Here is a 57671-nt window from a genome sequence, read left to right as displayed (position 1 = left end):
TTCGCCAAAACGGTTTTTCCTGTAGATTCAGGTCCAAACAGCACAATTTTCATACACTTGCTATCTCTCTGCTTAAGAGTTTCTTCCATGATATATATCCATAAATTGCAATTATTGTAAAACCTAAATACTGTAAACTGGTAAACGTAAATCCTTTATAAAAATACAACGGAATGGATATTAAATCGCCAAGAATCCAGAAAATCCAGTTTTCCACTTTTCGTTTCGCCATAAGCCACATGCCCACAAAAAATATTCCTGTGGTTATGGTATCTATGTAAGCGACCCAAGTTGTCCACATATTAAAGGAATTGTAAACTATATATACAAACAATAGTGTGGCTATAAATATCCAAACACTGGCCATTTTTTCTTTTTTGTTTGTAAGTGAGATGGGTGTTAAATGCGTGTTGTCTACCTTTCGGGTCCAAACATACCAACCATAGATGCTCATAATAAAGTAATAAGCATTAATAAGCATGTCTCCCAATAAACTCCATTTAAAAAGCAAATACACAAATATACTTGTGCTTATCATCCCTGTTGGAAAGACCAAAATATTATTTTGCTTAGAGCACCAGACAGATAGAAACCCAAAAATAACAGCTATTATTTCTAAAACAATATCTACGGTTTCATAGGTTGCGTATTGCTCAAAAAAGAAATTAAAAATTTGGTTCATAGTCGCTCCTGTCTGTTTTTACAAGTTTCATGGTCAACACACATATATTTTGCGCTTCAAAAGATTTATGGATTTGCGCTATCAGAAAGGGCATCAATTCATCATATTCCCCAAAAATTTGAGTGCTTAAGGGGTTTTCCAAAACTGTAAATTTGGAATTCCTTAATTCTTTTATAAAGCTAATAACGTGTGTTTCGTAATCGTCCTGTAATGGCGATAAAGTTAAATCTACTGATATATTCATTGCTGTTATTTTTTATTCCTTCGTTTGTCTTTTGGCAAACACAAGAGAAGGAAATTATATTTGCTTACATCTATAAGGTTTTAAAAAACCTTGCAGGATTACTCTTATAAGTTATAAAATCCTTTTAATTTTCCCCTTTTGGCAAATGTCTGGAGGACAAAGAGGCTAATTCTTCAAAAAGAGCTTCATTGTCTTCAAAAGCTGTCCCAATAACCACTAGGTCTGCTCCAGAATTGTAGGCTTCCTCCAATTGTTTTTTTGTTCTAATACCTCCTCCAACAATTAAAGGAAGGGATATTTCTTTTTTCACACTATTTATAATGGTTGAATCTATTGGATTTAAAGCGCCACTTCCAGCTTCCAAATAAATCAGTTTCATGCCTAATAATTCTCCTGCTTTTGCTGTGTCTACTATATCTTGAACAGAATCTTTAGACATTGGTTTTGTACCTGTAACTTTTTGAACAGCTGTTTCTTTACCGTTTTCAATAAGCAGGTAACCTGTAGGGATCACTTCAAGGTGCATTTGGCGTAATTTTGATACGGAAGCGACCTGTTTTCCTATTAAGTATTCAGGATTTCTACCGGAAATTAAAGACAGAAACAGCAAAGCATCAGCTTGACCTGTAATTTGTGAAACGTCCCCAGGAAATAGGATTACAGGCAAATGGGTGTGTTTTTTAATTACTGAAACCAGTTGTTCTGTAGCAAAATCTGCAACTGTACTGCCTCCTACAAAAATATGTGTCGCCAAAGACTGGTTTATTTTCCCAATAAATTGAGATGCCATCTTAATGGTCATTTTATCAGGATCTATTAAAACGGCCAAAAGTTTTTCACACTTGGATATGGCTTTTATTATCTGCTGATATATTGTTTCTAGTTGGTACACAAATACGGGGTTCTATTTTAAATATTTTATTTAGAAGGCAATGCGTATGCACAGGTAAAACCTTCAAATTCAAAAAATTCGGTATAATACCTGTGTTTTCTATCTTGATAATCAATCCAAGCTATGGTGGAAGCTTCATTTATGGTAAAGGGGATTACCAAGGTGTGCTGTAAAAAACTCAGGCCAGGAGTTGCAAAAAGTTTGTATAAAGATTCTTTTATACACCAGATAACCGTTAATTTATTGATGTAATCCGGCTCGTCTGTTTTTAGGTATTGAAACTCATATTCCATAAATTTATGGGCAATGACACCAATTTTTTTACGTTGTTTTTCAATGTCTATGCCAACCTTAAAGTCACTTACAATTATGCCAGAAAAAGTAAAGGAGTGGGTAATGGAAATGTGTTTCCCGTCTTTTAGATGTGGTTTGCCATTTTCGTCGTAAAACAAATCGGTATCTGTATAGCCAAATTCTGCCAGCAAATGTCTCACACTTAAAAAACCTCTTTGGTGCAGCTCGCTTTTCATGTTTAAAACACGTTGTAGGTTTTCAGGCTTCAAGTTGATGCCTTGAAACAAATCGTTATAGGATTCTGTAATCTTCCAGATTTTAACAGTAGTTTGTGAGTTAGGACTAAGGGTTTTATAAAGAGGCATTTAATATTCTAAAAGTTATTAGTTATCTTTGCACTGCCAAAAGCAGATTTAACAATTCCGGCAAGCGAATTTAACTATTTTAAGTGCTATTGCCAAAGTTGTTAGACTTTAAAAATCAATAAGAAAAATTAATTATGAATACAAAAACTGTTGCTTACGTACCATATAAGGTAAAAGATATCTCACTTGCAGATTGGGGAAGAAAGGAAATTGAATTAGCTGAAGCTGAAATGCCAGGCTTAATGAGTCTTCGTGAAGAATACAAGGAGTCTCAACCACTTAAAGGAGCTAGGATTGCTGGATGTTTGCATATGACCATTCAAACAGCTGTCTTAATAGAGACCTTACAAGCCTTGGGAGCTGAAGTAACTTGGAGTTCTTGTAACATTTTCTCTACTCAAGACCAAGCTGCTGCTGCCATTGCTGCCACAGGAACTGCTGTGTATGCATGGAAGGATATGACCGAAGAGGAATTTGACTGGTGTATTGAACAAACCTTGTTTTTTGGGGAAGATAGAAAACCATTAAATATGATATTGGACGATGGTGGCGATCTAACAAACATGGTTCTAGACAAATATCCAGAATTGGCTGCAGGAATTAATGGCTTATCTGAAGAAACCACTACGGGAGTTCACAGATTGTATGAACGTATGAAAGCTGGAACTTTGCCAATGCCAGCAATTAATGTGAACGATAGTGTGACCAAATCAAAATTTGATAACAAATATGGCTGTCGTGAAAGCGCAGTAGATGCCATCCGTCGTGCTACAGATGTGATGCTTGCTGGAAAACGTGTGGTTGTTTGTGGTTATGGAGACGTTGGTAAAGGTACAGCTGCATCCTTTAAAGGTGCAGGAAGTATTGTAACAGTTACCGAAATCGATCCTATTTGTGCACTACAGGCTGCTATGGATGGTTTTGAAGTGAAAAAACTGGAAACCGTTGTTGGGAATGCTGATATAGTAATTACAACCACTGGAAATAAAGATATTGTTCGTGGTGAGCATTTTGAAGCCATGAAAGATAAAACCATTGTATGTAACATTGGACATTTTGACAATGAAATTGATATGGCTTGGTTAAACAAAAACCATGGTCATACCAAAAACACCATTAAGCCACAGGTTGATAAATACACTGTTAATGGAACAGATGTCATTATCTTGGCACAAGGACGTTTGGTGAATTTAGGTTGTGCCACAGGACATCCTAGTTTTGTAATGAGTAACTCGTTTACAAACCAAACTTTGGCTCAAATAGAACTTTGGACCAATAAAGATGCTTATGAAAACAAAGTATATATGTTGCCTAAACACCTGGATGAAAAAGTAGCTCAATTGCATTTGGCTAAAATTGGCGTTGAATTAACAGAACTTCGTGAAGACCAAGCTAAATACATTGGAGTGCCAGTTGAAGGACCATTTAAGCCTGAATATTATAGATATTAATTATTATTAATATTTTTAGACAAAGCATTGGATACTAAAAATAAAAATCCCAAACTTAAATGTTTGGGATTTTTTATTTAAAACCTTTATATTTCATAGACTTTATGGTTTATAAAGAAGAAAAAATACAAGTCCCTCGTTTTAATGAAGCTTCAGGTTTTTATACCACAAAAAAGCGTTCAAGAATAATGAGCAGGATTTCAGGTAAAAATACCAAGCCCGAAATCATGTTCCGCAAAGCGCTTTGGGCAGAAGGAGTCCGTTATAGAGTTAACAATAAACAGCTACCTGGACGCCCAGATATAAGCATAAAAAAATATAAGCTCGCTATTTTTATAGATGGCGAATTTTGGCATGGTTACAATTGGGAAGAAAAAAAGCACAGCATAAAAAGCAACAAAGGATTTTGGATCCCTAAAATTGAGCGCAATATGCAACGAGATAAAGAAGTGAATCAGCAGCTTTACGATATGGATTATACCGTTTTTAGGTTTTGGGGAAAAGATATTAAAACAGATTTGGATAGATGTATTAATGACGTTTTGGTATTTATTACTTCTGGAACCATCCCATAAATCGATCTTGTATATGCGAAACCAATACAATACATTCTTAATTATATTGGTCAAAAAAACAAAACCCCTTTTCAGACTTCCTGAAAGGGGTTTTTAAATTGAGTATAAAGAAACAGTTTCTTAAGCCTCAAATGGCTCAATAGAAACATAAGATTTGTTATCTTTTTTCTTTGTAAACTTTACAATGCCATCAACTTTAGCATGTAATGTATGATCTTTTCCAGCATACACATTCTCGCCTGGATTATGTGCAGTACCTCTTTGTCTAACGATAATGTTACCAGCTACAGCAGCTTGGCCACCAAATATCTTAACACCTAAACGTTTCGATTCTGATTCTCTACCGTTTTTAGAACTTCCGACTCCTTTTTTATGTGCCATTGTCTTTTAGGTTTTATGTTGTTAATATTAAATGAAACGAAAATTACTTTTCAATTCCACCATCTAATTTTTCTTGTAATGCTTTTAGTTCATCCCACTTACCATCTGCAGCTAATTTAGCTTGTTTAGGCCAAGTGTCTGTTACTAAATGAGCTAATCTTGAGCTAGCTTCAGTTAATACAGCGCTTAACTCTTCAGGTGTTGCTTTTGCAATTTTAGCAAAAGTTTCATATCCTGCATTTATTAAAGCTTCGGCAGCCTTAGGTCCAGCACCTTCAATTTTCTTTAAGTCATCTGCTTTTGCAGCCGATTTCTTTGGACTTGCTTTTTTAGCCTCTGCTTTTGGGGCAGCAGCTTTAGATTCAGCTTTTTTTGCCGGTTCAGCTTTTTTCTCTGCCTTAGCAGCTGGTTTAGCTCCTGAAGCAACAATGCTTTCAATTACGATTTCAGTTAAAGATTGTCTGTGACCATTTTTTACACGGTAACCTTTACGACGTTTCTTTTTGAAAACGATTACTTTATCACCTTTAAGGTGTTTTAAAACTTTGGCTCCTACTTGAGCTCCGTTTATAGCTGGGGCGCCTACAGTTACTTTGTCTCCATCTGCTAAAAGAAGTACATTGTCAAAAGACACTTGTTTTCCTTCTTCCGTAGCCAAACGATGAACAAAGACTTTTTGGTCTTTTTCAACTTTGAATTGTTGCCCTGCTATCTCTACAATTGCGTACATAGCGTAACGTTTATATTAATTAATTTGTTCAAAAAATGAGTGCAAATATACTGCTAATTAATTAAACTACAAACGTTTTATTTATTTTCAGAAAGATTTTTACTGTTTTTAAAAATTTGCATGAAAGTCAGGCTTAATATCGCTGTTGACGAAAGCCCTTCTATAAGTATGATAAAAATTAAAATACCTCCTCCTTGGTCGTAATCCTTAAACCATTCGCGAAGCAAAGTGTCCTTAAATTCAACATCCAGATGAAACATATATATGCTCATAAAAAGGGCAAACACAAAGGTGGCCAGAAATCCTGTTACAACACCGGTTTTAAATCCATTGATGTAAGTGAAAGTGTTTCCCGAAACCAATTTATATTGCTTAATAACGGTATAAATGCCAAAGGCCATGATGAAGCCATTAAACAATCGTAACCAAGGGTTGTTGTGCCATCCTATAAGTTTTAAAACCAAGAAATAAACAATCAGTAGTATGGCAGTTATGAGACCGTATTTTATCGAAATTTTAGCTGAGGTATTCATTTTAAAGGATTTAATGTTACTAAATTTCGTGATTATTTTACAAAAAGCATAATTTTTAAACAAAATTATAAACTTGGCTGTATGAATTGGGATTGAAAATCCCCAAATCATATAAAGAAGATTGCTTATTTTAAACTGTACATCTGTTAGCGTTGCCTTTTGTGGGATAAATACACACCAAGTAAAATAATCAAGGTGGCGAAACCTTGAAGCAATGTAAAAGATTCACCATCCATCACGCCCCAAGTCAAGGCTACAATTGGCATTAAATAAGTCACCGAAGAAGCAAAAACAGGTGTGGAGATATGGATTAATTTGTTAAAGAGAACTTTGGCCAAAGCAGTCCCAAAAAAAGATAAAATGGTAACAAACACTAGCGACATTTTAAAATGTGGGTTCTCTAGGGTTTTGGCACTGAAAAAACCTGAAAAAAGTAAAACCAAAATAGCAGGTACCACTATTACCACGTAATTTCCTGCTGCAATGGCCAAGGGTTTTACAAATTGTAGATGTGTTTTTATAATGTTTACATTTAACGCATACATAATGGTAGAACCTATCACAAAACCTGCATATAAGTAATTTTGTCCTGGATTTAATTCGGCACCTTTTAAAATTAGGATAGCTGTTCCTATAAAGCCTATTATAACTCCTAAAACCTGTCTTCTGGTAGAGGCTATCCTAAAAACGGCAAAACCTAAAAGTATGGTGTTTAAGGGCACCAACGAGTTTAAAATAGATGCTACAGCACTATCAATCTCGGTTTCGGCAATGGCAAATAAAAATGCTGGAAAAAAAGACCCCAAAAACCCAGAAAGCGCAATCCATTTCCATTGGGATATTTCAATTTGCTTCACACTTTTATAGCCAGCAACAAACAAAAACAAAGCAGTAATAATGGTTCTTAGGGCACCTAATTGATACGGACTTAAGCCTAAAAGTGACTTTTTAATAAGTATAAAAGAGCTTCCCCATATCAAGGACAAGACAAATAAATACAACCATTTAACTTGAATATGCTTCATAAATTACAACCAAACCACAAAATTGCTATTTTTGATGCAATAAACACTAATTATTAGTAATTTTGTATCTAAATCAATATTTAAAACAAATGAAATCATTAAAAAATATTATCGGTTTATTACTGTTTACCGTTTTCTTTACGGCATGTAAGAACGAAACAGCTCCAGAGGTAAAAACAGTGGAGGTTGAGTCAACAACAGAAGAAGTGGCTACATTAGACCCAAATGCAACTTATGCTAAAGCAGAGTTTACCATTGAAGGTATGACCTGTGCCATGGGTTGTGCTAAAACCATTGAAAAGAAAATGGCTAAAATGGAAGGTGTAAAATCTGCCAAAGTGGATTTTGACAAAAAATTAGCTATGGTAGAATACGACGAAGCTAAAGTAACACCAGCATCTTTGGAAGAGGTGGTTAAAAAAGCTGGAGATATGTATTCCGTAAAAGACATGCATGCAGTTGACGCTTTTGGTGAAAAAGCTGATGCTGAAAAAACTGCTTGTGCAAAAGATTGTAAGAAAGCATGTTGTGCAGACAAAGCTGAAACATCTGAAACTTCAACAGACAAAAAAATGGCCTGCAAAGCGGATTGTAAAATGGCCTGTTGTGCAGAAAAAGGAAAAGCTTAAGTTTCCTTTAAAACATAATACTGAAAAAGCATCTCGATCGAGATGCTTTTTTTGTTTAAAACTCTATAACATCACTTTCCGAGGGTAACTTGTCTATAAACACTTCATGTAAGTTTGGTGAAAAAGGTGTTATTGGCTTTTCGTCCAGATAGCCAGGAGGTAGCGCACCTAATTTAATAAACTCAGGAAACGTATAAGGCAGACTTTCCATAAAAAGGCCATCTGCATATTCTTCCAGTTCTTTGTTCTCTGGATTGGTAAGCAAGTGCATATGTAAATGAGGGGCAAAAGAGTTTCCAGAATTTCCTAATCTCCCTAATACCTGACCAGTGTTTACAATGTCTCCAACAGATACTAATATGGAATTTGGTATTAAATGACAATATGTACTAATGGTACCATCAAGATGTTCAATATATACCACATTTCCTGAAGCGTTTGAAGTATTGGTCTCGTAATCCAATTTTCCAGGAGTTGTATTGTCTGGAATATTATTTTCAGTAAAAATCACTTTTCCTCCCTCTACTGCTTTAACTGGAAGGTTATAACAATGCCAATCCGTTAATTGTTCACCATTGTTTACGTATGGTAAGTTATTTACCATTAACGCATAGTCAATGGCATAACGTTGTGGATTGTTTCCTATAAGATAACCGTTTTGGGTTTCGTCAAACTGTAAATCTTGAAATGGAAATATTGCTCGGGTATGATAAGATGTGCTTCCAGGTGCTCCTTCTGCCAACCAAACCCCTTCAGGTACAGGAAATTGAATTGTTTTTGGATTTGGATACTGTGTTTCAACTTGTAATGGAAAAGTAAAGACCTGAAAGCTATTGTTGGTTTCCTTATATTCAAAAGTGTGCAGTATCTCTTCTTTTTCCCATCCGGATTCTGGATATTCAATCCAAATGTGCGCAATGTGCAGATCGTTGCGCGAGATAAAATCTGTATAAGACAATAACAAACTGTCATCATAAATAATATCTACCTTCTCTAAGTGTGGTGTTTTAATATGTAAGTCGTAAACCAACCATGTGCCATTGGTGTTTATAACTTTAACTGGAGCAGTAGGAAGTGCAATATGGAAGTCTGCATCCTCACTTAAGTTATCACTTTTATTACAAGAAAGAAGAACTGCAAAGAGTAAGAAAACAATTGTTTTATAAGCTTTAAAAACCATGAAATAAGTAATGTTTTAAATTATTTTGGAGATGAATATAAAAAATAATTTAAACATGAGGCTCTATTTCCAGGAAACCGTTTCCATAATATGCTTGATGTCTTTCTCAAGATATTTTGCAGCAGGATAAATGGAATCGTAATTAGGTTTGGCGTAAAAGTATAGCGAACCGGTTAAAAAATGATTTGTACTGTCTGTAACATAAAACTGCGATTGGGAAGCTGCATTTCCACCCACTTCGTATAACATGCCATACACTTTTCTAGCTTTATTTTCATAAGGCTGTTCAATAATTTCATCAGCTTTCCTTGTGTGTTCTTGAGTAAATTTTTGGGCATCTCGTAAAAACGCCATTAAATTGTCAGGATTATTATCTATACTTTTGTAAGTTAAGTAAATAGATCCTCTAAGACTTGGATATTGCAAGGTAACGCCATAGCTTTCAGTAGGTCCTGAAATGGATTTGGTTTCCACATGGCTTGCCAATTTGTTTTTCTCTATGGTAAAAGGAAGGTTTTTATGAAACTCTTGGTATGTTGGTTCTGGAAACTCCAGTCTTAAATAGGCTTGAGGTTTGGGCACTGGATCTTGGCCACAGGATAGGTAGATAAAAAAAATACCAAAAAGTAGAATACTGTTTTTCATGTTGGGTTTATGGTAAGGTTACTTTAACTCGCTTGATGCGTTTGTTATCTAAAGCTTCTACAGTAAAAACGTAATTTTCAAATTTTATTTTACTTCCTATTTTTGGGAAACCACCAGATGTTTCCAAAACAAAACCAGCAACTGTCTCGGCTTCGCCTTTGGCTTCTTCAAAAAGCGCATCTGATTCCAGTTTTATGATTTTATAGAAATCCTTTAAGGGGGTTTTTCCTTCAAAAACATAGTTTTTGTCGTCCAGTTTGGAATAGATTAAATCTTCATCATCATATTCATCACTAATATCACCTACAATTTCTTCTATAATATCTTCTAAGGAAATAAGCCCGGAAGTCCCTCCATATTCATCAACCACAACGGCTAAATGGACTTTTTTCTCCTGAAACTCGGCCATTAAATCGTCCAGTTTTTTGTTTTCAGGGACAAAGAAAGGGTCTCTAATAAGGGTTGTCCAATCAAATTGTTTTCTATCAATATATGGCAACAGGTCTTTTACATACAGAATGCCTTTAATTTTATCGATATTATCTTCAAAAACAGGGATTCTGGAATAGCCATGATTGATGATTTCAGGAATGATTTCCAGATATTTTTGATTGATGTTTAAGGCAAAAATATCAATTCTTGGACGCATGACCTGTTTGGTATCTGTGTTGCCAAAAGACACGATGCCTTGTAATATTTTCTGTTCTTCTTTGGTGGTGTCGTGTTCACTGGTTAATTCCAAGGCTTGCGAAAGCTGATCGACACTTAAGTTGGATTTTTGTTTCCCCAATTTACCATGAATAGACAAGGTTATGCTTCGCATAGGCAGACTTATGGGAGAAAAAACAACATCCAACATCTTTAACGGATACGCCATGAAGTTAGAAAATTTCACTTTGTTCCTACTGGCATAGATTTTTGGTAAAATTTCACCAAAAAGCAAAATTAGGAAGGTAATTACCACGACTTCTACTATAAATCTAAGGATAGGCTGTGTGATGCCAGTAAAGATAAAATCACCCAAATAGGCAAAGAGAATAACAATGCCAATGTTAATGAAATTGTTGGCCACCAAAATGGTTGCCAACAGTTTTTTGGGCCTTTCCAAGAGCGAGGCAATAATTTTAAAGGTATTTGGATTGTCTTCCAAGCCATTTTCCAAATCGGTCCTGTTAAGGGAAAACAAAGCCACTTCTGCTCCAGAAATAAGTGCAGAGCACAGTAGTAGCAAAGCAAGTAACACAAAACCAAATACAATTGAAAAATCAACCAGCTCAAATAAATTGTTCTGGAAATTTGCTAACATTAATGCATTAAAACTCGAGGGTTCAGGATCCAATGATAAAAAGTTTAATTTTACAAAATATGGTTAAAATGGAAGATCGTCGTCTTCCTCTTGTATTTGTTTGTTAGGTTGCTCTTTTTGCTCCATGGATTTTGGAGCTGCTGTGTTTGCTTGTTGTTGTTCACTTTCGCTTTTGGTAGTTAGGAAGGTGAAATCTGTACAATGAATTTCGGTAGAATACCTGTCGTTACCACTATCGTCCTGCCATTTTCTGGTTTTTATTCTACCTTCAATATAGACTTTATCACCTTTAGAAAGATACTTTTCACAAATTTCGGCAGCTTTGTTTCTTACAACTATGTTATGCCATTCTGTATTGGTGATTTTTTCGTTGGTTTGTTTGTTGGTGTAGGTTTCGTTTGTGGCCAAAGGAAAACGACCAATACAGTTCCCACCATCAAAATAGTGCATTTTCACTTCATCTCCCAAATGACCAATTAACATGACTTTATTTAAAGTTCCAGACATAATATGTTTATAAGTTAATAATCAGCAAAATTACGCAATTGCTTTTCATTTATTTAAAATTAATAAAAAATTATGAGTGAATTTGTTAAAGTGTTAAAAATTAAAATCGTCAATAAATTTCTCAATTAAAACAGGAACGGCATAATCTCTTAGGTTTTTAATGGGAATCCCAGAAGTTGGTAGCTTATTTAAATTAACAATCCAGAATTTAGTGTGTAAATGTTGATGGGATAATTTATGTACAATATCTGTGTCATTAAATAATATTAGCTCATAATTTTCGCCATTGAGCAAAGGATACGTTTTTAATTTTGATTTAAAATCGTTTAAATGGGTTGCTTTTTCGGTTTCAATTAAAGGGAATTGGTATAGATTTTTCCAGATGCCTTTTTCTTCTCTTTTTTCCAAAATGGTTTGGCCAGAACTTGATATAAATACCAAAAAATTGAAATATTTTTTCACAGGCTTTTTGGCTTTTAGTTTTACAGGTAATGCTGCCACCAACGATTTGTTGTATGCCACACAAGACTCTTTAAAAGGACATACTGTACAATCTGGATTTGTTGGCATGCACTGCCTGGAACCAAAGTCCATAATGGCTTGATTGTGTTCTGCTGGATTGTTTTTGTCAAGAATTTCTTGAGCCAATGCTTTAAAAGTTTTAAACCCATTGGTTGTGTTTATAGGTGTGTTTATGCCAAAATATCTAGATAAAAACCGATACACATTGCCATCCAGCACTGCGGTATTTTCATTAAAGCAAATGGAAGCAATGGCGCTTGCCGTATAATCACCAACACCTTTTAGTTTTAAAAGCCCTTTATAGTTTTTTGGAAATTCTCCATGAAGTTCATATGCCACATATTTTGCAGTTGCATGAAGGTTTCTAGCCCTGGAATAATAACCCAGACCTTGCCATAATTTTAAAACCTGACTTTCTTTAGCCTTAGCAAGTTGAAAAACAGTAGGATAATTATTTACAAATGCTTCATAATAAGGGAGTCCTTGCTTGATTTGTGTTTGCTGCAAAATAATTTCAGAGAGCCAAATATAATATGGATTAGTGGTGTTTCGCCAAGGTAAATCGCGTTTATGAATTGAGTACCAAGATGTTAAAGTTTTTGTAATTGTCATTAAAAATGTATATTGGCAACAAAAATAAAGGTTTATAATCTTAAATTTTAATGAATTAGGTTTGAAATATTGAATTTTAAATTCCTATATTTGCATCCCTTTAAATAATTAATAGTAACTTAAATAGATTAAAAATGACTAAAGCTGATTTAGTAACGAAAATTTCTGAAAAATTAGGAATTGAAAAAGGCGATGTTCAAGCAACTGTTGAAACATTTATGGAAGAAGTAAAAACTTCTTTAGAGAGTGGAGATAATGTGTATTTAAGAGGTTTTGGTAGTTTTATTGTTAAAACTAGAGCTGAAAAAACTGGAAGAAATATATCAAAAAACACAACTATTAAAATTCCTGCTCATAACATCCCAGCATTTAAACCTGCAAAAGTATTTGTAGAAGGAGTAAAAACAAACGTAGAGGTTAAATAAGACCTATAATATTAATTTTTTAAAAAGCATAACTTATGCCAAGTGGTAAAAAAAGAAAAAGACACAAGGTTGCAACGCATAAGCGTAAGAAAAGAAGACGCGCTAATCGTCACAAAAAGAAAAAATAAGTCGAAAAAGTAGTTAGATAACTACTTTTTTGGTTTTACAACACAAACGTTCTTTGAAATGAGTTTTATTTAAATTGTGCATAACCTTGCACAAAAAATAAACTCCACGGATTTTTAAATCCTGTGACATGTTACAATTTATTGTTTGGGATCGTCCCAAGCGTAAATTGTATCATGATATCTAGAATTGTAATTATACGTTTTAGATATAAAATATTGTATCATCCATCTGTATAATTTGTTTTTAAGTACATGGTTGGCAGTTGTTATTTTATGAAATGGCAACTATTAACCAATGCTTTTAAGCAAAGCGTATGGATAAAAATTAACAAAATGGATAAAGAATTAATTATTCGATCTGGTTCAGAACATGTTGATTTTGCCTTATTAAAAGATGGAAAACTAATTGAATTACATAAGGATGAAGGAAGTAACAACTTTTCTGTTGGTGATGTGTTTATAGCCAAAGTAAGAAAAGCTGTTCCTGGGCTAAATGCTGCTTTTGTAAATGTAGGCTACGAAAAGGATGCCTTTTTACATTATCATGATTTAGGACCAAAACTCCCTTCACTTTTAAAATTCACAAAAAGTGTAAGCACAGGTAAACTAAAAGATTTTAATCTTAACAAATTCCCATTTGAAAAAGATATTGATAAAGACGGTAAAATTAACGACGTCTTAAAATCAAATCAGTCTATATTAGTGCAAATTGCCAAGGAACCTATATCAACCAAAGGCCCTAGAATAAGCTCAGAGCTTTCTATTGCCGGAAGATATATTGTTTTGGTGCCTTTTTCCGACAGAATTTCTATTTCACAGAAAATAGAGAACAAGGCAGAAAAAGACCGATTGAAACGTCTTGTAAAGAGCATAACGCCACAAGGCTTTGGTATTATTGTACGAACTGTAGCAGAAGGCAAAAAAGTAGCCGAACTAGATAAAGATTTACAAAATTTGTTAGGTCGTTGGACCGCAATGTGTAAAAAGCTACATAAAGCCCATCATCCAAGTAAAGTATTAGGAGAGTTAAATAAAGCATCGTCCATTTTGCGCGATATTTTTAATGACACCTTTACAAGCATACATGTTGATGATGAAGAGCTTTATATACAAATTAAAGATTATGTGCATGAAATTGCACCAAAAAAAGAATCAATAGTTAAGTTGTATCAATCTAATGTTCCAATTTTTGAAAAGTTTGGTATTGAAAGACAAATAAAAACCTCTTTCGGAAAAACTGTTTCCATGGCCAAAGGTGCCTATGTTATTATTGAACACACAGAAGCTTTACATGTTATAGATGTAAACAGTGGTAATAGATCGAATAAAGAGAAATCTCAAGAAGATACTGCCTTAGAAGTAAATTTAATTGCGGCTACAGAAATTGCCAGACAATTAAGCCTTCGGGATATGGGAGGGATCATTGTGGTGGACTTTATTGATATGACCAAAGCTGAAAACAGAAAAAAGCTCTTCAATCATTTACGAGATGAAATGAAGCACGATAGAGCTAAACACAAAATTTTGCCTCCAAGTAAGTTTGGGTTAATACAAATAACAAGACAGCGTGTAAGACCTGAAATGAACATTAAAACCAGAGAGGATAACCCAAATGGTTCTAATGGCGAAGAAGTTGAAGCACCAATTGTATTGATCCAGAAAATTACTCACGATTTGGAGCAATTATTTAAAAAAGACTATAAAAAGATAACCTTAAACACACATCCTTTTATAGCAGCCTTTTTAACAAAAGGCTTTCCATCTATTCGTTCAAAATGGTTTTTTGAACATAAAAAATGGGTTAAAGTTTTACCAAGAGATGCTTACACATACTTAGAATATCATTTTTTTGATAAAAATGGTAATCAAATTAAATAATTAAAAAAGCCTTGCTATTAGTTTAGCAAGGCTTTTTTTATAGGCTATTAATTTAAATAGTTGTCTAATTTTGAGAAGGACCACCACTAACAATAATAAACTCAGAACGTCTGTTTGTTTGATATTGTTCTTCGGTACATCCAGAACCACAATCTATTTTTGGCTCTTTTTCACCTTTACCTATACCAGATATTCTGCTGGCATCAATACCTTTTGAAATTACGTATTGAACGGTAGATTTTGCACGTCTGTCAGAAAGCCTTTCGTTGTAGCTTGCTGGACCTCTGCTATCTGTATGGGATTCTGCTATAATTACCATGTCTGGGTATTTGGACATAACAGCCACCAATTTATCCAATTCAAAAGCTCCTTGTTCCGTTATGTTGGATTTGTCAAATTCAAAGTAGATTGGATTTAAAACCACTTTGTCTTTAACTATTATCACCTCAATCGGATCTAAATTAAGCTGCACTAAAGCTTGTTTCTCTTTGCTTCCGGAGTAAGTTACCGAGTTTGCCAGATAGTCTTTTAAAACGCCTGAAATCTCCAAGGTTTTATCGCAAGAAACCTTGTAATTAACCTGTCCATCTTCATTGGATGTTTCAGTAGCTACTACACGACCATTGGCATCTTTAATGGTCACGGCAACTCCAGCCAAAGGATTGTTTGTTTTATTGTCTACAACAGTAGTTACAACATTTACGATACATGGTTCAATACGTTTAAGACCATAAATATCATCGCTGCCTTTTCCTCCTGGACGGTTTGAAGACACATAACCTTCGCCAGTTTCTTCATTAATGGTAAATGCTAAATCGTCTGAGTTACTGTTTACAGGTACTCCAGCGTTTACTACGTTTCCAGATTCCGTTGTATGGAACACATCTAAACCTCCTAAGCCTAAATGTCCATTGGATGAGAAATATAGAATACCTTTATCGCTAATAAAAGGGAACATTTCTTGTCCTTCTGTATTTATTTTATTTCCTAAGTTTTCAGGTTGACCCAAAGTACCATTGTCGTTAATGGCTACTTTGTAGATGTCAAACAATCCAAAACCTCCAGGCATATCAGATGCAAAATATAAGGTTTTTCCATCTTTGCTTACAGAAGGGTTTTTAACAGAATATTCTTTGTTGTTTATGGATAATGGTTGCACATTTACCCAAGACTCTCCATCTTTTGTGGCTTTAAATAAATATAGCAAACTTTTTTTGGTTTTTGCTTCTTTATTTTTTTCAAAATCTCCTTCAGCAAAACTTTCCCTTGAAAAGTACATGGTATTTCCATCTGGACTAAAAGAAACCAAGCCTTCATGGTATCTGGTGTTAATACCAGATACAGCTTGAGCTTCTATACCTTCAGCATCGCCACCAACAGCTACACGATAAATGTCTAAGAAAGGCTCTTCGTTCCATCCATAATCTCTTCTGGATTGATTTCTGGCTGAAGAGAAATAAAGATTTCCATCTTTAACAGTTCCTCCAAAATCTGTATATTCTGAATTGAACTCAAGAGATTTGATATCATATAGTTTTTCTCCTTCCAAAATCCCTGGAATATAATCTGGATTTGCTTTAAAAGCTTTGGCTCTGTCGTCTTTAGGTTTAGCATCAGCAAATTTCTTCATCCATTTATTGGATTCATCATATTTTCCATTTGCTTTTAGCATTTGCGAGTATTTGTACATCATTTCTGGATCTTGATCAGATTCCAATGCTTTTGCATACCAGCGTTCAGCTTCTTGGGTACTGAAGATGTTATAATTGGCTTCAGCCAATTGGGCATAAACATAAGCATCTCCTTTGCCATCTTCAACCAGTTTGTTGTAAGCTTCAATGGCCTCTACAAATTCAAATTTATTAAAATGCTTATCGGCATTTTGTGTGTCTTTGTTTTGAGCAGTTAAACTTAAACTACTCATTAATATAAGTGTAAAAAATATGTTTAATTTTTTCATAATGTTTAGCTTAAGTAATTAGAAATAACGAGGTGAACGTGAAACTTTCTTTAACAGAGGAATATCGAAATTGATAAAAACCTCATGTGATGCAGAAGTAGCTATATCTAAGTCTGAAACAACACTATCGTAAGCATAACCAACTCTTAGGTTAGGTGTAATTAAGAAATTTACCATGGCACTAAAAGAGTCTTCTAAACGATATCCAACACCTACCTCAACTAAATCGTACATAAACACATTGGCATTGATGTCAAAACTAACAGGCGCATCAAAAGCCATTTTGAACATAGTATGTGGTTTTAATTTAAAATTTTCAGACAAACTGAACACATAACCTGCAGCTGCAAAGAGGTGTTGCGTTTCTGAACCAATTTTATAACCATTGGCATCTAAATGTACCGAGTTTAACATGTTGGGCATGGAAACAGATACGTAGTACTTGTTAGGTTGGTATAAATAGACACCAGCACCAATATTAGGGGTTACTTCGTTAACATCGCTTTGTAAAAATGGGTCGTCTGCGTCAATAACATCCAATCCAGTTAATCCAATATCGTGGAAAGTAGCACCAGCTTTAATACCAAAGGCTAATTTATGCTCACCACCCAAAGGCAAGGTATACGAGAAATCAGCATAAACGTTGTTCTCTTTTACAGGGCCTATTTCGTCTGTAATAAATGATAGTCCAATACCAACTCTTTTACCTACAGGTGCACTCACGTTAAAAGTGCCTGTGTTTGGTGAGCCGTCTAAACCAACCCATTGGCTTCTGTATAAAAGCCCAATGGCTACTCCGTCGTAGGACCCAGCATAAGCTGGGTTTACAACGTTCATATTATACATATACTGTGTGTATTGAGGGTCTTGTTGTGCCTGCATTTGTAATGCAAACAAGAATACGAGAATGATATATATTTTTTTCATTATTAAAATTTGGTTGTGTTAGTTTACTTTTCTCTATTAATATATAACCAAGCTGATTTTACTTCATTGCCTTCGTATTTCATGACATAGAAATACGTTCCAGTTGGTAATTCATCTCCATTATCAGATATTCCTTCAAATTCGTTAGAATAATTAGATTTACTGTAAACCTTAATACCATTTCTATTAAAGATTTCTAGGCTACTAACTTGATAGCCAGATAAGTCAAATGTGTCGTTTTTACCGTCTTTATTAGGGGTAATAACTTGTTGAATGACGCAAGGATCTGTAGTAACTGTCTCTATACTGCTTACTGGACAAGGACCAGATGTAGTATATTCAATAGTGTATGTTGTACCAGAAGTAACATTTGTAACCTCTCCAGTTACTGCATCAATGGTAGCTCCATCTGTTGGTATAGGGTTCAATGCAAAAGTACCATCTGCATCGCCATACACTTCAGAAACAATTTTTATAGTCGCTCCATCACAAGTAGATGTTGCTGTAAAAGTGGCATCCTCTTCATCAGGAACTGTAACTGTTTGTGCCAGTGTCATAGGACAAATTCCAGCAGTTGTATATTCTACTGTATATTCTGTTCCAGGAACACCATTGGTAATCTCACCTGTAACAGGATCAATGACGGCACCATCTGTAGCATTGAAAGTAAATGTTCCTCCAGTATCTCCTTCTATATAGGCTATAGCCCCTGTACAGGTTGCTGTTAATGTAAATGACGGATCATCATTTAAATCTGCAGAAATCATAAATTGGAAAGTGCTATAACATGTTGTTCCTAGTCCAACTGCATCAATATCTTCAACCCTTACGTATATTATTTGTGGGTTTGTGACATTTGTATATGGAGAACTAAGAGCTGTTGATGTATCTCCAGCGTCAGCTTCAGCTTGTGATGCATAATAAGTTACCGAGTAATCTGTGCTCAATTCTCCGTTAAGGATAATTGCGGTTTGAGATTCTAAGTCGAATTCAGCAAATCCGTCATCATCACACACGACCATATCATTAGGTTGTACAGCAAATCCTGTATCATTAAATAGATTAATGGTTATGACTTCAGATTGTGAGTCACCATCACAGACATCACCACGAGCTACCACGAAATATTGACCAGACTCCGTTGCTTGAAACGAAGGAACGGAAGTGGTAGTTTGGTAGAATCCATTCATGTACCAGTCATATTCATCTGCATATGGTGAGTCTGCAATGATGGTAACATTAGTTTCTCCACAAAAATCTATAGTATCAGGAGCAGTGACATCTATTCCACCAACTTCTTCTATTACAACATCACAAACAACCTCACAGTTAGTACCACCAGTTGGCCCACTATCTTGGCTAAAAGTGTATGTTCCTGCCAGTTGCGAGTAATTTGTAATTAAAATAATAAAAATGTCGCCTGCCTGAACGTTATTTAGGGTCACAGTTTCTGATGCTGTTGGAGAATAACTACAATCTGCTTCATTTTCTGGTAATAATTGGAAACAAGCGCCATCTTGGCTATTGAATGGTCCCCAAACAATGAAGTCAATATCAATTGGGTTACCATTAGTGTCTACTTGATCTAGAGAAAACTGGTAATCTCCTGGAAGATCGAATAAAATAGTGTTCCATTGCGGATCAGGTTGTGTAAATAAACATCCATAATCCAGATAATCTGGTGCTTCTTGATCTCCAACTACACTTGGATATGTTAATCCAGCGCATATAGGTAGTGCATCTAGACAGAAAGTTGGGCAAGACGATGTGAAAGTTGGACTAATAATCGTACAATCGGTGTTTTGCTCATTTATTAAACTTAATGTAATATTTTGATCTAATGCAAAAGGTCCAATGTTATAAGTACCTACACTACTAATTTGCTGATTAAGGTTAGGGTCAACATTATTTGATATTAGTAAAGTGGTTGCATCTCCAACACTTGTTACATCAACTTCTACAAATACTTGAGAGTTGTCACAATCTTCAGTCATTGTAAATGTTGCTTCAGGTAGGGTACATGTTAATTGTTGAATATCTAATGTGAAATCCAAAGTAACACCCCATGATCCAGAATAGCAAGGGTCTGGAGTGGATTGTCCAAAATCAGCTGTTCCTATTCTCATAATATGTTGGCCAATTGGAGCAGATGCAGGCATTGTAAACGATGCGTTAAGTGTTGATGGGTTGCCATTTGCTGATTCACCAGAATAAACAAGTTCTGAAGGTTCAAAAATGAAGTTATCATTTAAATCTATCCAAATGTTTGTATTGTAAGTGATTCCGGTCAAAAAAGTAATCTGAACGTTAGTTAGTATACCAGCAAATGCCGTTACAGGTGTAGCTGTATGGTCTTCATAAGTAACATCTCCAAAGCTAGGGAAATCAGTAGTTACAATTTGTACATTTCCAACACCGTTACCATCGTTACTTGTAGGAACTGATTCGCAATATCCTGTAAAGAAAGATCCAGCTCCAGCCCATTCACTAAGTCCATCTGTTGCACCACAATCTGCTTGAACATAAAAATCGTAATTGGTATTAGCAGTTAAGCCTGATATTTGGTGAGGGTTTGTCACTCCTGTTACTGTAGTACCAGTTCCCAATGCAAATCCTGCTGGACCATATTCAATATTCCATGAAGTTTCAGGGCCACTAGCTGTCCAGCTTAATTCAACAGAAGTGTAAGATAATACAGTAGCATTTAAGTTAATTGGTTTAAAACAAGTAGGAGCTTCTTTAAATCCTACGTCATCAACCAGAATATCATTATAATACACTGTGCCAGGACTATTGGTGCTAATAGTAAATCTAGCCTGAACTGGTCCAGTTATGTTATAGGTTGATAAGTCTATAACCAGATCGTTCCAACCACCAGAAGAACCTTGTAAGGTATATACGTTACTCCAAGCAGCTCCATCATTAAATTCAACTTCAATGGTATTGTAGGAGCCATCGTCACTATTTTCACTAAAAATAGAGAAGAATAATGCTGGTGAGTTAAGTGGTGATACGTCAATCAATGGTGTGGTGAGTGTGCTTACTGTATTAGCTGTGCCAGAGCCATCAATCCAAGCATAATTAGTTCCTCCACCTACAGTATTATCTCCTGCATCTGCGGCATCATAATCGGCACCAGTACTGTATATCCAATCTTCATCTCCAGATTCTGTCCAGCAATTTGGTGTACTTGAATCGTCAAAAGGCTCTACAAAAGGAGCAACAAAAATATCACAAGCTGTAGTAAATGTAAAAGGTCCAGACCAAATACTTGTACCGTTATTACCACAATCAGCTTGTACATAAAAATCATAATCTGTTGCTGCCGTTAAACCAGAAACTGTATGCGGATTTGAAACGCCAGATTCTGTTGGTGTTCCGGTAGGGGTCGTGCCTGCTGGTACAACCTCTATGTTCCAAAGTGCAGTAGAACCAGATTGAATCCAGCTTAATTCAGCAGAGTTTGGTGTTTCGTTTGTAGCACTGAGCTGAGATGGTTCAGGACATGTTGGGATTGATCTTACCCATAAATTGTCAAAAAACACATCAATATCTTGTGAATCATCAACAGTTCCTTCTGTAGCCCAAACTGCAAACTGAACAACACTACCACTATATGCAGTTAGGTCAAATACATAATGACTTCCAGTAGCAGTAAATACAGACGAGTTATCCCATGTTACCATTGCGGTCCATGTTACACCATTATCTGTAGATATTAAAAATTGCACTTGATCATCACTACCTAAGGAACCTGCAACAGTTGTGCTGTTCCAATTTAACACTGCAAAATCAAATTCTACTTGAAAAGGAACTCCCGTTAAATCAATTTGAGGAGATAATATCCAATCACTTTTGCTTGCAGCATATAAATTAATTTTATAAGCGCCTGTAGTGCCATTATTAAGGTAACCATCTGCAACCCATGATCCAGCACCTAAGTTCTGTGGACCAGAAGTTGGGTCACCAGCATCTGCTTCATCCCAGCAATCAGCTGGAATAACTGTAAAGTCTTCTAAATAATCTGGCACATAAACATCACATAAAGTTGTAAAAGATATAGGTCCAGCCCAAGCACTTACACCATTAGTTCCACAATCTGCTTGAACATAATATTGATAATCTGTTACAGCAGTTAAACCACTTGCAATATGAGGGTTAGAAACTCCTGTTTCAGTAGGTGTTCCAGTAGGAGTTGTACCTGCAGGTACAATCTCAATGTTCCAAAGTGTTTCAGAGCCAGCAGCTGTCCAGCTTAATTGCGCAGTGGTAGCAGAAAGTACTGTAACAGCTGGACTAATTGGAGTATAACAGGTAGGAGCTTCATCAAAACCAACATCGTCTAATAGGATATCGTTGTAAAATGCAGACCCTGTACTGTTTGTATTTATGGTAAACCTTACTTGAACAGCGCCAGAAATACTATAAGTAGATAAGTCTATAACGATATTGCTCCAACCTCCTGAGGCACCTTGTAGGGTGTAAACATTGTACCAAGCTGTACCGTCATTAAACTCAGCAGTAATGGTATTATAAGTATTATCGTCACTATTTTCACTAAATACTGAAAAGAATAAGGCTGGGGATGCCAAAGTTGATACGTCTACTAATGGAGATGTTAAGGTACTTATGGTATTACCAGTTCCCGAACCATCTATCCATGCATAGTTTGTGCCTCCTCCAAAAGTGTTGTCTCCAGCATTACCTGCGTCGTAATCACCGTTTGTGTTATATAACCAGGCTTCATCACCAGTTTCTGTCCAACAATTTGGGGTGCTGGTTGCTGCAAATGTTTCAACAAATGGAGCAGAAAAAATATCACAAGCTGTTGTAAAAGCAATAGGTCCTACCCATGTGCTAACGCCGTCTGTAGCTCCACAATCTGCTTGTATGTAAAAATCATAATCTGTAGCTTGAGTGAGGCCTGAAACAGTATGAGGATTGGATACGCCTGTTTCTGTAGGTGTACCCGTTGGAGCTGTTCCAGCAGGCACCACTTCAATATTCCATAAGGTTTCAGCACCTCCAGGATTCCAGCTTAAAGTTGCTGAGACATTAGTTGCCATGTCAACCATGATATTGGTTGGTACAGGACAAGTTGGTTGTAAATGTAATGTCACTTCAATGTTGGACCAATCTGCAGATGAACCACCATAGGACTGGTTCATAACAATGTCTAGAAGCCCATCTACAGAAGGGTCATAAACACTGGTGAAGGAGCCTTCAAAAGTTAGTGTTGTACTGTTACCACTACTACCTCCTCCTGCAGTTGCTGGGTCTATAAGTACAGAACCAGCAGAGGTGATCACAGTTAAATCGGCTTCGCTTGACCAAGCATTGTTTGTGCTTATCCAGTCAGCTGTAATTGTAAAACTGTCGTAAAGCCCAGCAGTTACTCCTCCAGTATTTCCTGCATCATTAACATTAACCGTCACAGGTGTACCACTTGCAACAGCATATGGTCCTGCATCAATAGGGAATGAAAATTGAGAAAAAACTGAAAATGAAGTTAAAAAAGCAATACTAATGCATAGTAAAGATGTAATTTTTTTCATTTTTAATTAATAGGTTAGTTATTTAATATAAGCTCTTAATTAGTAATAGCTTAAGCAAGATGTCCTTTATAGAATTACAAGAAAACTGGTTGTAATCCGGTAGATTCTAAAAACCTAAATTATAAAAAATCTTAGTCACAAGTCAATTAACATATACTTAATAGACGAACTGCCTTTTTATTCGGTGAATTGAGTTAATTTAACATGGAATTTGCAGTTTAACTTCATTAATAAATTATGGAGCAGGATTTGGTATTTCAGCGTGTATTTCTTCAATGGAGTTTAAGATGTCTTTATTTAAAGAAATATCTATACTTCCAATGTTTTCTTTTAATTGTTTTAGACTAGTTGCGCCAATTATATTGCTGGTAACAAAAGGTTGCTGACTTACAAAAGCCAATGCCATTTGTGCTAGGGAAAGGTTGTGTTCTTGAGCAATTTTAAGATATTTTTTAGTGGCTTCTGTGGATTTTTCTGAACTATATCTTGAAAATCTAGGAAATAGTTTTAATCTGGAATTATCTGATGCAGTGCCTTGAATATATTTTCCAGACAACACGCCAAACGCCATAGGTGAATACGCTAAAAGACCAATGTTTTCCCTGAGTGAGATTTCTGCCATATCACCTTCAAAAACCCGATTCAACAATGAATATGCATTTTGTATGGTTATCATTCTTGGCAAATTATTGGTTTTGGATTCTTCTAAATACCTCATGGTTCCCCAAGCTTTTTCATTGGAAATCCCAATATGACGAATTTTCCCTTCTTTAATGATGCCGTCTAAGGTATGTAATATGTCATTGAAATTATCTGTCCATGAGTCTTCTGGATTATGTTTGTAATCCCTAATGCCAAAAGTATTGGTCTGCCTTTCGGGCCAATGTAGTTGGTATAAATCTATATAATCTGTTTGTAACCTTTTTAAGCTCTTGTTTACAGCATCTTTTAATGCATTTGGACGAAATCCGTTGGTTCTTATATGAGCTGTGTAATCTCCAGGGCCAGCAATTTTGGTAGCTAAAACAACCTTATCCCTATTTCCGGTCTTTTTAAACCAATTTCCAATAATTTGTTCTGTTCTGGAATAGGTTTCTGCTGTGGCAGGAACAGGATATAATTCGGCACAATCAAAAAAATTGATGCCTTTTTCTGTGGCTAAATCCATTTGTGCAAACCCTTCTTCCTGGGTGTTTTGATTTCCCCATGTCATGGTTCCTAAACAGAGTTTGCTTACTTTAATATTGGTATGGGGTAATGTGGTGTATTTCATCTGTATGTTTAAATTTCTTGGAATTAAAACGAATTTATAGAGCGATTAATGGATATTCCCAGTTGGACTGTTCAGCTTTTGCATGATTTTTTATGAAGCTTCTATTTGTCCTTGATCTTTATATAACAAAGCTAAAAGATAAAGGTAATCTGGATTGTTTGCTTCCAATTTCAATGCTTTTTTAATGGTTTCTTCGCCTTCTTCAAATTTTTTATTTTGATAATAGTAGGTAGCAAGATTATAAAGGTATCTTGAGTTTGAGGGCTCCAAGACAATAGCCTTTTTCAAATCTTTTATGGCAATTGCGTGTTGCTCCAACTCAAAGTACAGTAGCGCTCTTAGATAATAAGCCCTTCCTAAATCTGGGCTTTTATCAATTAAAATATTTAATATATCCAAAGCCTCATCAGGTTTTCCATCAATGCTATAACAACTGGCTAAATTAGTGTACACAGGAATTAATAAACTGTCTTTTTTTAGAGCTATACGATAATGTTTAATGGCATTTTTTATATCGTTAGTTTGAAAATAGTAATCTCCCAACTGCATGCGTCCTGTTGAAAAATCGGCATTGCTGAAAAGCATCTCTTCCAATTCGTTTCTGGATTTGGTTATCCCACTAACATCTATGTTTGTTAAAGTGTTTAGGTCTAGATCCAATAATAATTGCGCAGCTCCAATTCGAACCAGTTTGGTAGTGTCGTTTGTGTGTTTTAGGGCAATGGCAGTTCTGTCTTCAAGACTTAAACCTCTAAATTTTTGTAAAGCTGCAAACCTCACCATGGGGGAAGCATCGTTTAATCCTTTAATCAATGCTTCATATTGCTTGGATTCGGTTATTTGTACATTGTCAATTACAGAGGCTCTGGCAATGGCTGGATAGTTTAAATCGTTAATAAAAACATCTAATGCATCTCGTTCTTTTTGGGAGAGTTTATTTTTAGCACTTAATAATAAGGCATCTGAAAAATGAGCCTCTCTTTTGGCTCCATACCATTCTACCACTTTGTTGGCTGCCCAGGTTTTCGATTTATCTGCATGGCAAGTGTTACATGCATTTGGTGTTCCATAAGTCACACTTTGGTCTGGTCTAGGCACTCTAAAACTATGGTCTCTTCTAAAATCAATTCCCATATAGGTAACTCCAGTCATGTGACAGTTGATACATTGTGCACCTTCAGAATTTTGAGGATGGAAATGATGCGATGGCTCATTGTAGTTCGGTTCATGACATTGCATGCATAAGTTGTTGCCTACTTCTTTTAATTTTAGGGAATGGGCATCATGGCAATCGGTACAAGTGACATCATTATGATACATTTTACTTTGTAGAAAAGATCCATATACATAATCTTCTTCTAAAATCTGTCCATCACCATGATAAAATTCTTGTGATAGGTTTTGAAGTAGATATTGGTCTTCAAAATGAGTTCCAGGAACTAGGTTTTGAGTGAGTTTGGCACGTCTGGAATGACATGGAGCACACATATTCATTTGCGAAAATTGCGATTTTCCTGCAATAATATATTTGTTGTTATGAAGCGAATCCTGTATGTTGTTTGCCCAATTTACGTGTTTTTCTGCAGGACCATGACAGCTTTCGCAGCTTACATTTATTGAAGACCAAGTTGTGTTAAATCGGTCTTCATCTACATTGTAATTTTTTTTAAGATTTGTGGAATGGCATTCGGCGCACATGGTGTTCCAGTTTTGAGAACTTTGTGTCCAATGCATCCAATCATGAGGATCCAAAGTGTCTCCCGAATATTGATGATACCATTGATTTTTTTCTGCATCCCAAGTGACACGTAGCACTTGTTTTTTGCCCTTGTCAAAATCCACTAAGTATTGTTGCAAAGGTCTAACGCCAAAAGTGTAGCTTATTTTGTAATCCTTAACAGAACCGTCAACTTCGGTAATGTTAACCATGAAATCCGAATCTTTTTTGCTAAAGACATACTTTATGCCATCCAGGGTTATTTGCACATCATTAAAATTTCCCAGAACCGTTTTGTCTGTTGCTTCTTGCATGGCCAAATCATGATCGGAACCTGTCCAAGTCTCCAAAACGTTTTTATGGCAAGAGGCACATTATTCATCTCCTACATAACCATCTTTGTGAACTGAAACAATGGCTTGAGTGTCAACATAGGTTTCTTTTTTTGAACTGTTAGAACATGATACAAAAAGTAAAATTATAACAACCAAAAAAAGATGTTTCATAAAAAAAACTAAAAAGTTAATATCCTATATAAGGCTGCAATTTAAAAATAACTAATTAAAAAAACGCGATTCTTTGGAAATCGCGTTTAAAAAATTAAATATCATTAAGCAATTTGGTCAATTCATCCAGTTTTGGAGTTAAAACCACTTCAATACGTCTGTTTTTTGCTTTGCCTTCAGAGGTTTCATTTGAGGCAATAGGTGCATACTCACCACGTCCTGCTGCAGTTAGGTTTTCTGGTTTTATATTAGGGTTTTCCCTTAAAATTTCAACAATGGCAGTGGCACGTTTGGTTGATAAATCCCAATTTCCTTTTAAGGTGCCATTTCCGGAATAAGGCACATTGTCTGTATGGCCTTCAATTAAAACATTGATGTCTGGATTGTCAGCCAGTACGCTTCCCAGTTGTTTTACGGCCTTTTTTCCTTCAATACCAACAGCCCAACTTCCAGATTCAAACAATAATTTGTTTTCCATAGACACATAAACCTTTCCATCACGCTGAACAACGGTTAGACCTTTTCCTTCAAAATCCACTAAAGCTCTGGAAATGGCATTTTTTAATTCGGTCATGGCTGCATCTTTGGCTGCAATTAGGCTTTCTAATTCTGCTACACGATTGGAACGGGCTTCCAACTCTTTTTTCAAGGTTTCCAGTCTGGCATTTTCGGTTTCAAGGGCTTGTTCTTTGGCTTCCAATTGGGCTAACAACTCTCTGTTTTTTTGAACATTCTCTGCTATGGCAGAGGAGCTGTTTTTTTCCAGAGCATCATAAGATGCTTTTAAGTTTTCCAGGTTTGCTTTGGTAGCCTTGTAATCGGCTTGAAGTTTGTCTCGTTCTGCAATGGCTTCTTCATAAGCTTTTTGCAACTGGTCCAATTCGTTTTGTGCAGCATTTTTAGCACTCAATAAATTTTCATTGTCGGTTTTTAGCTCCCTGTTTTCCTCTTTTAATGTGGCATATTTGTTTTCCAAGTATTTATAGACCTTTGGAGAGACGCAAGAACTTGCCAACACTGTGGAAAAAGCTACAATTAAGATTCTATTTTTCATGTTTAATATTTGGGTTGTTTTGTTAAAGATTTAAGATGTTTTGTTGGTTTCTATTTCTACCAAAATAGGACAATGATCGCTATGTACAGCATCTGTAAGTATAACGGCTCTTTTTATCTTTTCTTGTAGAGGTTTGGAGACCATGGTATAATCAATACGCCATCCCTTGTTATTGGCTCTGGCATTGGCACGATAGCTCCACCAACTATATTCTTGTTTTTCAGGATGTAAAAATCGGTAGGCATCTATAAAGTCGTTGTCTATAAATTCTCCAATCCATGTGCGTTCTTCTGGTAAAAACCCAGAAACACCTTTCATTTTAGGATTATGGATGTCTATTTCTTCATGACAAATATTATAATCTCCACAAATAACCAAATTAGGAATGTCTTCTTTTAACTTGTTCACATAGTTTTGAAACATGTCCATATAATCAAATTTGTGTTTCAGTCGTGCATCATTGGTACCGGAAGGTAAATACAGGCTCATAACAGAAAGGTCATTAAAATCTGCACGAAGGTTTCTACCTTCAAGGTCCATAGATTCGATTCCTGTGCCAAATTCTACGTGATTGGGTTTTATTTTGGATAAAATGGCTACGCCACTATAACCTTTTTTTTGGGCACTAAACCAATAGTGATAGGTGTAACCTGCTTCTTCAAAAACGTTTACATCCAATTGGTCTTCCATGGCCTTTATTTCCTGTAAACAAATAACATCTGGATTTGCTGCTTTTAACCATTCTATAAATCCTTTATTTAATGCAGCTCTAATGCCATTCACATTATAAGAAATAATTTTCATATCAGTTTTTTTAATTTTTTTAATGTTGTGTAATAAAACAATTATCTCTCCTTATTAAAATAGGTGAGTTAATTTCAGCTAAAATAAATAATGCTTTACATTTACACTATTAAAATAATCCTAATTATTAAATAGTATTTAAAACGATTTAACAAAAGCTATCAACAAAATAATTTTATTGATATGCAGTTTAGTACTTCATGAAGTTTACACTTTCAATTTTATGCTTGCTTATTGGGTTTTTGGTTTCTGCTCAAGACCTGGATTCCAACTATAGAACTAAAACAGTTGCTGTAAGGGATTCAATTGCCATAGATAGTGTAAGCATTAATTCCAATTTTCTAACAATTAAAACAAAGGACAGTTCCTTTGTGGACGACTCTTACTATTCTGTAGATTATAAAAGAGCCATTATTACCTTCCATAAGCCCATAGATGCCGATTCTGTTATAGTGAATTATTTAAAGTATCCAGAATATTTAACCAGAACCTATAGGCAAATAAGCGATAGTGTGATTGTTGAAAATACTGGAAATCTGGCCAGGCTTTACAAGCTTTCACAACCAAGTGAAAAACAAAATTACACTCCCTTTGATGGGTTGTCTACTTCTGGAAGCATCTCACGAGGTGTGGTTATTGGCAACAATCAAAACTCTGTGTTGAATAGCGAATTGGACCTTCAAATAACAGGGAAATTAAGTGAAAAAGTGTCTTTAAGGGCTTCCATTCAAGATGCCAACGTGCCTTTGCAGGAAAGTGGTTATTCGCAACGCTTGGATGAATTTGATCAGGTATTTATTGAACTTTTTAGTGATCATTGGAAAATTCGCGCTGGCGATATAGACCTTACAAACCCATTTTCCTATTTTGCCAATTTTAGTAAGCGTGTTCAAGGACTTTCTGTAGGAGCTATCTTAGATCACCCAGAATCACAAACCAACATATTTGCCTCTGGAGCTTTGGTAAGGGGACAGTTTACCACCAGTCAGTTTACTGCTGAAGAAGGCAACCAAGGCCCTTATAAATTGAAAGGTCCAAACCAGGAATTATATGTTTTAATAGTATCTGGAAGTGAAACGGTTTATGTAAATGGAATTGCTTTGGAACGAGGTGAATACAACGATTATGTTATAGATTACAATGCAGGTGAAATTATTTTCAATTCCACGTTTCCTGTTACTTCCGAAATGCGTGTCACTGTAGATTACCAATATAGCGAGCGCAACTATTCGCGTTTGGTTGTTTTTGGTGGAGGAAGATATGAAAGTGACAACCTAAACCTTGGTGTGTCCATATACAGCGAAAACGATTCCAAAAACAATCCCTTGCAGCAAAACCTCTCTGCAGAGCAAATTGAAATTTTAGCAGAGGCAGGAGACGATAGAACTCAAATGGTTGCGCCTTCCATAACGCCGGAAACTTATAATGAAAATAGAATTTTATACAAAAAAGAAATCATTAATGGAGTGGAAGCTTTAGTGTTTTCCAACAATCCAGACGATGAATTGTTCAGTGCACGCTTTACCTTGGTTGGAGATAATCAAGGAAATTACGTAATAAGCAGTGTTGATGCCATAAGTACTATTTTTGAATACGTAGAACCCATTGCTGGTGTACCACAGGGAAATTACGAACCCATCATTCAGTTGGTTGCTCCCACAAAACTTCAAATGGCCATAGTAAATGGAGAGTACAAGCCCACAGAAAAAACAGCCATAAATTTTGAAATTGCAGGAAGTAAAAACGATTTAAATCTTTTTTCCAATCTAGACGATGGAAACAACGATGGCTTTGCAGGAAAATTAAATGTCAACCAAACACTTATAAAAAGAGATAGTTTGTGGAATTTGGAAGCTTTTGCAGATGTTGATTATATTCAAGAGAATTTTCGCTCTATACAGCGTATCTATAATGCCGAATTCAATCGGGATTGGAATTTAGGAGCCCCAACAAGTACCACAACGCAAACCAGTTTAGGAACACAAACCTTTATTAAAACTGGCGCTCAAGCTTTTCATCACACCAAAGGGTTAGCACGTTATGAGTTTGAATATTTAAACTATTCAAAAAATTTTAATGGAAGCAGGCATATTGTTTCAGCCAATTTAAGCCTTAACAATTGGCATATTGCAACAAGTTCCAGTATGTTGAATACTACTTCAACCACAACCAATTCAACGTTTTTTAGAACCTATAATGTGTTAACCTACAGTTTTGGTAGAGCTTGGGCAGGAACCAGGTTGGCTATGGAAGACAACCAGCAAAAAGAAAACGACACAGATGTTTACACAGCTTTAAGTCAGAAGTTCAAGTCCTATGAAGTGTTTTCTGGAGTTGGGGATAGCACCAAAGTGTTTGCCGAAATTGGCTACAAATACCGTGTAAATGATAGTTTAAGAAACAATCTCTTGCAAAAGGTAAACAGTTCCAATACCTATTATCTTGACTCTAAAATAATTCAAAACGAAAAAACAAATTTATCGCTTTACGCAAATTATAGAGTTTTAAAAAACACAGACCAAAGTCTTGAAGACGAACGTTCCCTAAATTCAAGAATTCAATTTAGTCAACGTTTTTTTAAGCAATTTTTTCTTTGGAACACAGTTTACGAAACCAATTCCGGAACCTTGCCACAACAGGAGTTTACCTTTGTTGAAGTGGAGCCAGGACAAGGAAATTACACGTGGATAGACTACAACAACAATGGCATTCAGGAGCTGGAGGAATTTGAAATAGCCCAATTTCAAGATCAAGGAAAGTACATTCGGGTGTTGCTGCCCAATCAGGTATTTATAAAAACACATCAAAACAGGCTTAGTCAAACCTTAACCATCAACCCACAACAATGGTCCACAGAAGTTAGTGGTGTTAAAAAAGTGTTGTCTTACTTTTACAACCAAACATCCTATTTGGTAGATAGCAAGAGTAAGCGCGAAGGCAGTAAAATAAATTTAAATCCGTTTTATCGCGATCCAGAAAACGAATTGGGGCTTCAGTTGAATTTCAGGAACATCTTGTTTTTTAATAGAGGCAAACAACATTATACAACCTCATATACTTTTTTAAAAAACGATTCCAAAAACAATCTCACCATTGGTTTTATTGAAAATTCCTTAATAAGTCACGCCTTGCTTTTCAATCATAAATTTGCCACCAGCTGGTTGATTAATTTTCAAACCAGTTGGAACACAAATAAAAGCATTAGTGAGAATTTTGCCAGTAAAAATTATGAAATAGATGAAGGGAACATCAATCCTAAACTGTCTTATCTGTTAAATGACAATGTGCGATTCGATGTTTTTTATCAATATACAGATAAGCACAATACCATTGGCAGTAAGGAGACTTTAAAACAGCAAAAATATGGTGCGTCCTTTTCGTTTGCAAATTTCCAAAGCATGTCTATTATTGGGGAGTTCAATTATTTTGACAATAATTTTACTGGAAGTGCAAACACACCTGTAGCCTATCAAATGATGGAGGGGTTGCAACCTGGTAAAAATTATACTTGGAGCTTGTTGGCCCAGAAGAAAATCACCAAGTTTTTGGACCTAAACCTTAATTATCTGGGGAGAAAGAGTGAAACCAGTAAGGTGATTCACACAGGAACCATTCAGTTAAAGGCTTACTTTTAAACATGTAACATTTGTTACCTTAAACGTGTTTATTTTTTATACCTTTGCATAGGTATGAATAAACTTGTGGCCATAACATATGCTGTTTTAATTCTAATGCAGGGTTTTAACTTTAGTTTTGAAGATGTTTCAAAACTAAATGCCTTGATTGAGCATGCCAAGTACCATCAGGAAACCTATGGCGATTCTTTTTTGGAATTTTTGGCTGAACATTATGGAGACGCCAAATTTCAGCACGAAAACGAGCACAATGGTCATGAAGAACTACCGTTTAAGCACCATCAAACCTGCTCCCATAACAGTGTAACCTTTACGGTTCCAACTTTAAATTTCACTTTGGAATATCAACCTTTTGTTGAAATCCCATTCAATTTCTTTTACAAAGAATCTACTTCTTTATTCGAAAAACCTTCTGTTTTTCAACCTCCTAGATTAGCATAATACCTTCGTGATTTTTATCATTTATTATTAAGCTATTTCTTAATAGCTTACCACTTTTCACATCCAGATTATGTTAGAGAACATCATTAAATTTAGTTTAAAGAATAAACTTATTATTCTACTTTTTATGGCTTTTGTAGTTGGTTTTGGAATTTTTTCCTTAACCCAAATACCTATTGGAGCCGTTCCAGATATTACCAATAACCAAGTACAGGTTATTACTACTTCCAGAAATTTATCCACACAAGATGTAGAGCAATTTATTACTTATCCAGTGGAACTGGAAATGGCCAATTTACCAGGAGTGGTGGAAATCCGTTCCGTTTCAAAATTTGGGCTATCTGTAGTTACCATTGTTTTTGAAGACGCTTTGGGTACTTATTTGCCAAGGCAACTTATTGCAGAAAAAATAAAATCGGCTTCCGAGAAAATCCCAGAAGGTTTCGGATCTCCAGAAATGGGGCCAATTACCACTGGATTGGGAGAAATTTACCAATATATTTTAGATGTTAAGCCAGAATACAAAGACAACTATTCCATAACCGATTTAAGAACCATTCAAGATTGGATTGTAAAACGTCAATTGTCTGGAATCCCAGGTGTGGTTGAAGTAAATACTTGGGGAGGTTTTTTAAAACAATATGAAGTGGCCATCAACCCTCAAAAACTAAATGCCATGAATATTTCGGTTTCAGAAATATATGATGCTTTAGAAAAGAACAACAGTGTTGCAGGTGGTGGTTATATTGAGAAAACCAATCAAGCATTTTTTATTAGAGGAGAAGGCTTGGTGGCCTCACTGGAAGATATTGGCAATATTGTGGTTAAAAACGATGGTGTTCCAATTTACATCAAAGACATTGCAAAAGTTGGTTTTGGTAGTGCCACACGTTTTGGAGCTATTACCGGAAATGGTGAAGGCGAAAAAGTTTTGGGTCAGATTATGATGCTTAAGGATGGCAATTCCAGTAAAATTATAAACGATGTTAAAGAACGCGTAGATGCCATACAGCACACACTGCCAGAAGGTGTTTACATCAATGGCTTTTTGGAAAGAACCGAACTGATAAACAAAACCACCTTTACAGTTGCCGAAAACTTAATTTTAGGTTCCCTTATTGTTATTTTTGTAGTGGTTTTGCTCTTGGGAAACTGGCGTTCAGGCTTGGTTGTGGCTTCAGTTATTCCATTGAGTTTATTGTTTGCCATTTCCATGATGAATCTCTTTGGTGTTGATGCCAATTTAATGAGTCTTGGAGCCATAGATTTTGGGATTATCATTGATGGAGCTGTCATTATTGTAGAGTTTATTGCTTTCCAAATAACAGCACAAACAGCTAAAATTAAATCTCTTTCCAGAAAAGATCAGCAAGCAGATATTGATGCCATTACTTTAAAAAGTTCATCCAGAATGATGAATTCTGCCATTTTCGGGCAGCTTATCATTTTAATCGTATTTATCCCTATTTTATCATTGAGTGGCATTGAAGGAAAAATGTTTAAACCTATGGCCATGACCTTCAGTTTTGCTTTGGTTGGAGCCATGATTTTTTGTTTAACCTATGTACCAGTCATTTCTTCTTTGGTATTAAAACCACAGGTTCAAAGCGACAAGAACATATCCGTAAGATTAATGAATGTTTTAAAAAAGGCTTATAAACCAATTATAAATTGGGCTTTATTGAATAAAAGACTGGTAATTTCCTTTTCAGTCATTTTGTTGGTAAGTAGCATCTGGATTTTCAACAGAATGGGAGGCGAATTTGTGCCTACTTTAGATGAAGGCGATTTCGTGATCCAACCGGTTTTAAAAACAGGGACCTCTTTAAGTAAAACCATAGAAATCACCACTAGGATAGAACAGATTTTACTTGATAATTTTCCAGAGGTGGAACAGGTTGTGAGTAGAATTGGTGCAGCCGAAGTGCCAACAGATCCCATGTCCATGGAAGAAAGTGATGTGATTATTAAACTGAAACCCAAAAAAGAATGGGTGTCTGCCTCCAGTAAAGACGCATTGGCAGACAAGTTTAAGGAGGCACTTTTTGTAATTCCAGAAATGGAAGTGGAATTTACACAACCTATTGAAATGCGTTTTAACGAGTTGGTTACTGGGGTTAGGGCAGATGTGGCCATTAAAATCTTTGGGGAAGATTTAACAATCCTATCCAATAAAGCCAATGAGATCAAAACCCTAATTGAAGATGTGGAAGGTGCATCGGATATTATTGTTGAAAAAGTTGAAGGCTTACCTCAAATGAGTGTTAAATTCAACCGAAGCAAAATAGCCAGATATGGCTTGAATATTTCCGATTTAAACCAACTAATTTCCATGGGGTTTGCTGGTGGAACAGTGGGTTCCGTCTTTGAAGGTGAAAAACGTTTCGATTTGGTGATCCGCTTGGACAAAAGCCAAAGAAAAAACCTGGAAAGCCTAAAAAACCTTTATGTAGATACTCCTAACGGTTCTAAAATACCATTAAGTGAATTGGCAGACATTACTTACACAACAGGTCCTGCAAAAATTTCAAGGGACGATACCAAACGTCGTATAGTGGTTGGTATTAACGTTAGGAACAGAGACCTGCAATCTGTTGTGGACGATGTACAACAAATCATTAATAATCAGTTAGATCTGCCAACAGGTTACAGCATTACCTATGGAGGGCAATTTGAAAACCTACAAAGTGCCAAAGCGCGTTTGTTGGTAGCCGTTCCTATAGCCTTGGTGCTCATATTCATCTTGCTTTATTTTGCTTTTCATTCGGTGAAAGATGCGTTAATGATTTATACAGCCATTCCTCTTTCAGCAGTTGGTGGTATCCTGCTATTGTGGTTTAGGGATTTGCCTTTTAGTATCTCTGCAGGTGTTGGTTTTATAGCCTTGTTTGGAATAGCGGTTTTAAATGGTATTGTGCTTATTGAACACTTTAAAGAACTTAAGGAACAAGGCATCAAAAATATTGAAGAGCGTATAAAACGTGGTACAAGCGAGCGTTTACGTCCTGTTTTGTTAACTGCTGCAGCTGCTGCACTTGGGTTTTTGCCTATGGCAATTTCAACCAATGCTGGAGCTGAGGTACAACGTCCCTTGGCAACAGTTGTTATTGGAGGCTTGGTTAGTGCCACTATTTTAACCCTCGTGGTACTTCCTGTTATTTATGCTTGGGTAGAACAAAAAAAAGATCTTAAAATGAACAAAAATAGTGTTACGCTTATCTTGATATTGTTTCTTTCATTTCAAATGAAAGCACAACAACAACCTTTAACCATTGAGGAAACTTTGAGTTTGGCCATAGAAAACAACTCAGGTTTAAAAGCGGCTTCCTTAAAAGTTGACGAAGCCAATGCTTTGGTGGAAAGTGCCTTTAGTTTTGATAAAACGGCCTTGTTTTATAACTACGATGAAAGTAATTTGGCTGCAAATAACGAGCCTTTAAAGGTGTTTGGCATTTCGCAGGACTTTAAGTTCCCAACGGTTTATTTTGCCGATAAAAAAGTGAATAAAACACAATATCAATTGCAGGAATCGCAATACAGCATTCAATTGCAATATTTAAAACGCGATGTGTATTCTAAATACTATCAATTACGATATGCAAAAAACAAAGCGCAAACGTATCGGTTTTTGGATAGTTTATATCAAAATTTTGCTGTGTCTGCCAAACGCAGGTTTGAACTTGGAGAGACCAATTATCTGGAACTGATTACAGCTCAATCCAAACAAAAACAACTTGAAACGTTATACAATCAAGCTTTACAGGACATTGTTTTGGCCAACGAACAGTTAAAAAAAGTGGTGCAAACAGATAGTTTGCACATAGCGAACCAACCTCTGGAAAAATTGCCATTGGAAAAAGTAACCATGACAGACAATTTGGGGTTACAGACATTTGAGCTTTCCAAAGCATATTACAAAGCATTGAACCAAAAAGAAAAGCAAAGTCTTTTACCAGATTTAAACGTGGAATATTTCCAAGGAACCAACAGTGGGATTAACAGAAACCTGGTAGGTTATACCTTTGGCATAAAAATCCCTTTGTTTTTTAGGGGCAATGCTTCAAAAATAAAAGCTTCTAAAATAGCTCAAGAAGTGGCAGAAGAACAACAAGTGGACTATCAGGTGAAATTGGAAGCAGAATACCAATCTTTATTGGCACAACTGAATCAATACGAAGAAGCCATAAATTATTACGAAACCCAAGGGAAAACCCTTTCAGAAGAAATTATTAAAACAGCTGAACGCACCTTTAAAGAAGGCGAAATAGATTTCTTTCAGTATATACAAAGTATTGAAACAGCAAAAGATATTGAACTCACATATCTGGATAATTTAAATACTTACAATCAAACAATTATTGCTATCAATTATTTAATTTTATAAAAATGAAAAACCTATATATCGTATTGTTTTCACTGGTATTAGCAGCTTGTGGAAATTCAGAAAAAAACAATGAAGCTGTTGAAGAAGTTCATGCAGATTCCAATGAAATGCTTGTTACCAAACAACAGTTTGAAGGTGAGCAAATGGCCTTTGGCACTATTTCAGAACAAGTGTTCTCTGAAACCGTTAAGGCCAATGGCATGATAGATGTCCCTCCACACAACAGGTCCAGTGTGGCCACTTTTATAGGAGGTTATGTTACAAAAACACCTTTGTTGATTGGAGACAGGGTAAAAAAAGGGCAGTTGTTGGTTACCTTGGAAAATCCGGAATATGTAGAAATTCAGCAAAACTATTTAGAAGTGGCAGAGCAGTTAAGCTATTTAAAATCTGAGTTTAACAGACAAGAAACCTTATATAACGAAAATATTACTTCTCAAAAAAACTTCCTAAAAGCCGAAAGCGCTTATAAAAGCAATTTGGCGCTTTACAATGGGTTGCGAAAAAAGTTGCAGATGATGAACCTAAACCCAACTTTGGTAGAGCAAGGGCAAATAAGTTCCACCATTAATCTGTATGCTCCCATTGCAGGAAATGTTACCAAAGTCATGGTAAGTAACGGTAGCTATGTGTCACCTTCAGATACCATTATGGAAATTGTGGATACAGATCACATTCATTTAGAGCTTTCCGTTTTTGAAAAAGATATTTTAAAAATCAAAAAAGGCCAAGACATTTTGTTTACAATCCCTGAAGCAACAGATAGTATTTTTAAAGCCGATGTACATTTGGTTGGTACAACCATAGACGAAACAAACAGACGTGTTAAAATCCATGGTCATATTGAGGAAGGTCAGGCTCAGTTTGTGGTTGGGATGTTTGCAGAAGCCAATATTGTAATTAGCAATGTCAATCGTATGGCTTTGCCAAAAGAAGCCCTTATTGAAGCAGAAGCTAATTTTTTTGTGTTAGTTTTAAAGAATGAAACAGCAAATGAATATCAGTTGGAAAAAATAAAAGTTGTTAAAGGTTTGGAAACCGAAGATTTTGTTGAAATTTTAAATTCAGAAGATTTAAAAAACAAACGTATTTTAACCACAGGCACTTATATGTTGCTTAATGAAGGAGGTGGAGGTCACGACCATTAAAAAATGATTTATGGATAAACACAAAGAACACGCTCACAATCATGCTCATAGTGGTATTTTTGGAAAAAAAACAGAATTGTATTTTTCCTTGCTATGTGGTTTTTTTCTCTTATTGGGCTTTATTTTACAAAAAACTCATGTAGATCCTGATTGGGTTTCCTTGGCGGCATACATTATCTCTTACTTTTTTGGTGGCTATTTTATTTCTATTGAAGCCACAAAGAAAATATCCAAAGGAGGTTTCGATATAGATTTTCTTATGATAGCTGCTGCTATTGGTGCAGCCTATATTGGCAGTTGGGCAGAAGGAGCACTGCTGTTGTTTTTATTCAGTTTGGGTCATGCCCTGGAAAGCTATGCCATGAACAAGGCTACCAAATCCATAGAAGCCTTAAGCGATTTATCGCCTAAAATGGCTTTGGTTAAAAAGGATGGCAAACTTGTAGAAACCCCTGTCGAAGACCTAAAAATCAACGACATATTTGTTGTAAGACCTCATACAAAAATTGCAGCAGATGGCGTGATTGTAACCGGAAACAGCAGCATCAACCAAGCACCTATTACTGGAGAAAGCATGCCAGTTGACAAAACGGCAATTGCAACTACAGATCAATTACCGGATTTTAAGGACATAGATAAAAATCATATTGCATTTACAGGAACCATAAATGGCGATGGCCATATCGAGGTTTTGGTTTTAAAGCTCAGTTCAGACTCTACAGTTGCCAGATTAATAAAAATGGTAAGTGAAGTAGAGACCCAGAAATCTCCAACCCAACGTCTCACCAAAAAATTCGAGAAAATTTATGTGCCTATAGTTTTAATATTGGTGATCACACTTTGTTTTGCTTATGTAATAATAGACGAAACATTTTCAGAAAGCTTGTATCGTGCCATAACTGTTTTGGTAGCAGCTAGTCCTTGTGCTTTAGCTATTTCTACGCCAAGCGCTGTATTAAGTGGGATTGCAAGAGCTGCTCAAAAAGGGGTTTTAATAAAAGGAGGGAAAGCTTTAGAGGACTTAGGGACCATTTCTACCATAGCCTTCGATAAAACAGGAACACTCACCGAAGGAAAACCAAAGTTAACCCATGTAATCCCTGTTAACGATTTTAATGAAACCGACTTTTTACAATTGGTATTAGAGGTAGAAAGCTTAAGCAATCATCCACTGGCAAAAGCTATTTCTAAAGACATCAAAGAGCAATACCAATTGGATTATTTAGGAAAGGCTTCCAACATAAATGCCATTCAAGGAAAAGGCATAGAGGCCATGTATAAGCACCAAAAAGTTCTTATAGGAAACGGCAAACTCATGATGGATGAAGGCATTGCTGTGTCAGACACGATAGCCACAAAAATGAACGATTTGCTTAAGCAAGGACATACAGTTATGCTGGTAGCTTATAACCAAAGCATTGCTGGACTAATAAGTGTGATGGATGTGCCAAGAAAAACAGCCGTAAGTACTTTAAAGCGTTTAAAAGAGATTGGTATCAAACGTATGATCATGCTTACTGGAGATCATCAAAATGTTGGAGATACCATAGCAAAACAAATAGGTTTAACAGAAGCTAAAGGGAATCTGTTGCCAGAAGATAAGGTGGATGCCATAAAAAAACTGCTTCAAGAAGACAAAAAAATAGCCATGGTTGGAGATGGTGTTAACGATGCTCCTGCTATGGCCTTAAGTACTGTAAGTGTTGCCATGGGAGCAGCTGGAAGCGATGTGGCTTTAGAAACTGCCGATGTTGCTTTAATGTCCGATAAAATTGAAATGCTCCCTTTTGTAATTGGATTGAGTAGGGAATCCAAACGTATTATCAAACAAAATATTTTTATTAGTTTGGGAGTGGTTGCCTTGTTGGTTCCAGTAACCATTTTAGGACTTACCAACATAGGTCTGGCTGTACTTTTTCATGAAGGTTCCACCATTGTAGTGGTAATAAATGCCTTAAGATTGTTGCGTTTTAAAATGGATTAGGATGGAATAACCTGGTCTTTCAGGAGTTATTTACATACTATTTAGTTGTTGTAAACCCTAATAATGTCTCCAAGAACTTCAACATAATAACGTTTTAAGGCATACTGCCCTGTAGTACCGGGTTGAATGTTTCCACTTAATATATCATAACTATTGCCATCATCACAATTACAGGTAGCAATTACATCTTCAACCGATAGCGTGGAACATTCGCTTAGGGGATGGTTTGGGTCGCTTAACTCAAAAGCACTATAATTTGTGCCACCAGCAAAATAGATCACCACACCATTAATCCCATAATTGTTGTTTAACACAACATGGTTATTGGCGTACTTTAACTGGCTGTATTGAGGTAAGTTGGTGTTTACCAAATTTCCAGTATCAAAAGTTACATTGGGTATATATTGGTTGTTGTTATCGTTATCGTCACTTTTGCTACAGGATACAGTAATTAAAGCCAATAAAATAAGATATAAAATGCGATTCATTTTTAGTTAAATTTTCGCTTACAATTTACAACAAAAAGTAAACACAGTTAAATATTTTGTATATTTGTATATCAATCTCGTATTTGCGAGATTTTTTGCGTTATTCCCGAACGATTTCTTCTAGTATGTTGGAATGTGTTTCGGGATATTTATAATATATAAACGATGAAGTTATGAGTAAAGTATCTTATTACACGGAAGAAGGTTTAAAAAAATTAAGGGAAGAATTAAAACAACTAAAAGATATAGAGCGTCCTAAAGCCTCACAAGCCATTGCTGAGGCTAGAGACAAAGGCGATTTAAGTGAAAATGCCGAATACGATGCAGCTAAGGAGGCTCAAGGCATGTTGGAAATGAAAATTTCCAAACTGGAAGAAGCTTTGGCTGGAGCTCGAGTGATAGACGAATCGCAATTGGACAACTCCAAGGTTTTGGTCCTCTCTAAAGTGAAAATTAAAAACCAAACCAATGGTATGGAAATGGAATATACGCTTGTGGCCGATGGGGAAGCCGATTTGGCCTCAGGAAAAATTTCTGTAAACTCCCCTATTGGAAAAGGATTGTTGGGAAAATCTGTTGGTGAAGTTGCTGAAATACAAGTGCCTAATGGCGTTATGAAATTTGACATCTTGGAAATTTCCAGATAAGCAATTCCTGCTTTTTTCTTTTTTTAATTCAGAAAAGCAGGAATCTTTTTATATTTACTTAAATACTTGAAACATCATGGCATCAATCTTTTCTAAAATAATTTCTGGAGAAATTCCTTCTTATAAAATTGCGGAAACTGACGACTTTTTAGCTTTTTTGGATATCAATCCAAATGCTAAAGGGCATACCTTATGCATCCCTAAAAAAGAAGTGAATAAAATTTTCGATCTGGATGAAACAACCTATTTAAATTTAATGGCATTTTCAAGAAAAGTTGCAATTGCCATAGAAAAAGCCATTCCTTGCAAACGAGTTGGCATGTCTGTGGTAGGTTTGGAGGTGCCTCATGTACACGTACATTTAATTCCTTTAAACTCTATGGAAGACATTAGGTTCTTGAACAAAGCTAGCTTAACTCCAGAAGATTTTCAAGATACTGTTAAAGCCATTAAAGCTTATTTATAGGTTTGGTAAAAAAACAATCCCTAAAACCACCAATACAAAAACAATTAGGCTAATTATTAACAGCCAAGCACTTTTCTTTAATTTATAAGATGGATTTTTGGGTGTAAATGCTTTTTGATGATAGGCAACTACACGTTCTATATCTTCGGTCCAACGAACCGGATAAATGGTGGTTTGGCATGTGTGGCACTCCAATTGGTTAGAGGTGTCTTTAGTTATGGACTTATAAAATCTGGACTCCACAAATTTTTGCTTAAAAGTTAAATGCAGTCCATTGGTATTGTAACATTCCGGACAGTTGTTATTTAAGGCCACTTCCTTAATTGTAATAAACTTCTCTTCCATAATTTAAATAGATTTCAATGAAATTTGCATGGTGGTTCCTTTGTCAATTTCAGAATGTATAACCCTAATCTTACCACCATGAAACTCTTCTATAATTCGTTTAGCTAACGATAACCCTAAGCCCCAACCACGTTTTTTGGTGGTGTAACCAGGCTCAAAAATAGCTTGAAACTGGTTTTTGGAAAGCCCTTTTCCAGTATCACTTACATTAATTTTTACGGTGTCTTCCAACTGAGAAATTTCAATGCTTAGCTTGCCTTTGCCTCTCATGGCATCAATGGCATTTTTTACCAAGTTCTCTATGGTCCAACTATAAAGTTGTTTATTTAAATTTACATAAATTTCTTCAGAAGGTGTAATTAATTCAAAATCAATAAGTTTAGAGCTTCTGGCTTTTAGATAGTCATAAGAGTCTATGGTTTCTTTTACTATATCTGCTTTTTCCAATGTTGGTAACGATCCAATTTTGCTAAAACGTTCGGTTATGGTTTGCAATCTGGCAATGTCTTTTTCAATTTCTTTAATATATTCCGGATTTACTTGTTCAGATTTTAATATTTCTGTCCATCCAATTAAAGAGGATAAAGGCGTTCCTATTTGATGGGCTGTTTCTTTGGCCATTCCAGACCATAGTTTGTTTTGTGTGGCAATTTTAGAACTCCTATAAAAGAAATAAACCACTGCTCCAAATAAAATTATAATGAGCAATAAGGCCAAAGGATAGTATTTTAACTTGTTCAGCACTTCAGAATTGCCATAATACAAAGTGCCATAAATAACCGTTTGCTTGGTAATGTTGTCCTCGTATGAAATTACTATGGGTTTGTTTTCTTGAGAATATTGGGTGATCAATTTATCAATGGACGCTTTTTTCTTTAAAATGGTTTCATCTATATTGTTGGAGATCAAGACGCTTCCATCATGGTAAACAAACATGGGATTGGTAATCTCAGAAGTAAACACCTTATCTACCAATGGGTTAACGTTTTCGTCCAACGGATTGGAATTTATTTCTTGATAAGCAGCAGCCCAAATGTCCAGTTTTGACTGTTCTTCTATTTTAAATTTTTGAAAAAACACATAGGTGTTCCATAAAATAAGAGAAATAATACCAAATGAAGCCACAACAATAATCCATCTGGTAAGATGTCTGTATTTAGAAAAAAGCATAAAACATATTTTATTTTGAAATATAATGTAAAATCTGTTAATAATATTGTGTTACTAGCAAACAAATCATTTTTAGTTCATTAACAGAATGGTTACATTTGTGCAAATTAAAAAAGTTTCATGACATCATTCGAGCCAAAAGATTTATCAGTAGGAAAGTTACATGGTTATTTGTTAAGTGCTGTGGCACCCAGACCTATAGCTTTTGCAAGTACTATGGATAAAAATGGAAACCCCAATCTATCGCCTTTTAGCTTCTTTAATGTGTTTAGTGCCAATCCACCTATATTAATTTTTTCACCAGCAAGACGTGTGAGAAACAACACCACCAAACACACCTTGGAGAATATTTTAGCAACAAAGGAAGTGGTTATCAATGTGGTTAATTTCGATATGGTGCATCAAGCATCCTTAAGCAGTACAGAATATCCTGAAGGAGTCAACGAGTTTGACAAAGCAGGTTTAACGATGTTAAAATCGGACTTGGTAAGCCCTTTTAGAGTAGCCGAATCGCCAATTCAATTTGAGTGTAAAGTAAATGAAGTAGTGGCTTTGGGAGACCAAGGAGGTGCAGGAAATTTAGTGATTTGCGAAGTGGTGAAACTTCATATTGAAGACGATATCCTAGATGCTGAAGGCAGTATCGATCAAGAAAAATTGGATCTGGTGGCTAGAGCTGGAGGAAATTACTACAGTCGTGCCAGAAGTGGCTTTTTCGAGTTGCCAAAACCGTTATCAACCCTAGGGATTGGGGTTGATAGTTTCCCGGAAGATGTTAAAAACAGCATGATTTTAACCGGAAACGATCTTGGTATGCTAGCAAATGTAGACACTTTGCCAACTCCAGAAGAAGTGAGTAAATTTGTTGAGACAGTCAGTCAGCGCTATCCAGATATCACAACAGCATCCCACAGGGAAAAGCATAAATTGGCACACAATTATTTAAGTTTTGGAGATATACAAAGTGCCTGGAAAATATTATTATCATAAAGTAGAAAGAGAAATTCCTGTTTTAAAAAGGAATGAAAAAGTTAAATTAAATTAAGTAATGGAAGTACAAGGAAAAATTAAAGTTATTGGAGACACACAAACCTTTGGGAATAATGGGTTTAGAAAACGTGAAGTGGTAGTGACTACAGAAGAGCAATACCCACAACATATTATGGTGGAGTTTGTTCAGGATAAAACCGATTTGTTGAACAATTTTCAAGTGGGTCAACAAGTAAAAATAAGTATTAATTTGCGTGGAAGAGAGTGGACAAACCCACAAGGAGAAGTAAAATATTTTAACTCCATTCAAGGTTGGAGAATTGAGGCGCTACAACAAGATGCTTCTGGTAATATGCCACCAATGCCACCAGCTGAAGCTTTTGAACCAGCAAACGATTTAAACGAAGACGATCACGACGATCTGCCATTTTAAAACATTAATTGTCACCTTGAGCGCAGTCGAAAGGTCTAAAATCTAACCTCAATGTGAAAACGTTGAGGTTTTTTTATATTGCCAGACTATGATTACCTATTTAACCTCAGAAATCCGTTTTCCCAATGTCCATCAAGCAAATCCCGATGGTCTTTTGGCTGTTGGTGGCGATTTATCTAAAGAACGCTTGATTCTGGCATATAAAAAGGGCATTTTTCCTTGGTTTGAAAAAAACCAACCCATATTATGGTGGTCTCCAAACCCAAGGTTTGTGCTGTTTCCAGAGAAATTAAAAGTCTCCAAAAGTATGAAACAGGTGTTAAAAAACCACGATCTTACCATAACCATCAACCAAGATTTTAAAGCTGTGATAACCGAATGCGCCAAAGCCAAAAGAACAGGTCAGCGTGGCACTTGGATAACCCATAGTATGATAGAGGCTTATATGAAACTACATAAAGAGGGTGTTGCTAAATCTGTGGAGGTTTGGCAAGACGGTAACTTAGTCGCAGGCTTTTATGGTGTGGATTTAAACAATGGCGTGTTTTGTGGCGAAAGTATGTTCACAAAAGTTAGTAATGCCAGTAAAGCCGGTTTTATAAGCTTTATACAAAACAGCAATTACAACCTGATAGACTGCCAAGTGTACACCAATCATTTAACCAGTTTGGGAGCAGAAGAAGTTTCCAGGGAAGACTTCCTGGGGTTTTTGTGATGCCTGTATGGTATTGGTGTTTCATGCTTTTTAGTATAAAACATATATGTTGCCTATCATCCTGAGCAAAACAAACCTGTCTCCAATAGGCAGAGAGTCTTATTACTTCTCTAAAGTCAAACAAAAAATATCCAAAAACCCGACCAATTACGGAAAAACCGTAACACGAACTGTGTATTTCATCGAAAAACGGGAAAAATACGTAGTACTACGTACAGGATATTTTAAATTTAACTTTTAGGTTTATGGCATGTTAACCTAAAAATTATTTATTATGATCAAAAATCAAAAATCAAAAATCCTGCCTGTCCGGCAGGCAGGCAAAAAAGCGTAAAGCTAGGGCATTTTTTAACTAAAAGTTTTATCTTACTTTTAATGATCGGTGTTTTTAGTTGTCAGAAAGATGATGATTCAATAACAGATTCAAACACGAATAATATAAGTATTAAAGAATACACTTTTGATGAATTAAATAGTAATACAACTTTTAGTAAAACATATAAAAAAGTAGTAAAAGCTATAAAGAAAAAAAATTTGAATAAAAGCAGAAGTCTAGACGATAATGATTTTGAAATAGATTCTACAATTATTAAAGAGATAAAAATTGGTAATATTACGTCATATACCTTTTTAGCTTATTTAGACAACCAAGAACCTAATAGTTTTAACAATATAGTTATTCAAATAGATAGTCTTGAAAACGAGAGGGCTTTATTAATAACATACTTTCCGGAGTCTTCAATGGAATATATTGTAGACCATAATTCTTTTACATTCCAAGGAACAAGTATTGCTGAGATAGTAAATATTGACTCTACTGCTTTTGTTAATAGAGATATGGATATGGGCTGTTTCGTAACTTGGTATTGTAATTGGGGTGGTTCAATACATTTAGCTGGAGATAATTGTACAGAAAGTTATATGTTTTCCGAGACAACTTGCAACTTAGGAGGTGGTGGCTCTGGTGGTGGAGGTGGAGCAGGAGGCTCTAGTTCTCCAAATAATCCAGACCCAATAAACACTGCTCCAACATACACTATTCCATACGAGCAAAACTTAATAGAATGTTTGGGCTTGAACTCTGTAGAAAATGCTAATTTGGTTGTAAGTAATTGGATAAATAATCCAGATAATTTTATTCAAGTAAGAAAAATGAGTACGTTTTTAAGCAATAAAAATTGTAGTGAAAAAGCCCAAGCATTTGTAATAGCCTCTATAGAAGCTATCATAAATGGAGATTTAGACGAATTTAATGAAGATTTTTATACTTGGGGAGTAACAAAAGACGATACATTTGTTAACTCTGAATTAGATTGTATTTACGAAAAATTAAAAGGAGGAAATTTGGGTAATAATTTCTTTAATGATATGTTATTTGAGTTCGACCAATTAACACCTTTAAAATTCTCAATTGGACCAACACCTAATCCAGAAGATTATGCATTTACTAAAGGAGAAACAACTACTATTTTTGGACAAACACATGCATCTTATGAGATTATTTCCTCGCCAGATGCAGAATCAGCATCCAATCTAGATAAAATGGTTACCTTATCTCATGAGTTAATGCATGCTTTTATGTTTAAGTCTTTAGAAGATTGGGGAATTGTTTCTTTTGATAACATTGGAAGACCATATCTTATTGAAAATTATGATGATATGTGTCAGGACGATAATTTAGACGAAGAAATAAATATTAATTTCTTAACCATGAAGGAAAGATGGGTGTTTTTAATTTGTGAAATTTTGGAAAATAGTGATGATCCTAATAATAACCAAGAATGGACACATTCGTTATTTAATAGTCCAGTTTTTGCAATTGAAACATACAGAGAAAAACTGGAACAAGAACTTTATAACAATCATGATTGGAATAGTGAGCCAACAGACATAAAAAATTTAATGATTCAACATTTTGGTGCATTTAATTGGAAACAAAAAGTGGCAGAATACATGAGTTGGTCAGGTTTACATGGAACCCCAGAATTTGCTAATTGGTTATCTACTCAAACAGAATATACGAGTACATTATATCCAAATCCTTTAGATTTATGGAAAGAGGGTGTAACAGAATGGTGGACACAATCAAATAACATTAATTATGTATCGAATAATTGTAATTAAAATGAAAGACGCACTATTTATATTATTGTTTTTAATAGGTTCGATATCATTCTCACAAGAAGCTTTTTTTCTAAAAGAAAAGGATACACTTTATATTGTTTTCGACAATCCAGATACAAACAACCATGTTGTTAAGTTATATAATAATATAGAAAAAGATGATGGTAAAACGGTAGTTGGACTAAGCTCTATTTACTTTTTGTTAGATAGCACTAGTATTCAAAAGCGAAAGGAGTTTTATAAAAGACGTGAAGCGCATTCAAATTCTAATTTTGGTGCTATTGGTGCAAGTTCAAGTTGTGACTGGTGTTTTGGATTATATTTTGTTCATAAATCGGTAAAGTTGAATTATGTAAGACAATCACACACTTTAGACCCAATTTATATAAATTTCAAAAAACGGCATTTAGAAAAAGAAAATGTGTCTTTAAAAGATACACTTGATTTTGATAAACTGGTTTATAATATGATTTACTATCGATATCATCCTCCAATTTCAACATTACAATTATCTGAAAAAGAATTAAAAGAAAAAAAGGTGTTTTATTACGATGGTTCTACAGAAAAATATAATGAATTAAAGGAAATACTCAAAGAACCTCATTATATATTTATGTTAGATAAAACATGGAGTAATCCAGGGTTTAATAATTTACCTAGAAGTGAGTATTACATTTTTAATGAGGTAAGATATAAGAGTTCACGCAAGTTAATTCCAGATTAATTTGAATGGATTTACAAAAATCATATTAGAATAATTGTGTATTCAATAAAAAAGCATCTCTTCCAAAATGCAGGGATGAGGTGCTTTTTATATTTTAAAATAACTTAAACAAACAAAGCCTTCAATTCAGTAGCCTCAGCAAGCTTCATCTTTCCAGCAAGCACCAAACTTAATTGCTTGCGTCTTAAATGTAAATACAAGAAATAAAATTAATTGTAAAGGACAGATTTTTAGTAATTTTATAAAATTATTTAGTAGGGAACTTTTTAAAAATGATTACTTTATACTTATGAAAAAATTATCGCCTACAGAAAGTCAAGATCTTATTCAAGTCCTAAAAAACCGTTTTGAAAATCACAGGCATCGCCATGAAGCTTTGGACTGGTCAAAAATTCAAGCCAGATTAGAAACCCATCCAGAAAAATTGTGGTCGCTTTACCAAATGGAAAAAACTGGAGGAGAACCCGATGTGGTAAATTACGATAAACAGACAGGTGAATATGTTTTTTATGATTGCTCCAAAGAAAGCCCAAAAGGACGTAGAAGCCTTTGTTACGATAGGAAAGCCCTACAGTCCAGAAAAAAATTCAAGCCTAAGGACAATGCTATGGATCTGGCAACTGCAATGGGAATAGAGCTTTTAAGTGTCGCACAATATCAAGATTTACAAAAATTGGAAGCCATAGATTTAAAAACTTCCAGTTGGATAAAAACACCTGAAGAAATTAGAAGCCTTGGGGGAGCCCTTTTTGGCGACAATCGTTTTGGTACAGTCTTTATCTATCACAATGGTGCAGAATCATACTATGCTGCTAGAGGATTCAGAGGGTTTCTTAAAGTCTGAATGGATTTGAATGTTAAAAACATTGACTGCAAGAGTTAACTTTTTTTAATTTTCATGATTCATTATCCACCTCGTGATACCTAAAACATCCAACCTCATGATCGTTTACCATGCCTGTGGCTTGCATGTGTGCATACATAACTGTGGAGCCTACAAACTTAAAACCCCGTTTTTTTAAATCTTTGCTCAACGCATCCGAAATAGCTGTAGTGGCAGGTGCTTCTTTATAATGTTTGAGCTTGTTTTTTATGGGTTCGCCATCTACAAATCCCCAAATATAATTGCTGAAACTTCCATATTCTTCTTGGATTTTCATAAACATTTGAGCATTGGTAATTGTGGCATGTATTTTTAATTTGTTCCTTATGATACCTGCATCTTGTAACAAACTGTCTATTTTGTCCTGTTTGTATTGGGCAATTTTCCTGTAGTTAAAACCATCAAAAGCCTTTCTGAAATTCTCCCGTTTTCTTAAAATGGTAATCCAGCTTAAACCTGCCTGAAAGGTTTCAAGGATTAAAAATTCAAAAAGTGTGTCATCATCTGTTACTGGAACGCCCCATTCTTGATCGTGATACGCTTCGTATAGCTCGTCACCAACACACCAACCACATCTATGTTTTGTCATTGAAAAGTGATTTTTATTTCCATGTCTATGGAAATCTCATTAATTGTAAGTTTTTGGAATAAAGATAGACATAGATATGATATAAATCATAAAACAACTAAGCAGAACAACTTATTTTTGCTGCATTATATAAAAAGTATGGAAGAAATAATTAAAGATAGTTTGGCTAAGAGTATGTCTTACCAAGATTACAGAACCCTAATGAATCAATTGGTGTTAAACGAATCCACTACTGGAAACGATAAAAGTGAAGACATGGTTGCTTTTACCAAGTTAAACGACCAGCGTATGAAGCGTTGGGACAAAACCATTAAAGTTACAGACAGTGTAAAAGTAGAGTTGGCTAATATAGAAACCAAACAAACTTGGTTGGTGCTAACCGAAAGTTGGTGTGGCGATGCGGCCCATGTGGTTCCTGTTTTTAATAAATTGTCTGAATTAAACCCAAACATTAATTTTAGGGTGGTTCTTCGCGATGACAACGAAGCTTTAATGAATCTGTTTTTAACCAATGGCGGCAAAGCCATTCCTAAATTGATTATCATTGATGATGCTTCCAACGAAGTGATAAATACCTTTGGGCCAAGACCATCTGAAGCAACAAAATTAGTGGTTGATTACAAGGCCAAACACGGTCAAATCACGCCAGAGATTAAAGAGGAATTGCAACAATGGTACAATACAGATAAAGGTCAGGGCGTAATTCGTGAAGTAATGAATTTACTAACGGTTACGGCTTAATTTTTACCTTCAAAATAAAAAGTTATTGTCCCAATTTGTGAAGGTTTGGAAACATCTGTGCTAAATCTGGCTTCTTTGGCATAATCTAAGGCATGGTCTTTTAAACATTCGTTTTTGGACGTTGTGGAAGCATTTACATAAGCATCTGTAACCAAACCGGAAGCATTTACGGTAATGTTTATTATAATTTTTCCACCTTCTTCACATAAATAAATAGGTGTGGGCAAATATTCATGGGTTCTGTTTACCAAAGAATAGTGCATGCTGCTATTTTTATTGACCGATTGACTGCTGTTGCTTGGTTTTCTTTTGTTTAGAACATCGTTAACACTACTGTAAGAAGACAAAACATCATCGTCAATTTCTGAAATTGCTTGGGTTGTGCCAGATTCTGTTAGGTCATTTTCCATCATATTTTCCGATGGTTTAGGCACATAGTCTTTTGGAGGCGCAATAGGCTGATAAGCTTCAGCAAATTTCTTGTATTCTTGGGTTTCGTTATAAGCTTTATTGGTTTCAGAAGGTTGTTTTTCTACAGCTTCGGCTAGTTTTTCAGCTTCAAGTTCTTCTGGTGTTTTTGGCGTTTCGGGCTCTAGGAGATAGTAGCTTTCGGCCATTAATTCGTTTTGCTTTTTTATATGAAAACTAAACAGCGAAAGTACGATGGTTCCTGAGACCAATAAGGTAATTAAAAGTGCTTTATGTTTGTTCGATAGATTCAAAAAACTCAAATGTTGGGTATGAAACCGTTTCAGGCTTCAATCTAATATACGAAAAATAGTGCTACTTGGTTGTTAAGCTTTCTATAAAGGCTTCAGGTGTAAGCGCGTTTTCCACATGGAAATCACCAATTTTTGTTCGTCTTAAAGCCGATAAATGGGATCCCGATTTAAGGGCTTTCCCAAAATCGTTAGCCAAAGAACGAATATAGGTTCCTTTACTACAAACTACCCTAAAATGAATGTCTTGTCCTTCAATACCTATAATGTCAAATTCTGAAATAGTGATTTTACGTGATTTTAATTCAACGTCTTCACCAGCCCTTGCAAATTCATATAAGCGTTTGCCATCTTTTTTTATGGCTGAAAAAACGGGAGGATATTGCTCAATCTCGCCAATAAATCCTTGTGTGGCATCACGAATGTCTTTTTCAGTTATATGGTCTGTAGGAAAAGTTCTGTTGATGTCTGTTTCCAAATCGTAAGATGGTGTCGTGCTTCCCAAGACAATGGTTCCTGTATATTCTTTTTCTTGACCTTGAAATTTGTCTATTTGTTTGGTCATTTTTCCTGTGCAGATTACCAATAAACCAGTAGCAAGTGGGTCTAAGGTGCCAGCATGACCTACCTTTATTTTCTTGATGTTGAAAGCGTGACGTATTTCCCAACGCAGTTTGTTCACAGCTTGAAACGATGTCCAATGCAACGGCTTGTCTATTAATAAAACCTGTCCTGAAAGATAGTCTTCTGCCGTCATGTTATGGGTTTAAAGAGGAATAAATAATGGCTATCATACCTACTACCACACAATAGATGGCAAAATAAGTTAGCTTGCTTTTTTTTACCAAAGTAATCATCCATGTACAGGCTACCAAACCAGATACAAAAGCTGCAATAAACCCAATACTTAAGGATACAAAACTTTCACTGTTGTAAGTTAAATCCCCTGTAAGAATATCTTTGGCAATTTTTCCAAAAATCAAGGGCACTACCATCAAGAATGAAAATCTGGCAGCTTTGGTTTTATCAGTTCCCAGTAACACTGAAGCAGAGATTGTGGCTCCAGACCTTGAGATTCCCGGCAACATGGCAATGGCTTGTGCGATGCCTATTATAAAGGCATTTTTAAAAGTTACATTTTTATCGGTGTCTTTGGCTTTATCTGCCAAGAAAAGTAAAAAAGCAGTAATCAATAACATAAAACCTACCAGTTGAATGCTGCCATCAAATAATTCGGCAAGTTGCGACTCGTAATTATAACCAATAATGACAGCAGGAATCATGGAAACCAGTATTTTTACTACCAATTGGGTGTCTTCGTTCCATTGAAAGGCAAACAGGCTTTTAAAAATGGTAAAAATATCTTTTCTAAAGATCACCATGGTACTTAAGGCAGTTGCAAAATGAAGAACGACTGTAAACATCAGGCTTTCCTGTGGTATGGAATGGTCGCCTAAAATGGCTTTACCAAGTTCTAAATGTCCACTGGATGAAACCGGAAGGAATTCAGTAAGACCTTGAATAACCCCTAAAATGATAGAATCAATAATGTCCATGAAGTGAAAAAATCAATATTCAAAAACCGCATCCCAAATTTTATTGGAATAAGGTTTTAAATGTTAGTAGGGTTTAAAAATTAGTTTTTGGATTTTTCTTTCTTATTTGGGTTTAATAAAATGGCATACACTTGCAACCCAAAACCTATCAATACCAAGGTAGGAGCCAAACGGATGCGTCTAAAACTAAAAATATCTGGACTGAACACATTAGGATCGTCACTTCCACCACCAGACATTAAAACAAACCCAATAGCTATAAATGCCAAGCCAATAAGCATGAATTTATAATTTTTCTTTCCGAAGATAAAGTCGCTTTTAGCTTGCTCCTTACGTTTTTGTTCTCCCATAATATGTTGTTTAATACTATAAAACTTAAAACCTGCAAAGTAACGGTTTTATTTAAACTATCGCGTTAACAGTTTCTAAAAATAACGGATGTTTGTCTATCATGACAAATTTTAAACCCAAAACCTTGAATTTTGAATCAATAATAAAGCTGGTCTGTTTTCAAATTTAAAAATCGCTGAGTCGCAATAAAAGTACTTATCCAGGTAATTACAATGCCTAGCAAGAAAATGCCAGCAAATAAAGCACCTAATAAAACAGGGTTTTGTAACAAATTCAATTCTGGGAATGTTTTGTTTAAATAATGCAGTACCACACCCACACCCAACAACGCAACAAGAGCTCCAATAATGCCTAGACGCACACTTTTCCATACAAAGGGTCTTCTGATAAATTGTTTGGTGGCGCCAACCATTTGCATGGTTTTTATGGTAAAACGCTTTGAGTAAACCGATAGCCTAATGGAGCTGTTTATCAATAAAACAGCTATAACGGTAAAGATGCCACTAATTACCAAGACCCAAAAACTTATTTTCTTTACATTGTTGTTCATTAAGGTTACCAAGTCGTTGTCATATCTCACTTCATCCACAAAATTTTTAGAAAGCGCTTCGTCTTTAATGGTTTCCAGGTGTTCAGAAGTTACAAAGTCTGCTTTTAGGTGCACATCTATGGAATTCTGTAATGGATTATAACCCAAGAAATCCATAAAATCCTCTCCATTTTCAGCTTTCATGGATTCGGCTGCTTGTTCTTTGGACACAAATTCTGTGGATTTAACATAATTGGACATGGCCAAGCTTTTTTCAAGTTGTTTTATTTCCACGTCTTTGGCAACTTCTTTTAAATAAATGGTTACAACTACCTGTTCCTTAAAGTGATCGGAAACCTTTTTAGCATTTAATATCAATAAACCAAGCAAGCCTAATAAAAACAAGACCAAAGCGATACTTAATACCACTGAAAAATAAGAAGAAATTAATCTGCGTTTTTGATAATTTTCAAAAGAAGAACTCATACATGTTTTATTAATGATGTAAAAATAAAAAAGAAATCTATTCTCTTATGGTTTAAAACGTTTAAACTTTCAATATTCTTATAATAAGTTTAAATTTGCGCTTTTACAAGCGAAAAATTAGACAATGCAATATCATTTCAACGAGATAGAAGCCAAATGGCAAAAATATTGGGCAGATAACCAAACGTTTAAAGCCGAAAACAACTCAGAAAAACCAAAATATTATGTGTTGGACATGTTTCCTTATCCTTCTGGAGCAGGCTTACATGTTGGGCATCCTTTAGGATATATAGCCAGTGATATTTATGCGCGTTACAAGCGTCATAAAGGATTTAATGTGCTGCACCCACAAGGTTATGATAGTTTTGGCCTGCCTGCAGAACAATATGCCATTCAAACTGGTCAGCATCCAGCTTTAACCACTGAAGAAAATATTAAAACCTACCGACGACAGTTGGACCAAATTGGTTTTTCATTCGATTGGTCTCGTGAAGTTCGCACCTCTGATCCTGAGTATTACAAATGGACCCAATGGATTTTCATTCAATTGTTTGAGTCTTGGTACTGTAAGCACTCTAACAGAGCTTTCCCTATTTCTGAATTGGAAAAGGTATTTGCCTCTGAAGGTAATGCAGCCGTAGAAGCCGTTTGTGATGATAATGTTGAGGTATTCAGTGCAAAACAATGGAACGCTTTTTCAGATGTTGAAAAACAAGAAATATTACTTAAGTACAGACTAACTTATTTGGCAGAAACCGAAGTGAACTGGTGTCCTGCACTGGGAACCGTTTTGGCAAACGATGAAATTGTAAATGGCGTGTCGGAACGTGGCGGACATCCGGTTATCAGAAAGAAAATGACACAATGGTCTATGCGAATTTCTGCTTATGCCGAAAGGTTATTGCAAGGATTGGACACGATAGACTGGACAGAGTCCCTTAAAGAAAGTCAGCGTAATTGGATTGGGAAATCCGTTGGAGCAGAAATCGAATTCAGAATTCAGAATTCAGAATTCAGAATTTCTGTTTTCACAACAAGACCTGACACCATTTTCGGAGTAAGTTTTATGACGCTTGCCCCAGAACACGAACTGGTGTTGAAAATCACCACACCTGATCAGAAAGCAGAGGTTGAGGCCTATATTCAAGCCACTGCAAAACGTAGCGAAAGAGATAGGATGGCAGATGTAAAAACCATTTCTGGAGCGTTTACAGGTGCTTATGCCGAACATCCTTTTACAAAAAAACCTATTCCAATCTGGATTGGAGATTATGTGTTGGCAGGTTATGGCACAGGAGCCGTTATGTCTGTTCCTTGTGGAGACCAACGAGATTACGATTTTGCAAAGCATTTCAATATTCCCATTCCTAACATTTTTGAAGGGGTTGATATTTCTGAAGAAGCTTTTTCAGATAAAGACAATACCGTAATTTCCAATTCTGATTTCCTTAACGGAATGAATTACAAAAAGGCAACCAAACGAGCTATTTTTGAACTTGAACAAATTGGTCAAGGCCAAGGAAAAACCAATTACAGACTGCGTGATGCTGTGTTTTCTCGTCAAAGATATTGGGGAGAACCTTTTCCTGTTTATTATGTAAATGGCTTGCCACAAATGATAGATAAAGCACATTTGCCAATACGTTTACCAGAAGTGGAAAAGTATTTGCCTACCGAAACAGGCGAGCCACCTCTAGGGCGTGCCGATGTTTGGGCTTGGTGCACAGAAACCAATTCGGTTGTGGCAAACAAAAAGGTTAATAATACAACCGTATTTCCTTTGGAACTGAATACCATGCCAGGATGGGCTGGAAGTTCTTGGTATTTCTTTAGGTATATGGATGCACAAAACAACCAGGAATTTGCAAGTGATGAAGCACTTAAATATTGGGAGAACGTCGATTTGTATATTGGAGGAAGCGAACATGCCACAGGACATTTATTGTACTCCCGTTTTTGGGTGAAGTTTATGAAAGATAGAGGTTTTGTTCAGGTGGAAGAGCCTTTTAAGAAGCTCATCAACCAAGGGATGATTTTAGGGACAAGTGCTTTTGTGTATCGCTTAAGCTACATGTTTGCCAATCCTAAAGAAGAAGAAAGCCTGGGAAAACAATTATTGAAAAAACTAGATAATATTTATATTTCTCATTCTGAGTTTATAAGTAAAGGGGATTTGGAAGCTAACAAAGAATACTTAAAGGAACTGAAACGTAAACTTGCTGAAATAGCAGGTCTTAGCGATGCTTCTGAATTGGAAAATGTTATAGTGGTACCACTACCTATTCACGTAAAAGTGCAATACATAAATGCTTCAGATGAATTGAATATTGAAGGTTTAAAAAACGACAGTGAATTTGGTGAAGATTATCAAAACGCTATTTTCATTGGTGAAAACGGAAAAATAATAGAAGGGGAAAATGATGTCTACAAAGTAGGTCGTGAAGTAGAAAAAATGTCCAAATCCAAATACAACGTGGTCAATCCAGACAGTATTTGCGAGCAATATGGAGCAGACAGTTTGCGTTTGTATGAAATGTTCCTTGGGCCTTTGGAGCAAGCAAAACCATGGAATACAGCTGGTATTACAGGAGTTCACGGGTTTCTTAAAAAATTATGGAAATTATACCATCAAGGTGAAAATGGCAGTTTTTACGTGCATAGTTCCACTTCTTTAGAGACTTTAGGAGAGTCTTTTAAAACTCTTCATAAAACCATTAAAAAAGTGGAAGAGGATATTGAGGGTTTCTCATTCAACACCTCTGTTTCTACCTTTATGATTGCTGTAAATGAATTAACTGCTCAAAAGTGCACCAGCAAACAAGTGTTGGAACCCTTATTAATATTATTGTCACCTTATGCGCCACATATTGCAGAGGAATTATGGAGCAAATTAGGACATGGGGAGTCTATTGCAACCGCACCTTTTCCTAAGTTTGAAGAGAAATATTTAGTGGAAAACACCAAGAATTATCCAATTTCTTTCAACGGTAAAATGCGTTTTACTTTGGAACTGCCTTTGGATATGAGCAAAGAAGATATTGAGAAAACGGTCATGGCCCACGAAAAAACCAAGGATCAATTACAAGGTCGTGAACCCAAAAAAGTAATTGTTGTTCCAGGAAAGATTGTGAATATCGTAGGTTAGCTTCTCGATAGGATTGTTTTTTCATTAGCATTCAAAACATTCACTCGAAGTAACGCAGTTAATACTAACGTCAGTTCGAGTGCTTGTTTTAGTAGCGATAGCGAATAAAATAGATGTATCAATAAGGAACCATCAAAAAAAGATGCCTCCGTCAGTTCGAGTGTTTGTTTTATTAGCG

At 35.6% G+C, this 57671-nt stretch carries 52 protein-coding genes and 1 pseudogene (1 of these 53 running past the window's edge); 20 read left to right on the top strand and 33 right to left on the bottom strand.

Annotated elements, in window-relative coordinates; translation table 11 throughout:
* From D778_RS00915 to D778_RS00895, 5 genes are all read right to left on the bottom strand, one after another.
* Nucleotides 1-53, bottom strand: the 5' end (the start) of a protein-coding gene (locus D778_RS00915) for an AAA family ATPase (protein ID WP_007646812.1). It extends 472 nt beyond the left edge of the window; the window shows 53 of its 525 coding nt (coding positions 1-53); the start codon lies at nt 51-53; the stop codon falls past the left edge of the window.
* The gene (pnuC, locus tag D778_RS00910) at nt 50-682 is read right to left on the bottom strand and encodes a nicotinamide riboside transporter PnuC (protein WP_007646811.1); all 633 of its coding nucleotides are present in this window, start codon (nt 680-682) and stop codon (nt 50-52) included. Before pnuC ends, D778_RS00915 begins: the two co-directional genes overlap by 4 nt.
* Nucleotides 666-926 carry a YkoF family thiamine-binding protein gene (locus D778_RS00905; RefSeq protein WP_007646809.1) on the bottom strand — a complete coding sequence of 87 codons (261 nt, stop codon included), beginning with the start codon at nt 924-926 and terminating at the stop codon, nt 666-668. The genes pnuC and D778_RS00905 overlap by 17 nt, the downstream gene beginning before the upstream one ends.
* Nucleotides 927-1050: 124 nt before the next feature.
* The gene (locus tag D778_RS00900; protein WP_040491171.1) at nt 1051-1818 is read right to left on the bottom strand and encodes a phosphoglycerol geranylgeranyltransferase; all 768 of its coding nucleotides are present in this window, start codon (nt 1816-1818) and stop codon (nt 1051-1053) included.
* Between the two features lie 26 nt (nt 1819-1844).
* Nucleotides 1845-2477: a 4'-phosphopantetheinyl transferase family protein gene (locus D778_RS00895; protein ID WP_007646807.1), complete on the bottom strand. Its 633-nt coding sequence runs from the start codon at nt 2475-2477 to the stop codon at nt 1845-1847.
* 134 nt (nt 2478-2611) lie between these two features.
* On the opposite strand from D778_RS00895, the gene ahcY reads away from it, so the two are divergent.
* Together ahcY and D778_RS00885 are read left to right on the top strand one after the other, a co-directional pair.
* Nucleotides 2612-3928 carry an adenosylhomocysteinase gene (ahcY, locus tag D778_RS00890; protein ID WP_007646806.1) on the top strand — a complete coding sequence of 439 codons (1317 nt, stop codon included), beginning with the start codon at nt 2612-2614 and terminating at the stop codon, nt 3926-3928.
* Nucleotides 3929-3987: 59 nt separating this feature from the next.
* Nucleotides 3988-4503, top strand: a complete 516-nt coding sequence (locus D778_RS00885; protein WP_007646805.1) for a very short patch repair endonuclease — start codon at nt 3988-3990, stop codon at nt 4501-4503.
* A gap of 120 nt (nt 4504-4623) precedes the next feature.
* Here D778_RS00885 and rpmA read toward each other — a convergent pair whose 3' ends face one another.
* The 4 genes from rpmA to D778_RS00865 all read right to left on the bottom strand — a co-directional run bounded on the left by rpmA (nt 4624) and on the right by D778_RS00865 (nt 7172).
* Nucleotides 4624-4884 carry a 50S ribosomal protein L27 gene (gene rpmA, locus D778_RS00880; protein ID WP_007646798.1) on the bottom strand — a complete coding sequence of 87 codons (261 nt, stop codon included), beginning with the start codon at nt 4882-4884 and terminating at the stop codon, nt 4624-4626.
* A gap of 43 nt (nt 4885-4927) precedes the next feature.
* Nucleotides 4928-5614 (bottom strand): 50S ribosomal protein L21, encoded by a 687-nt coding sequence (gene rplU, locus D778_RS00875; RefSeq protein WP_007646796.1) that lies wholly within the window; start codon nt 5612-5614, stop codon nt 4928-4930.
* 77 nt (nt 5615-5691) lie between these two features.
* Nucleotides 5692-6147, bottom strand: a complete 456-nt coding sequence (locus D778_RS00870) for a DUF4199 domain-containing protein (RefSeq protein ID WP_040491384.1) — start codon at nt 6145-6147, stop codon at nt 5692-5694.
* Between the two features lie 146 nt (nt 6148-6293).
* Nucleotides 6294-7172 (bottom strand): DMT family transporter, encoded by an 879-nt coding sequence (locus tag D778_RS00865; RefSeq protein ID WP_007646783.1) that lies wholly within the window; start codon nt 7170-7172, stop codon nt 6294-6296.
* Nucleotides 7173-7261: 89 nt separating this feature from the next.
* Here D778_RS00865 and D778_RS00860 point away from each other — a divergent pair, with 89 nt between their 5' ends.
* Nucleotides 7262-7801: a heavy-metal-associated domain-containing protein gene (locus tag D778_RS00860; RefSeq protein ID WP_007646781.1), complete on the top strand. Its 540-nt coding sequence runs from the start codon at nt 7262-7264 to the stop codon at nt 7799-7801.
* Nucleotides 7802-7856: 55 nt separating this feature from the next.
* Here D778_RS00860 and D778_RS14070 read toward each other — a convergent pair whose 3' ends face one another.
* The 5 genes from D778_RS14070 to mutY all read right to left on the bottom strand — a co-directional run bounded on the left by D778_RS14070 (nt 7857) and on the right by mutY (nt 12573).
* On the bottom strand, nt 7857-8981 hold the full coding sequence (locus D778_RS14070) for a M23 family metallopeptidase (protein ID WP_007646779.1): 1125 nt from the start codon (nt 8979-8981) through the stop codon (nt 7857-7859).
* A 63-nt stretch (nt 8982-9044) separates the two neighbouring features.
* Nucleotides 9045-9626, bottom strand: coding sequence for a gliding motility lipoprotein GldD (gene gldD / locus D778_RS00850; RefSeq protein WP_007646776.1), 582 nt, complete (start codon nt 9624-9626; stop codon nt 9045-9047).
* A gap of 7 nt (nt 9627-9633) precedes the next feature.
* A complete protein-coding gene (locus D778_RS00845) occupies nt 9634-10965 on the bottom strand; it encodes a gliding motility-associated protein GldE (protein WP_040491166.1) in 1332 nt (443 codons plus the stop codon).
* Nucleotides 10966-10995: 30 nt separating this feature from the next.
* Nucleotides 10996-11439 (bottom strand): single-stranded DNA-binding protein, encoded by a 444-nt coding sequence (locus tag D778_RS00840; RefSeq protein ID WP_007646772.1) that lies wholly within the window; start codon nt 11437-11439, stop codon nt 10996-10998.
* Between the two features lie 93 nt (nt 11440-11532).
* Complete coding sequence (gene mutY / locus D778_RS00835; protein WP_007646770.1) at nt 11533-12573, bottom strand: A/G-specific adenine glycosylase; 1041 nt, start codon at nt 12571-12573, stop codon at nt 11533-11535.
* A gap of 134 nt (nt 12574-12707) precedes the next feature.
* Here mutY and D778_RS00830 point away from each other — a divergent pair, with 134 nt between their 5' ends.
* Together D778_RS00830 and D778_RS00825 are read left to right on the top strand one after the other, a co-directional pair.
* Nucleotides 12708-12998: an HU family DNA-binding protein gene (locus D778_RS00830; RefSeq protein ID WP_007646769.1), complete on the top strand. Its 291-nt coding sequence runs from the start codon at nt 12708-12710 to the stop codon at nt 12996-12998.
* 461 nt (nt 12999-13459) lie between these two features.
* Nucleotides 13460-15004 carry an Rne/Rng family ribonuclease gene (locus D778_RS00825; RefSeq protein WP_007646764.1) on the top strand — a complete coding sequence of 515 codons (1545 nt, stop codon included), beginning with the start codon at nt 13460-13462 and terminating at the stop codon, nt 15002-15004.
* 64 nt (nt 15005-15068) lie between these two features.
* Here D778_RS00825 and D778_RS00820 read toward each other — a convergent pair whose 3' ends face one another.
* The 8 genes from D778_RS00820 to D778_RS00790 all read right to left on the bottom strand — a co-directional run bounded on the left by D778_RS00820 (nt 15069) and on the right by D778_RS00790 (nt 28800).
* The gene (locus D778_RS00820; RefSeq protein ID WP_007646762.1) at nt 15069-16964 is read right to left on the bottom strand and encodes an OmpA family protein; all 1896 of its coding nucleotides are present in this window, start codon (nt 16962-16964) and stop codon (nt 15069-15071) included.
* A gap of 18 nt (nt 16965-16982) precedes the next feature.
* Nucleotides 16983-17891, bottom strand: coding sequence for a PorP/SprF family type IX secretion system membrane protein (locus D778_RS00815; protein WP_007646760.1), 909 nt, complete (start codon nt 17889-17891; stop codon nt 16983-16985).
* A gap of 23 nt (nt 17892-17914) precedes the next feature.
* On the bottom strand, nt 17915-23446 hold the full coding sequence (locus tag D778_RS14065; protein WP_007646759.1) for a fibronectin type III domain-containing protein: 5532 nt from the start codon (nt 23444-23446) through the stop codon (nt 17915-17917).
* Between the two features lie 235 nt (nt 23447-23681).
* Nucleotides 23682-24719, bottom strand: a complete 1038-nt coding sequence (locus D778_RS00805; RefSeq protein ID WP_007646757.1) for an aldo/keto reductase — start codon at nt 24717-24719, stop codon at nt 23682-23684.
* Nucleotides 24720-24809: 90 nt separating this feature from the next.
* Nucleotides 24810-26786, bottom strand: coding sequence for a tetratricopeptide repeat protein (locus tag D778_RS00800; RefSeq protein ID WP_007646756.1), 1977 nt, complete (start codon nt 26784-26786; stop codon nt 24810-24812).
* A gap of 24 nt (nt 26787-26810) precedes the next feature.
* Entirely contained in the window at nt 26811-26942 is a 132-nt protein-coding gene (locus tag D778_RS14835; RefSeq protein ID WP_007646755.1) for a hypothetical protein, read from the bottom strand.
* A 94-nt stretch (nt 26943-27036) separates the two neighbouring features.
* Nucleotides 27037-27996, bottom strand: coding sequence for an OmpA/MotB family protein (locus D778_RS00795; protein WP_007646754.1), 960 nt, complete (start codon nt 27994-27996; stop codon nt 27037-27039).
* A gap of 30 nt (nt 27997-28026) precedes the next feature.
* Complete coding sequence (locus D778_RS00790; protein ID WP_007646753.1) at nt 28027-28800, bottom strand: exodeoxyribonuclease III; 774 nt, start codon at nt 28798-28800, stop codon at nt 28027-28029.
* A 200-nt stretch (nt 28801-29000) separates the two neighbouring features.
* On the opposite strand from D778_RS00790, the gene D778_RS00785 reads away from it, so the two are divergent.
* The 5 genes from D778_RS00785 to D778_RS00765 all read left to right on the top strand — a co-directional run bounded on the left by D778_RS00785 (nt 29001) and on the right by D778_RS00765 (nt 40392).
* Nucleotides 29001-32435 carry a hypothetical protein gene (locus D778_RS00785; protein WP_007646752.1) on the top strand — a complete coding sequence of 1145 codons (3435 nt, stop codon included), beginning with the start codon at nt 29001-29003 and terminating at the stop codon, nt 32433-32435.
* A gap of 54 nt (nt 32436-32489) precedes the next feature.
* Nucleotides 32490-32876, top strand: a complete 387-nt coding sequence (locus D778_RS00780; protein ID WP_007646748.1) for a hypothetical protein — start codon at nt 32490-32492, stop codon at nt 32874-32876.
* Nucleotides 32877-32946: 70 nt separating this feature from the next.
* On the top strand, nt 32947-37260 hold the full coding sequence (locus tag D778_RS00775; RefSeq protein ID WP_007646746.1) for a CusA/CzcA family heavy metal efflux RND transporter: 4314 nt from the start codon (nt 32947-32949) through the stop codon (nt 37258-37260).
* Between the two features lie 2 nt (nt 37261-37262).
* A complete protein-coding gene (locus D778_RS00770; RefSeq protein WP_040491163.1) occupies nt 37263-38408 on the top strand; it encodes an efflux RND transporter periplasmic adaptor subunit in 1146 nt (381 codons plus the stop codon).
* Between the two features lie 10 nt (nt 38409-38418).
* The gene (locus D778_RS00765; protein WP_007646743.1) at nt 38419-40392 is read left to right on the top strand and encodes a heavy metal translocating P-type ATPase; all 1974 of its coding nucleotides are present in this window, start codon (nt 38419-38421) and stop codon (nt 40390-40392) included.
* Nucleotides 40393-40433: 41 nt separating this feature from the next.
* On the opposite strand, the gene D778_RS00760 is transcribed toward D778_RS00765, so the two are convergent.
* Nucleotides 40434-40880 (bottom strand): hypothetical protein, encoded by a 447-nt coding sequence (locus D778_RS00760; protein ID WP_007646741.1) that lies wholly within the window; start codon nt 40878-40880, stop codon nt 40434-40436.
* A 173-nt stretch (nt 40881-41053) separates the two neighbouring features.
* On the opposite strand from D778_RS00760, the gene greA reads away from it, so the two are divergent.
* Together greA and D778_RS00750 are read left to right on the top strand one after the other, a co-directional pair.
* The gene (gene greA, locus D778_RS00755; RefSeq protein WP_007646739.1) at nt 41054-41527 is read left to right on the top strand and encodes a transcription elongation factor GreA; all 474 of its coding nucleotides are present in this window, start codon (nt 41054-41056) and stop codon (nt 41525-41527) included.
* A 76-nt stretch (nt 41528-41603) separates the two neighbouring features.
* Nucleotides 41604-41993 (top strand): HIT family protein, encoded by a 390-nt coding sequence (locus D778_RS00750; RefSeq protein WP_007646733.1) that lies wholly within the window; start codon nt 41604-41606, stop codon nt 41991-41993.
* On the opposite strand, the gene D778_RS00745 is transcribed toward D778_RS00750, so the two are convergent.
* Both D778_RS00745 and D778_RS00740 read right to left on the bottom strand, forming a co-directional pair.
* Nucleotides 41988-42338 carry a hypothetical protein gene (locus D778_RS00745; RefSeq protein ID WP_007646728.1) on the bottom strand — a complete coding sequence of 117 codons (351 nt, stop codon included), beginning with the start codon at nt 42336-42338 and terminating at the stop codon, nt 41988-41990. The two genes, D778_RS00750 and D778_RS00745, sit on opposite strands and share 6 nt — an antisense overlap.
* 3 nt (nt 42339-42341) lie before the next feature.
* Nucleotides 42342-43508 (bottom strand): sensor histidine kinase, encoded by a 1167-nt coding sequence (locus D778_RS00740; RefSeq protein ID WP_007646726.1) that lies wholly within the window; start codon nt 43506-43508, stop codon nt 42342-42344.
* A gap of 120 nt (nt 43509-43628) precedes the next feature.
* Here D778_RS00740 and D778_RS00735 point away from each other — a divergent pair, with 120 nt between their 5' ends.
* The 5 genes from D778_RS00735 to D778_RS00715 all read left to right on the top strand — a co-directional run bounded on the left by D778_RS00735 (nt 43629) and on the right by D778_RS00715 (nt 48494).
* Nucleotides 43629-44498 carry a flavin reductase family protein gene (locus D778_RS00735; RefSeq protein ID WP_007646724.1) on the top strand — a complete coding sequence of 290 codons (870 nt, stop codon included), beginning with the start codon at nt 43629-43631 and terminating at the stop codon, nt 44496-44498.
* A 58-nt stretch (nt 44499-44556) separates the two neighbouring features.
* Nucleotides 44557-44931 carry a DUF3127 domain-containing protein gene (locus tag D778_RS00730; protein WP_007646722.1) on the top strand — a complete coding sequence of 125 codons (375 nt, stop codon included), beginning with the start codon at nt 44557-44559 and terminating at the stop codon, nt 44929-44931.
* 88 nt (nt 44932-45019) lie between these two features.
* Entirely contained in the window at nt 45020-45646 is a 627-nt protein-coding gene (gene aat, locus D778_RS00725) for a leucyl/phenylalanyl-tRNA--protein transferase (RefSeq protein ID WP_007646721.1), read from the top strand.
* Nucleotides 45647-46180: 534 nt separating this feature from the next.
* Nucleotides 46181-47770: a hypothetical protein gene (locus tag D778_RS00720; RefSeq protein ID WP_155949854.1), complete on the top strand. Its 1590-nt coding sequence runs from the start codon at nt 46181-46183 to the stop codon at nt 47768-47770.
* Nucleotide 47771: 1 nt separating this feature from the next.
* The gene (locus D778_RS00715) at nt 47772-48494 is read left to right on the top strand and encodes a hypothetical protein (RefSeq protein ID WP_155949853.1); all 723 of its coding nucleotides are present in this window, start codon (nt 47772-47774) and stop codon (nt 48492-48494) included.
* 104 nt (nt 48495-48598) lie between these two features.
* Here D778_RS00715 and D778_RS14730 read toward each other — a convergent pair.
* A pseudogene (locus D778_RS14730) lies at nt 48599-48682 on the bottom strand (acyl-CoA thioesterase); the annotation flags it as partial.
* Nucleotides 48683-48783: 101 nt separating this feature from the next.
* Here D778_RS14730 and D778_RS00710 point away from each other — a divergent pair.
* Nucleotides 48784-49338, top strand: coding sequence for a DUF4256 domain-containing protein (locus D778_RS00710; protein WP_007646715.1), 555 nt, complete (start codon nt 48784-48786; stop codon nt 49336-49338).
* A gap of 52 nt (nt 49339-49390) precedes the next feature.
* Here D778_RS00710 and D778_RS00705 read toward each other — a convergent pair whose 3' ends face one another.
* Nucleotides 49391-49966 carry a DNA-3-methyladenine glycosylase I gene (locus D778_RS00705; RefSeq protein ID WP_007646713.1) on the bottom strand — a complete coding sequence of 192 codons (576 nt, stop codon included), beginning with the start codon at nt 49964-49966 and terminating at the stop codon, nt 49391-49393.
* A 138-nt stretch (nt 49967-50104) separates the two neighbouring features.
* Here D778_RS00705 and D778_RS00700 point away from each other — a divergent pair, with 138 nt between their 5' ends.
* Nucleotides 50105-50707 (top strand): thioredoxin family protein, encoded by a 603-nt coding sequence (locus D778_RS00700; RefSeq protein WP_007646711.1) that lies wholly within the window; start codon nt 50105-50107, stop codon nt 50705-50707.
* On the opposite strand, the gene D778_RS00695 is transcribed toward D778_RS00700, so the two are convergent.
* The 5 genes from D778_RS00695 to D778_RS00675 all read right to left on the bottom strand — a co-directional run bounded on the left by D778_RS00695 (nt 50704) and on the right by D778_RS00675 (nt 54348).
* On the bottom strand, nt 50704-51429 hold the full coding sequence (locus D778_RS00695) for a hypothetical protein (protein ID WP_040491158.1): 726 nt from the start codon (nt 51427-51429) through the stop codon (nt 50704-50706). The genes D778_RS00700 and D778_RS00695 overlap by 4 nt on opposite strands.
* Nucleotides 51430-51490: 61 nt before the next feature.
* A complete protein-coding gene (gene truB, locus D778_RS00690; protein ID WP_007646708.1) occupies nt 51491-52183 on the bottom strand; it encodes a tRNA pseudouridine(55) synthase TruB in 693 nt (230 codons plus the stop codon).
* A gap of 1 nt (nt 52184) precedes the next feature.
* Nucleotides 52185-52982: an undecaprenyl-diphosphate phosphatase gene (locus D778_RS00685; protein ID WP_007646707.1), complete on the bottom strand. Its 798-nt coding sequence runs from the start codon at nt 52980-52982 to the stop codon at nt 52185-52187.
* An 80-nt stretch (nt 52983-53062) separates the two neighbouring features.
* On the bottom strand, nt 53063-53332 hold the full coding sequence (locus D778_RS00680) for a DUF3098 domain-containing protein (RefSeq protein ID WP_007646706.1): 270 nt from the start codon (nt 53330-53332) through the stop codon (nt 53063-53065).
* A gap of 137 nt (nt 53333-53469) precedes the next feature.
* Nucleotides 53470-54348 carry a cell division protein FtsX gene (locus D778_RS00675; protein WP_007646705.1) on the bottom strand — a complete coding sequence of 293 codons (879 nt, stop codon included), beginning with the start codon at nt 54346-54348 and terminating at the stop codon, nt 53470-53472.
* 124 nt (nt 54349-54472) lie between these two features.
* Between D778_RS00675 and D778_RS00670 the strand changes: the two genes are divergently transcribed.
* A complete protein-coding gene (locus tag D778_RS00670) occupies nt 54473-57493 on the top strand; it encodes a leucine--tRNA ligase (RefSeq protein WP_007646704.1) in 3021 nt (1006 codons plus the stop codon).
* On the opposite strand, the gene D778_RS14725 is transcribed toward D778_RS00670, so the two are convergent.
* On the bottom strand, nt 57490-57671 hold a 182-nt coding region (locus D778_RS14725), incomplete at its 5' end, for a hypothetical protein (RefSeq protein WP_040491155.1). The two genes, D778_RS00670 and D778_RS14725, sit on opposite strands and share 4 nt — an antisense overlap.

Source organism: Xanthomarina gelatinilytica (assembly GCF_000348685.1).
GTDB classification, from domain to species: domain Bacteria; phylum Bacteroidota; class Bacteroidia; order Flavobacteriales; family Flavobacteriaceae; genus Xanthomarina; species Xanthomarina gelatinilytica.
Note: the sequence above shows the minus strand (reverse complement) of the source record. Positions and strands in the feature narration are given on the sequence as shown.

Excerpts from the sequence above, each read along its gene's own strand:
- pnuC (WP_007646811.1), bottom strand. The coding sequence starts at position 682 with ATGAACCAAATTTTTAATTTCTTTTTTGAGCAATACGCAACCTATGAA.
- D778_RS00905 (WP_007646809.1), bottom strand. The coding sequence starts at position 926 with ATGAATATATCAGTAGATTTAACTTTATCGCCATTACAGGACGATTAC.
- D778_RS00895 (WP_007646807.1), bottom strand. The coding sequence starts at position 2,477 with ATGCCTCTTTATAAAACCCTTAGTCCTAACTCACAAACTACTGTTAAA.
- ahcY (WP_007646806.1), top strand. The coding sequence starts at position 2,612 with ATGAATACAAAAACTGTTGCTTACGTACCATATAAGGTAAAAGATATC.
- D778_RS00885 (WP_007646805.1), top strand. The coding sequence starts at position 3,988 with ATGTTTGGGATTTTTTATTTAAAACCTTTATATTTCATAGACTTTATG.
- rpmA (WP_007646798.1), bottom strand. The coding sequence starts at position 4,884 with ATGGCACATAAAAAAGGAGTCGGAAGTTCTAAAAACGGTAGAGAATCA.
- rplU (WP_007646796.1), bottom strand. The coding sequence starts at position 5,614 with ATGTACGCAATTGTAGAGATAGCAGGGCAACAATTCAAAGTTGAAAAA.
- D778_RS00870 (WP_040491384.1), bottom strand. The coding sequence starts at position 6,147 with ATGAATACCTCAGCTAAAATTTCGATAAAATACGGTCTCATAACTGCC.
- D778_RS00865 (WP_007646783.1), bottom strand. The coding sequence starts at position 7,172 with ATGAAGCATATTCAAGTTAAATGGTTGTATTTATTTGTCTTGTCCTTG.
- D778_RS00860 (WP_007646781.1), top strand. The coding sequence starts at position 7,262 with ATGAAATCATTAAAAAATATTATCGGTTTATTACTGTTTACCGTTTTC.
- D778_RS14070 (WP_007646779.1), bottom strand. The coding sequence starts at position 8,981 with ATGGTTTTTAAAGCTTATAAAACAATTGTTTTCTTACTCTTTGCAGTT.
- gldD (WP_007646776.1), bottom strand. The coding sequence starts at position 9,626 with ATGAAAAACAGTATTCTACTTTTTGGTATTTTTTTTATCTACCTATCC.
- D778_RS00840 (WP_007646772.1), bottom strand. The coding sequence starts at position 11,439 with ATGTCTGGAACTTTAAATAAAGTCATGTTAATTGGTCATTTGGGAGAT.
- mutY (WP_007646770.1), bottom strand. The coding sequence starts at position 12,573 with ATGACAATTACAAAAACTTTAACATCTTGGTACTCAATTCATAAACGC.
- D778_RS00830 (WP_007646769.1), top strand. The coding sequence starts at position 12,708 with ATGACTAAAGCTGATTTAGTAACGAAAATTTCTGAAAAATTAGGAATT.
- D778_RS00825 (WP_007646764.1), top strand. The coding sequence starts at position 13,460 with ATGGATAAAGAATTAATTATTCGATCTGGTTCAGAACATGTTGATTTT.
- D778_RS00820 (WP_007646762.1), bottom strand. The coding sequence starts at position 16,964 with ATGAAAAAATTAAACATATTTTTTACACTTATATTAATGAGTAGTTTA.
- D778_RS00815 (WP_007646760.1), bottom strand. The coding sequence starts at position 17,891 with ATGAAAAAAATATATATCATTCTCGTATTCTTGTTTGCATTACAAATG.
- D778_RS14065 (WP_007646759.1), bottom strand. The coding sequence starts at position 23,446 with ATGAAAAAAATTACATCTTTACTATGCATTAGTATTGCTTTTTTAACT.
- D778_RS00805 (WP_007646757.1), bottom strand. The coding sequence starts at position 24,719 with ATGAAATACACCACATTACCCCATACCAATATTAAAGTAAGCAAACTC.
- D778_RS14835 (WP_007646755.1), bottom strand. The coding sequence starts at position 26,942 with ATGAAACATCTTTTTTTGGTTGTTATAATTTTACTTTTTGTATCATGT.
- D778_RS00795 (WP_007646754.1), bottom strand. The coding sequence starts at position 27,996 with ATGAAAAATAGAATCTTAATTGTAGCTTTTTCCACAGTGTTGGCAAGT.
- D778_RS00790 (WP_007646753.1), bottom strand. The coding sequence starts at position 28,800 with ATGAAAATTATTTCTTATAATGTGAATGGCATTAGAGCTGCATTAAAT.
- D778_RS00785 (WP_007646752.1), top strand. The coding sequence starts at position 29,001 with ATGAAGTTTACACTTTCAATTTTATGCTTGCTTATTGGGTTTTTGGTT.
- D778_RS00780 (WP_007646748.1), top strand. The coding sequence starts at position 32,490 with ATGAATAAACTTGTGGCCATAACATATGCTGTTTTAATTCTAATGCAG.
- D778_RS00775 (WP_007646746.1), top strand. The coding sequence starts at position 32,947 with ATGTTAGAGAACATCATTAAATTTAGTTTAAAGAATAAACTTATTATT.
- D778_RS00770 (WP_040491163.1), top strand. The coding sequence starts at position 37,263 with ATGAAAAACCTATATATCGTATTGTTTTCACTGGTATTAGCAGCTTGT.
- D778_RS00765 (WP_007646743.1), top strand. The coding sequence starts at position 38,419 with ATGGATAAACACAAAGAACACGCTCACAATCATGCTCATAGTGGTATT.
- D778_RS00760 (WP_007646741.1), bottom strand. The coding sequence starts at position 40,880 with ATGAATCGCATTTTATATCTTATTTTATTGGCTTTAATTACTGTATCC.
- greA (WP_007646739.1), top strand. The coding sequence starts at position 41,054 with ATGAGTAAAGTATCTTATTACACGGAAGAAGGTTTAAAAAAATTAAGG.
- D778_RS00750 (WP_007646733.1), top strand. The coding sequence starts at position 41,604 with ATGGCATCAATCTTTTCTAAAATAATTTCTGGAGAAATTCCTTCTTAT.
- D778_RS00745 (WP_007646728.1), bottom strand. The coding sequence starts at position 42,338 with ATGGAAGAGAAGTTTATTACAATTAAGGAAGTGGCCTTAAATAACAAC.
- D778_RS00740 (WP_007646726.1), bottom strand. The coding sequence starts at position 43,508 with ATGCTTTTTTCTAAATACAGACATCTTACCAGATGGATTATTGTTGTG.
- D778_RS00735 (WP_007646724.1), top strand. The coding sequence starts at position 43,629 with ATGACATCATTCGAGCCAAAAGATTTATCAGTAGGAAAGTTACATGGT.
- D778_RS00730 (WP_007646722.1), top strand. The coding sequence starts at position 44,557 with ATGGAAGTACAAGGAAAAATTAAAGTTATTGGAGACACACAAACCTTT.
- aat (WP_007646721.1), top strand. The coding sequence starts at position 45,020 with ATGATTACCTATTTAACCTCAGAAATCCGTTTTCCCAATGTCCATCAA.
- D778_RS00715 (WP_155949853.1), top strand. The coding sequence starts at position 47,772 with ATGAAAGACGCACTATTTATATTATTGTTTTTAATAGGTTCGATATCA.
- D778_RS00710 (WP_007646715.1), top strand. The coding sequence starts at position 48,784 with ATGAAAAAATTATCGCCTACAGAAAGTCAAGATCTTATTCAAGTCCTA.
- D778_RS00705 (WP_007646713.1), bottom strand. The coding sequence starts at position 49,966 with ATGACAAAACATAGATGTGGTTGGTGTGTTGGTGACGAGCTATACGAA.
- D778_RS00700 (WP_007646711.1), top strand. The coding sequence starts at position 50,105 with ATGGAAGAAATAATTAAAGATAGTTTGGCTAAGAGTATGTCTTACCAA.
- truB (WP_007646708.1), bottom strand. The coding sequence starts at position 52,183 with ATGACGGCAGAAGACTATCTTTCAGGACAGGTTTTATTAATAGACAAG.
- D778_RS00685 (WP_007646707.1), bottom strand. The coding sequence starts at position 52,982 with ATGGACATTATTGATTCTATCATTTTAGGGGTTATTCAAGGTCTTACT.
- D778_RS00680 (WP_007646706.1), bottom strand. The coding sequence starts at position 53,332 with ATGGGAGAACAAAAACGTAAGGAGCAAGCTAAAAGCGACTTTATCTTC.
- D778_RS00675 (WP_007646705.1), bottom strand. The coding sequence starts at position 54,348 with ATGAGTTCTTCTTTTGAAAATTATCAAAAACGCAGATTAATTTCTTCT.
- D778_RS00670 (WP_007646704.1), top strand. The coding sequence starts at position 54,473 with ATGCAATATCATTTCAACGAGATAGAAGCCAAATGGCAAAAATATTGG.